General features: G+C 63.4%; 54 protein-coding genes and 2 tRNA genes (2 of these 56 only partly in view). 34 read left to right on the forward strand and 22 right to left on the reverse strand.

Features of this window, described 5'->3' with window-relative positions; all coding sequences use genetic code 11:
- The 3 genes in view from carB to AAHK21_RS17100 are tightly spaced (each overlapping or abutting the next) and all read left to right on the forward strand, a layout consistent with a single transcriptional unit that may run on beyond the window.
- Positions 1–851, forward strand: the final stretch of a protein-coding gene (gene carB / locus AAHK21_RS17090) for a carbamoyl-phosphate synthase large subunit (protein WP_367857856.1). 2,371 nt of this gene lie to the left of the window's left edge; the window shows 851 of its 3,222 coding nt (coding positions 2,372–3,222); the start codon falls outside the window, past its left edge; its stop codon occupies positions 849–851.
- The gene (gene greA, locus AAHK21_RS17095) at positions 848–1,330 is read left to right on the forward strand and encodes a transcription elongation factor GreA (RefSeq protein ID WP_082120346.1); all 483 of its coding nucleotides are present in this window, start codon (positions 848–850) and stop codon (positions 1,328–1,330) included. Before carB ends, greA begins: the two co-directional genes overlap by 4 nt.
- Positions 1,308–1,757, forward strand: a complete 450-nt coding sequence (locus AAHK21_RS17100; protein WP_082120347.1) for an MFS transporter — start codon at positions 1,308–1,310, stop codon at positions 1,755–1,757. The genes greA and AAHK21_RS17100 overlap by 23 nt, the downstream gene beginning before the upstream one ends.
- Positions 1,758–1,769: 12 nt before the next feature.
- On the opposite strand, the gene AAHK21_RS17105 is transcribed toward AAHK21_RS17100, so the two are convergent.
- Positions 1,770–2,078, reverse strand: coding sequence for a YhbY family RNA-binding protein (locus AAHK21_RS17105; protein WP_027595032.1), 309 nt, complete (start codon positions 2,076–2,078; stop codon positions 1,770–1,772).
- Positions 2,079–2,180: 102 nt separating this feature from the next.
- Here AAHK21_RS17105 and rlmE point away from each other — a divergent pair, with 102 nt between their 5' ends.
- The 16 genes from rlmE (at position 2,181) to AAHK21_RS17185 (ending at position 18,152) form a co-directional block, all read left to right on the forward strand.
- Positions 2,181–2,807, forward strand: coding sequence for a 23S rRNA (uridine(2552)-2'-O)-methyltransferase RlmE (gene rlmE, locus AAHK21_RS17110; RefSeq protein ID WP_011532133.1), 627 nt, complete (start codon positions 2,181–2,183; stop codon positions 2,805–2,807).
- Between the two features lie 203 nt (positions 2,808–3,010).
- Entirely contained in the window at positions 3,011–4,918 is a 1,908-nt protein-coding gene (gene ftsH, locus AAHK21_RS17115) for an ATP-dependent zinc metalloprotease FtsH (RefSeq protein ID WP_038706866.1), read from the forward strand.
- A gap of 8 nt (positions 4,919–4,926) precedes the next feature.
- Complete coding sequence (gene folP, locus AAHK21_RS17120; RefSeq protein ID WP_094012249.1) at positions 4,927–5,778, forward strand: dihydropteroate synthase; 852 nt, start codon at positions 4,927–4,929, stop codon at positions 5,776–5,778.
- A gap of 16 nt (positions 5,779–5,794) precedes the next feature.
- Complete coding sequence (glmM, locus tag AAHK21_RS17125; protein ID WP_367857857.1) at positions 5,795–7,135, forward strand: phosphoglucosamine mutase; 1,341 nt, start codon at positions 5,795–5,797, stop codon at positions 7,133–7,135.
- Between the two features lie 66 nt (positions 7,136–7,201).
- Positions 7,202–7,957 (forward strand): triose-phosphate isomerase, encoded by a 756-nt coding sequence (gene tpiA / locus AAHK21_RS17130; protein ID WP_367857858.1) that lies wholly within the window; start codon positions 7,202–7,204, stop codon positions 7,955–7,957.
- A gap of 3 nt (positions 7,958–7,960) precedes the next feature.
- Complete coding sequence (secG, locus tag AAHK21_RS17135) at positions 7,961–8,353, forward strand: preprotein translocase subunit SecG (RefSeq protein ID WP_046854066.1); 393 nt, start codon at positions 7,961–7,963, stop codon at positions 8,351–8,353.
- Positions 8,354–8,373: 20 nt separating this feature from the next.
- Positions 8,374–8,459, forward strand: a tRNA-Leu gene (locus AAHK21_RS17140).
- A gap of 98 nt (positions 8,460–8,557) precedes the next feature.
- Positions 8,558–8,634: transfer RNA gene (locus tag AAHK21_RS17145), tRNA-Met, on the forward strand.
- 130 nt (positions 8,635–8,764) lie between these two features.
- Positions 8,765–9,223 (forward strand): ribosome maturation factor RimP, encoded by a 459-nt coding sequence (gene rimP, locus AAHK21_RS17150; protein ID WP_038707604.1) that lies wholly within the window; start codon positions 8,765–8,767, stop codon positions 9,221–9,223.
- A 59-nt stretch (positions 9,224–9,282) separates the two neighbouring features.
- Complete coding sequence (nusA, locus tag AAHK21_RS17155) at positions 9,283–10,764, forward strand: transcription termination factor NusA (protein WP_038706865.1); 1,482 nt, start codon at positions 9,283–9,285, stop codon at positions 10,762–10,764.
- A 27-nt stretch (positions 10,765–10,791) separates the two neighbouring features.
- A complete protein-coding gene (gene infB / locus AAHK21_RS17160; protein ID WP_046854067.1) occupies positions 10,792–13,329 on the forward strand; it encodes a translation initiation factor IF-2 in 2,538 nt (845 codons plus the stop codon).
- 117 nt (positions 13,330–13,446) lie between these two features.
- Positions 13,447–13,845 carry a 30S ribosome-binding factor RbfA gene (gene rbfA / locus AAHK21_RS17165; RefSeq protein ID WP_023629337.1) on the forward strand — a complete coding sequence of 133 codons (399 nt, stop codon included), beginning with the start codon at positions 13,447–13,449 and terminating at the stop codon, positions 13,843–13,845.
- Between the two features lie 3 nt (positions 13,846–13,848).
- Positions 13,849–14,766, forward strand: coding sequence for a tRNA pseudouridine(55) synthase TruB (gene truB / locus AAHK21_RS17170; protein ID WP_046854068.1), 918 nt, complete (start codon positions 13,849–13,851; stop codon positions 14,764–14,766).
- 150 nt (positions 14,767–14,916) lie between these two features.
- Positions 14,917–15,186 carry a 30S ribosomal protein S15 gene (gene rpsO, locus AAHK21_RS17175; protein ID WP_023629335.1) on the forward strand — a complete coding sequence of 90 codons (270 nt, stop codon included), beginning with the start codon at positions 14,917–14,919 and terminating at the stop codon, positions 15,184–15,186.
- Between the two features lie 248 nt (positions 15,187–15,434).
- On the forward strand, positions 15,435–17,540 hold the full coding sequence (gene pnp / locus AAHK21_RS17180) for a polyribonucleotide nucleotidyltransferase (RefSeq protein ID WP_023629334.1): 2,106 nt from the start codon (positions 15,435–15,437) through the stop codon (positions 17,538–17,540).
- A gap of 261 nt (positions 17,541–17,801) precedes the next feature.
- Complete coding sequence (locus tag AAHK21_RS17185; RefSeq protein ID WP_046854069.1) at positions 17,802–18,152, forward strand: BON domain-containing protein; 351 nt, start codon at positions 17,802–17,804, stop codon at positions 18,150–18,152.
- A 95-nt stretch (positions 18,153–18,247) separates the two neighbouring features.
- Here the strand turns inward: AAHK21_RS17185 and AAHK21_RS17190 are convergent, their stop codons facing one another.
- Positions 18,248–18,550: a putative quinol monooxygenase gene (locus AAHK21_RS17190; RefSeq protein WP_367857859.1), complete on the reverse strand. Its 303-nt coding sequence runs from the start codon at positions 18,548–18,550 to the stop codon at positions 18,248–18,250.
- A gap of 60 nt (positions 18,551–18,610) precedes the next feature.
- Here AAHK21_RS17190 and AAHK21_RS17195 point away from each other — a divergent pair, with 60 nt between their 5' ends.
- Complete coding sequence (locus AAHK21_RS17195) at positions 18,611–19,024, forward strand: VOC family protein (RefSeq protein WP_046854071.1); 414 nt, start codon at positions 18,611–18,613, stop codon at positions 19,022–19,024.
- A gap of 114 nt (positions 19,025–19,138) precedes the next feature.
- On the opposite strand, the gene AAHK21_RS17200 is transcribed toward AAHK21_RS17195, so the two are convergent.
- From AAHK21_RS17200 to dksA, 16 genes are all read right to left on the reverse strand, one after another.
- A complete protein-coding gene (locus tag AAHK21_RS17200) occupies positions 19,139–22,075 on the reverse strand; it encodes a DUF748 domain-containing protein (protein WP_367857860.1) in 2,937 nt (978 codons plus the stop codon).
- Positions 22,076–22,154: 79 nt separating this feature from the next.
- Positions 22,155–23,024, reverse strand: coding sequence for an oxygenase MpaB family protein (locus AAHK21_RS17205; protein ID WP_367857861.1), 870 nt, complete (start codon positions 23,022–23,024; stop codon positions 22,155–22,157).
- 31 nt (positions 23,025–23,055) lie between these two features.
- Complete coding sequence (locus tag AAHK21_RS17210) at positions 23,056–23,409, reverse strand: antibiotic biosynthesis monooxygenase (RefSeq protein WP_367857862.1); 354 nt, start codon at positions 23,407–23,409, stop codon at positions 23,056–23,058.
- 34 nt (positions 23,410–23,443) lie between these two features.
- On the reverse strand, positions 23,444–24,427 hold the full coding sequence (locus AAHK21_RS17215; RefSeq protein ID WP_367857863.1) for a zinc-dependent alcohol dehydrogenase family protein: 984 nt from the start codon (positions 24,425–24,427) through the stop codon (positions 23,444–23,446).
- 170 nt (positions 24,428–24,597) lie between these two features.
- Positions 24,598–24,900: a helix-turn-helix transcriptional regulator gene (locus AAHK21_RS17220; protein ID WP_023631021.1), complete on the reverse strand. Its 303-nt coding sequence runs from the start codon at positions 24,898–24,900 to the stop codon at positions 24,598–24,600.
- 81 nt (positions 24,901–24,981) lie between these two features.
- Positions 24,982–26,916: an acetate--CoA ligase gene (acs, locus tag AAHK21_RS17225; protein ID WP_367857864.1), complete on the reverse strand. Its 1,935-nt coding sequence runs from the start codon at positions 26,914–26,916 to the stop codon at positions 24,982–24,984.
- A 156-nt stretch (positions 26,917–27,072) separates the two neighbouring features.
- The gene (gene pgi, locus AAHK21_RS17230) at positions 27,073–28,737 is read right to left on the reverse strand and encodes a glucose-6-phosphate isomerase (protein ID WP_038706862.1); all 1,665 of its coding nucleotides are present in this window, start codon (positions 28,735–28,737) and stop codon (positions 27,073–27,075) included.
- Between the two features lie 190 nt (positions 28,738–28,927).
- Entirely contained in the window at positions 28,928–29,791 is an 864-nt protein-coding gene (panC, locus tag AAHK21_RS17235) for a pantoate--beta-alanine ligase (RefSeq protein WP_367857865.1), read from the reverse strand.
- Positions 29,788–30,588, reverse strand: coding sequence for a 3-methyl-2-oxobutanoate hydroxymethyltransferase (gene panB, locus AAHK21_RS17240; protein ID WP_046854079.1), 801 nt, complete (start codon positions 30,586–30,588; stop codon positions 29,788–29,790). The genes panC and panB overlap by 4 nt, the downstream gene beginning before the upstream one ends.
- A 250-nt stretch (positions 30,589–30,838) precedes the next feature.
- Positions 30,839–31,318: a 2-amino-4-hydroxy-6-hydroxymethyldihydropteridine diphosphokinase gene (gene folK, locus AAHK21_RS17245; RefSeq protein ID WP_046854080.1), complete on the reverse strand. Its 480-nt coding sequence runs from the start codon at positions 31,316–31,318 to the stop codon at positions 30,839–30,841.
- Positions 31,319–31,320: 2 nt separating this feature from the next.
- Positions 31,321–32,715 (reverse strand): polynucleotide adenylyltransferase PcnB, encoded by a 1,395-nt coding sequence (locus AAHK21_RS17250; RefSeq protein ID WP_046854081.1) that lies wholly within the window; start codon positions 32,713–32,715, stop codon positions 31,321–31,323.
- A 748-nt stretch (positions 32,716–33,463) separates the two neighbouring features.
- On the reverse strand, positions 33,464–34,906 hold the full coding sequence (locus tag AAHK21_RS17255) for a sigma-54-dependent transcriptional regulator (RefSeq protein WP_367857866.1): 1,443 nt from the start codon (positions 34,904–34,906) through the stop codon (positions 33,464–33,466).
- A gap of 4 nt (positions 34,907–34,910) precedes the next feature.
- Complete coding sequence (locus AAHK21_RS17260) at positions 34,911–37,886, reverse strand: sensor histidine kinase (protein WP_172670868.1); 2,976 nt, start codon at positions 37,884–37,886, stop codon at positions 34,911–34,913.
- Positions 37,870–38,046: a hypothetical protein gene (locus AAHK21_RS17265; protein ID WP_003250005.1), complete on the reverse strand. Its 177-nt coding sequence runs from the start codon at positions 38,044–38,046 to the stop codon at positions 37,870–37,872. The genes AAHK21_RS17260 and AAHK21_RS17265 overlap by 17 nt, the downstream gene beginning before the upstream one ends.
- 209 nt (positions 38,047–38,255) lie before the next feature.
- On the reverse strand, positions 38,256–39,143 hold the full coding sequence (gene gluQRS, locus AAHK21_RS17270; RefSeq protein WP_367857867.1) for a tRNA glutamyl-Q(34) synthetase GluQRS: 888 nt from the start codon (positions 39,141–39,143) through the stop codon (positions 38,256–38,258).
- A gap of 99 nt (positions 39,144–39,242) precedes the next feature.
- Positions 39,243–39,689 carry an RNA polymerase-binding protein DksA gene (dksA, locus tag AAHK21_RS17275; RefSeq protein WP_046854085.1) on the reverse strand — a complete coding sequence of 149 codons (447 nt, stop codon included), beginning with the start codon at positions 39,687–39,689 and terminating at the stop codon, positions 39,243–39,245.
- Positions 39,690–39,902: 213 nt separating this feature from the next.
- Here dksA and AAHK21_RS17280 point away from each other — a divergent pair, with 213 nt between their 5' ends.
- Complete coding sequence (locus tag AAHK21_RS17280; RefSeq protein ID WP_367857868.1) at positions 39,903–41,075, forward strand: pyridoxal phosphate-dependent aminotransferase; 1,173 nt, start codon at positions 39,903–39,905, stop codon at positions 41,073–41,075.
- A gap of 3 nt (positions 41,076–41,078) precedes the next feature.
- Entirely contained in the window at positions 41,079–41,792 is a 714-nt protein-coding gene (gene sfsA / locus AAHK21_RS17285; RefSeq protein WP_367857869.1) for a DNA/RNA nuclease SfsA, read from the forward strand.
- Here sfsA and AAHK21_RS17290 read toward each other — a convergent pair.
- Positions 41,782–42,099, reverse strand: a complete 318-nt coding sequence (locus AAHK21_RS17290; RefSeq protein ID WP_367857870.1) for a Rieske (2Fe-2S) protein — start codon at positions 42,097–42,099, stop codon at positions 41,782–41,784. The two genes, sfsA and AAHK21_RS17290, sit on opposite strands and share 11 nt — an antisense overlap.
- A gap of 162 nt (positions 42,100–42,261) precedes the next feature.
- Here AAHK21_RS17290 and AAHK21_RS17295 point away from each other — a divergent pair, with 162 nt between their 5' ends.
- Genes AAHK21_RS17295 through AAHK21_RS17310 form a run of 4 tightly spaced genes read left to right on the forward strand, consistent with a single transcriptional unit; the run spans position 42,262 to position 45,852 of the window.
- Entirely contained in the window at positions 42,262–43,146 is an 885-nt protein-coding gene (locus tag AAHK21_RS17295) for a hemin ABC transporter substrate-binding protein (RefSeq protein WP_367857871.1), read from the forward strand.
- Positions 43,147–43,196: 50 nt separating this feature from the next.
- The gene (locus AAHK21_RS17300) at positions 43,197–44,180 is read left to right on the forward strand and encodes a FecCD family ABC transporter permease (protein WP_367859000.1); all 984 of its coding nucleotides are present in this window, start codon (positions 43,197–43,199) and stop codon (positions 44,178–44,180) included.
- A complete protein-coding gene (locus AAHK21_RS17305) occupies positions 44,180–44,947 on the forward strand; it encodes a heme ABC transporter ATP-binding protein (RefSeq protein ID WP_367857872.1) in 768 nt (255 codons plus the stop codon). Before AAHK21_RS17300 ends, AAHK21_RS17305 begins: the two co-directional genes overlap by 1 nt.
- An 11-nt stretch (positions 44,948–44,958) precedes the next feature.
- A complete protein-coding gene (locus AAHK21_RS17310; protein ID WP_367857873.1) occupies positions 44,959–45,852 on the forward strand; it encodes a ChaN family lipoprotein in 894 nt (297 codons plus the stop codon).
- 171 nt (positions 45,853–46,023) lie between these two features.
- On the opposite strand, the gene AAHK21_RS17315 is transcribed toward AAHK21_RS17310, so the two are convergent.
- The 3 genes from AAHK21_RS17315 to AAHK21_RS17325 all read right to left on the reverse strand — a co-directional run bounded on the left by AAHK21_RS17315 (position 46,024) and on the right by AAHK21_RS17325 (position 48,532).
- Positions 46,024–46,308: a TfoX/Sxy family protein gene (locus tag AAHK21_RS17315; protein WP_046854091.1), complete on the reverse strand. Its 285-nt coding sequence runs from the start codon at positions 46,306–46,308 to the stop codon at positions 46,024–46,026.
- A gap of 207 nt (positions 46,309–46,515) precedes the next feature.
- Positions 46,516–46,869: a pentapeptide repeat-containing protein gene (locus tag AAHK21_RS17320; protein ID WP_046854092.1), complete on the reverse strand. Its 354-nt coding sequence runs from the start codon at positions 46,867–46,869 to the stop codon at positions 46,516–46,518.
- A 100-nt stretch (positions 46,870–46,969) separates the two neighbouring features.
- Positions 46,970–48,532, reverse strand: coding sequence for an AAA family ATPase (locus tag AAHK21_RS17325; protein WP_367857874.1), 1,563 nt, complete (start codon positions 48,530–48,532; stop codon positions 46,970–46,972).
- A 117-nt stretch (positions 48,533–48,649) separates the two neighbouring features.
- Between AAHK21_RS17325 and mrcB the strand changes: the two genes are divergently transcribed.
- The 8 genes from mrcB to msrP all read left to right on the forward strand — a co-directional run.
- Positions 48,650–50,971, forward strand: coding sequence for a penicillin-binding protein 1B (gene mrcB / locus AAHK21_RS17330; RefSeq protein ID WP_367857875.1), 2,322 nt, complete (start codon positions 48,650–48,652; stop codon positions 50,969–50,971).
- A 26-nt stretch (positions 50,972–50,997) separates the two neighbouring features.
- Positions 50,998–51,777 (forward strand): M48 family metallopeptidase, encoded by a 780-nt coding sequence (locus tag AAHK21_RS17335; protein ID WP_046854095.1) that lies wholly within the window; start codon positions 50,998–51,000, stop codon positions 51,775–51,777.
- A complete protein-coding gene (locus tag AAHK21_RS17340) occupies positions 51,774–52,106 on the forward strand; it encodes a YqcC family protein (protein ID WP_367857876.1) in 333 nt (110 codons plus the stop codon). Before AAHK21_RS17335 ends, AAHK21_RS17340 begins: the two co-directional genes overlap by 4 nt.
- A gap of 407 nt (positions 52,107–52,513) precedes the next feature.
- Entirely contained in the window at positions 52,514–54,238 is a 1,725-nt protein-coding gene (locus tag AAHK21_RS17345) for an acetolactate synthase 3 large subunit (protein ID WP_046857681.1), read from the forward strand.
- Between the two features lies 1 nt (position 54,239).
- Positions 54,240–54,731 carry an acetolactate synthase small subunit gene (ilvN, locus tag AAHK21_RS17350; RefSeq protein WP_003250040.1) on the forward strand — a complete coding sequence of 164 codons (492 nt, stop codon included), beginning with the start codon at positions 54,240–54,242 and terminating at the stop codon, positions 54,729–54,731.
- A 54-nt stretch (positions 54,732–54,785) separates the two neighbouring features.
- The gene (gene ilvC / locus AAHK21_RS17355; protein WP_038706849.1) at positions 54,786–55,802 is read left to right on the forward strand and encodes a ketol-acid reductoisomerase; all 1,017 of its coding nucleotides are present in this window, start codon (positions 54,786–54,788) and stop codon (positions 55,800–55,802) included.
- Between the two features lie 150 nt (positions 55,803–55,952).
- Positions 55,953–56,804, forward strand: a complete 852-nt coding sequence (gene pssA / locus AAHK21_RS17360) for a CDP-diacylglycerol--serine O-phosphatidyltransferase (protein WP_028691215.1) — start codon at positions 55,953–55,955, stop codon at positions 56,802–56,804.
- Between the two features lie 77 nt (positions 56,805–56,881).
- A protein-coding gene (gene msrP / locus AAHK21_RS17365; protein WP_094012266.1) for a protein-methionine-sulfoxide reductase catalytic subunit MsrP crosses the window boundary here: on the forward strand, positions 56,882–57,090 show its beginning. The gene runs 805 nt beyond the window's last position; the window shows 209 of its 1,014 coding nt (coding positions 1–209); it begins with the start codon at positions 56,882–56,884; its stop codon lies beyond the right edge, outside the window.

Raw genomic sequence — 57,090 nt, forward strand, 5'->3', positions numbered from 1 at the left:
CGGCGTGCTCGCTGCCACCTTACTCGCTGAGCAAGGAAGTGCAGGACGAAGTCCGCGTACAGGTCAAGAAAATGGCCCTGGAGCTGGGCGTGGTCGGCCTGATGAACGTGCAGCTGGCCCTGCAGGGCGACAAGATCTACGTGATCGAGGTCAACCCGCGCGCCTCGCGTACCGTGCCGTTCGTGTCCAAGTGCATCGGCACCTCGCTGGCGATGATCGCTGCACGCGTCATGGCAGGCAAAACCCTGAAAGAACTGGGCTTCACCCAGGAAATCATCCCGAACTTCTACAGCGTCAAGGAAGCCGTCTTCCCGTTCGCCAAGTTCCCGGGGGTTGACCCGATCCTCGGCCCTGAGATGAAATCCACCGGTGAAGTCATGGGTGTCGGCGACAGCTTCGGTGAAGCCTTCGCCAAGGCCCAGATGGGCGCCAGCGAAGTACTGCCGACCGGCGGTACCGCGTTCATCAGCGTGCGCGACGACGACAAGCCACAAGTGGCTGGCGTTGCCCGCGACCTGATCGCCCTGGGCTTCGAAGTGGTTGCAACTGCAGGCACCGCCAAGGTTATCGAAGCGGCCGGCCTGAAAGTGCGCCGTGTGAACAAGGTGACCGAGGGTCGCCCACACGTGGTCGACATGATCAAGAACGACGAAGTGTCGCTGATCATCAACACCACCGAAGGCCGCCAGTCGATCGCCGACTCCTACTCGATTCGTCGCAATGCGCTGCAGCACAAGATTTACTGCACCACCACCATTGCGGCCGGTGAAGCCATCTGCGAGGCGCTGAAATTCGGTCCGGAAAAGACCGTTCGTCGCCTGCAGGATCTGCATGCAGGACTCAAAGCATGAGCATTACCAAGTACCCGATGACCGTCCAGGGCGCTCGCGCCCTGGAAGAAGAGCATCTGTTCCTGAGCAAGACCGAGCGCCCGCGCCTGAGCCAGGCTATCGGTGAGGCCCGCGAGCTGGGCGACCTCAAGGAAAACGCCGAATACCATGCCGCCCGTGAGGAGCAGGGCATGGTCGAGGCGCGTATTCGCGATATCGAAGGCCGCCTGCAGAACTCGGTGGTGATCGACGTGACCACCATTGCCCACACCGGCAAGGTCATCTTCGGTACCACTGTCGATCTGGAGAACACTGAAACCGGCGATCAGGTGACTTACCAGATCGTTGGCGAAGATGAAGCCGACGTGAAGAAAGGCAAGCTTTCCAGCGGTGCACCTATCGCCCGTGCCATCATTGGCAAGGAAGAAGGTGACACGGTGGTCGTGAAGACGCCGAACGGTACGGTCGAGTACGAGATTGTCGAAGTCAAGCACATCTGACCGGCGCCTGCGGGCGCCATCCCTCGAGGGGATCCTCTGGCAGCTGGCCCAGGTTTTCTGGGTCGGCGGCCTGTGGGTGTTCCACGTGGGGCTGGTGCCGGCACTGAAAGTCAGTGGCCTGGCGCCGTTGCTGGTGCACGACATTGCTGCACAGATCGACCGCTGGTTAATCGGCGTGGCAATGCTCGGGCTGTTGACCCAGCTGGCTGTATTGGCGAGGGTGGATGGCCTGGCGGCCTGGTGGCGGCAATTTCGCGGCCAGATGCTGTTGCTCGGCTTTGCTGCCTGCGTCAGCTACTACACTCTGCGCTACGGGATCTCCGTGGGCGAACGCTGGCAGATGTTCTGCTTTTTGGTGCTGGGTTTTTCCGGCATCGTGCTGGTGGCCCAGCCGGTTCCGGTCAGGGCGCGCAAGGCGCGCCACTGATCGGCGCCACCGTTACTTGAAGCGGTGGATGTTGGACAGCTGCTTGTTCGGCTGTGGGTTCTTGCGGTAGATCAGCGCCTTCTTGCCGATGGTCTGCACCAGCTCGGCGCGGCCGACCTTGCACAGTTCGGCGATCGCGGCGGCACGCTCTTCACGGTCTTCCGAACGGATTTCGACCTTGATCAGCTCGTGATCGGCCAGGGCGCGCTCCAGTTCGGCGGCGACGCCTTCGTTCACACCGTTGCCAGCAACGATCAGGACCGGCTTCAGGTCATGACCAATGGACTTGTATTGCTTCTTCTGCTCGTTATTGAGCGGCATAATCTGACCCTTTTCGTCTGATTCTGTAAAATTGACGGGCATTTTACCCGAGGGCCCCTGGCTCCGCCCAGTCAAACACGACGCATATCATCGAGGTGCCCCGTGGTACAACGTTCCAAAAGCAGCGCAAACTGGCTGCGAGAGCATTTCAACGATCCTTTTGTGAAACAGGCGCAGAAGGATGGCTACCGCTCGCGTGCGAGCTACAAACTGCTGGAGATCCAGGAAAAAGACCGCCTGATCCGCCCCGGCATGAGCGTGATCGACCTCGGCGCAGCGCCAGGTGGCTGGTCGCAGGTGACCAGTCGTCTGATTGGTGGCCAAGGGCGGTTGATCGCCTCGGACATCCTCGAAATGGACTCGATCCCGGACGTTACCTTCATCCAGGGCGACTTTACTCAGGACGAAGTGCTGCAGCAGATCCTGCAGGCGGTCGGTGATTCGCACGTAGACCTTGTGATTTCCGATATGGCCCCCAATATGAGTGGTACGCCCGCGGTGGACATGCCGCGTGCCATGTTCCTCTGTGAACTGGCCCTGGATCTGGCGACCCGCGTGCTCAAGCCCGGCGGGGATTTCCTGATCAAGATCTTCCAGGGCGAGGGTTTCGACATGTACCTGAAGGACGTGCGCAGCAAGTTCGACAAGGTGCAGATGCGCAAGCCGTCGTCCTCGCGGGATCGCTCCCGCGAACAGTACCTGTTGGGCAAGGGTTTCAAGGGAGCGTGAAAGGCGTGCTGCGGGGTTGCCGATAGTTATTTCCAATCGGCGGCTCCGTCTGGATCGTCCGAACTTCGTGTAGTCTAGCTTTCACAAAGGGTTACAGACGGTGCCTGCGGATGCGTGGGTAATGTAGTAAGTTAGGGCGATGAATATCATGCGAGGCACGGCTGCGTCGTGCGCCGGCCTCAGAGGGTAGCGAATTGAACGACATGGCAAAGAATCTGATCCTCTGGTTGATCATCGCCGCCGTCCTGGTGACGGTGATGAACAACTTCTCGAGCCCTAACGAGCCGCAGACCCTCAACTATTCCGACTTCATCCAGCAGGTCAAGGATGGCAAGGTCGAGCGCGTGACCGTCGACGGCTACATCATTACCGGCAAGCGCACCGACGGCGACAACTTCAAGACTGTCCGCCCGGCCATCACCGATAACGGCCTGATCGGCGACCTGGTGGATAACCACGTCACCGTCGAAGGCAAGCAGCCTGAGCAGCAGAGCATCTGGACCCAGTTGCTGGTCGCCAGCTTCCCGATCCTGGTGATCATCGCCGTGTTCATGTTCTTCATGCGCCAGATGCAGGGCGGTGCCGGTGGTAAAGGCGGCCCGATGAGCTTCGGCAAGAGCAAGGCGCGCCTGCTGTCCGAAGACCAGGTCAAGACTACCCTGGCTGACGTTGCCGGTTGCGACGAGGCCAAGGAAGAAGTTGGCGAGCTGGTCGAGTTCCTGCGTGACCCGGGCAAGTTCCAGCGCCTGGGTGGCCGCATCCCCCGCGGTGTGCTGATGGTCGGCCCGCCCGGTACCGGTAAGACCCTGCTGGCCAAGGCCATCGCCGGCGAAGCCAAGGTGCCGTTCTTCACCATTTCCGGTTCCGACTTCGTCGAGATGTTCGTCGGCGTGGGTGCCAGCCGCGTGCGTGACATGTTCGAGCAGGCCAAGAAACACGCACCTTGCATCATCTTCATCGACGAGATCGACGCCGTTGGCCGCCACCGTGGCGCCGGCATGGGCGGCGGTCACGACGAGCGTGAGCAGACCCTGAACCAGTTGCTGGTCGAAATGGATGGCTTCGAGATGAACGATGGCATCATCGTCATCGCCGCCACCAACCGTCCCGACGTGCTTGACCCGGCGCTGCTGCGCCCGGGCCGCTTCGACCGCCAGGTCGTGGTCGGCCTGCCGGACATCCGTGGTCGTGAGCAGATCCTCAAAGTGCACATGCGCAAGGTGCCAATCGGCGAGAACGTCAACGCGGCGGTCATCGCCCGCGGTACCCCTGGCTTCTCCGGTGCCGACCTGGCCAACCTGGTCAACGAGGCGTCGCTGTTCGCTGCCCGTTCCAGCAAGCGCGTGGTCGAGATGAAGGAGTTCGAGCTGGCCAAGGACAAGATCATGATGGGCGCCGAGCGCAAGACCATGGTCATGTCCGAGAAAGAGAAGCAGAACACCGCTTACCACGAAGCAGGCCACGCCATCGTCGGCCGTGTCGTCCCCGAGCATGATCCGGTGTACAAGGTGTCGATCATTCCGCGTGGTCGTGCCTTGGGTGTGACCATGTTCTTGCCGGAAGAAGACCGTTACAGCCTGTCCAAGCGTGCGCTGATCAGCCAGATCTGCTCGCTTTATGGTGGTCGTATCGCTGAAGAGATGACCCTGGGCTTCGACGGTGTGACCACTGGCGCCTCCAACGACATCATGCGTGCGAGCCAGATTGCCCGGAACATGGTCACCAAGTGGGGCCTGTCCGAAAAACTCGGGCCGCTGATGTACGCCGAAGAAGAGGGCGAGGTGTTCCTCGGCCGCAGCGCGGGTAGCCAGCATGCCAGCGTTTCCGGTGAGACGGCGAAGATGATCGACTCCGAAGTGCGCAGCATCATCGACCAGTGCTATGCCACGGCCAAACAGATCCTCACCGATAATCGCGACAAGCTCGACGCCATGGCCGAGGCCTTGATGAAGTACGAAACCATCGATGCCGACCAGATCGACGACATCATGGCTGGCCGCACTCCGCGTGAGCCACGTGACTGGGACAACGATGCCGGGACCTCTGGCAAGCAGGCTTCCCAGGATGATCGTCCGGAGTCGCCGATCGGCGGTCCAGCGGCTCAGCACTAAGGGTTTCTATGACCTCACAGCAGTACCCGACCCGGTTGCCTTGCGGCAACCGGGTTCTTGATTTGTCCCGTACCCATGTCATGGGCATCCTCAACGTCACTCCAGATTCGTTCTCCGATGGTGGGCGCTTCAGTCAGCGCGATGCGGCCCTGCGTCATGCCGAGGAGATGGTGGCGGCCGGAGCGACCCTGATCGATGTGGGGGGCGAGTCCACCCGTCCGGGTGCCCGCGCCGTTTCGCCTACCGAGGAGCTGGAGCGCGTGGCGCCGATTGTCGAAGCGATCAACAGCCGGCTCGACGTGGTCATCTCGGTCGATACCTCGACGCCTGCGGTCATGCGCGAATCCGCGCGCCTCGGCGCTGGCTTGATCAACGATGTGCGCGCCCTGGAGCGCGACGGTGCGCTTGATGCGGCGGCGGACACCGGCTTGCCGGTGTGTCTCATGCACATGCGTGGCGAGCCGGGCAACATGCAGGACAATCCGCAATATGAAGATGTGACAGCCGATGTTACGCGCTATCTTGAACAGCGTATGGCCGCCTGCGCGGCGGCAGGCATCGGGGCTGAGCGCATCATCCTCGACCCGGGGTTCGGCTTTGCCAAGACCCTCGAGCACAATCTCAGCCTTTTCAAACATATGGAAGCGCTCTATCGCCTCGGCAGGCCGCTCCTGGTAGGCGTCTCGCGCAAGAGCATGATCGGCCTCGCGCTGGGCCGCCCCGTCGGTGAACGCCTGTACGGTAGCCTGGCGCTGGCGGCATTGGCCATGACCAAGGGTGCGAGCATCCTGCGGGTGCATGACGTGGCGGAAACCGTCGACGTGGTGCGCATGATCGCGGCCGTGCAGAGCGCCGAATAAGAACATTGGAGTCACTATGAGCAGAAAATACTTTGGTACCGATGGTATCCGTGGTCGCGTTGGCCAGTTCCCCATCACCCCGGACTTCATGCTGAAACTCGGCTGGGCGGCGGGCATGGCCTTCCGCAAGCAGGGCAATTGCCGTGTGCTGGTCGGCAAGGACACCCGTATCTCGGGCTACATGTTCGAGTCCGCGCTGGAGGCCGGCCTGTCTGCGGCCGGCGCCGACGTGATGCTGCTCGGGCCGATGCCGACGCCTGCCATCGCCTACCTGACCCGGACCTTCCATGCCGAAGCGGGTATCGTCATCAGTGCCTCGCACAACCCGCACGACGACAACGGCATCAAGTTCTTCTCCGGCGCCGGTACCAAGCTGCCGGACGAAGTCGAGCTGATGATCGAGGAACTGCTCGACCAGCCGATGACCGTCGTCGAGTCCAGCAAGCTGGGCAAGGTTTCGCGTATCAACGACGCGGCGGGGCGCTACATCGAGTTCTGCAAGAGCAGCGTGCCCAGCAGCACCAGTTTCGAAGGCCTCAAGATCGTGGTGGACTGCGCGCATGGTGCCACCTACAAGGTGGCGCCGAGCGTGTTCCGTGAGCTCGGTGCCGAAGTCACGGTGCTGCACGCGGCGCCAGATGGCCTGAACATCAACGAGGGCTGTGGCTCGACCCATATCGAGTCGCTGCAGGCCGCGGTGCTGGTCGGGCATGCGGACATCGGCATCGCCTTCGACGGCGACGGTGACCGTGTGTTGATGGTCGATCATACCGGCACCATCGTCGATGGCGACGAGCTGCTGTTCATCATCGGTCGCGACATGCACGAGCGCGGCAAGCTGCAAGGCGGCGTGGTCGGTACGTTGATGAGCAACCTGGGCCTGGAGTTGGCGTTCAAGGAGCTTGATATTCCGTTCGTGCGCGCCAAGGTTGGTGATCGCTACGTGATGGCTGAGCTGCTCGAGCGCGAATGGCTGCTGGGTGGCGAAAATTCCGGGCATGTCGTCTGCGGCAGCCATACCACCACGGGAGACGCGATCATCGCCGCGCTGCAGGTGCTGATGGCGCTCAAGCGCCGTGGCGAGAACCTCGCCCAGGCCCGTCAGGCGGTGCGCAAGTGCCCGCAGGTGCTGATCAACGTGCGTTTCGCCGCGGGCAAGAGCGATCCCCTGGAAAACCCGTTGGTCAAAGAGGCCAGCGCCAAGGCGACCGAGGCCATGGCCGGTCGCGGCCGTGTGCTGCTGCGCAAGTCCGGTACCGAGCCTTTGGTGCGGGTGATGGTGGAGGGTGACGACGAAACCCAGGTGCGTGGCCATGCCGAAGCCCTGGCCAAGCTCGTTGAAGAAGTTTGTGCCTGAAAGAGGCTTGCCAGCGCAGATCGGGTTGGGTAAGATCTGCGCCCACTTTGACCGACGAGGTAAAGCATGCGTCGCCCCATGGTAGCTGGTAACTGGAAGATGCACGGTACCCGCGCCAGCGTCGCTGAGCTGACTCAGGGGTTGGGCAAAATGCTCATTCCCGACGGTATCGAAGTCGCGGTGTTTCCACCGGCCCTGTTCATCAATGAAGTTGTTGATGGGCTGAAAGGCAAGGGGATCATCGTTGGAGCACAGAATTCTGCGGTACAGCCCGAACAGGGTGCACTGACCGGTGAAGTTGCACCGAGTCAGTTGTCAGAAGTCGGTTGCAAGTTGGTGTTGATCGGCCATTCGGAGCGTCGCCAGATTATCGGTGAAAGTGACGAAGTGCTGAATCAAAAGTTTGCAGCCGCACAGAAAAGTGGTTTGACGCCAGTGCTCTGTGTAGGGGAAACTCTCGCCGAGCGTGAAGCAGGCAAGACGCTCGAAGTTGTAGGGCGTCAACTAAGCAGTGTGATCGACGCGTTCGGTATCGCTGCTTTTGCCAATGCAGTAATTGCCTATGAGCCTGTATGGGCCATTGGTACAGGTTTGACGGCCTCGCCCCAGCAAGCCCAGGATGTGCATGCAGCCATCCGCGAGCAGTTGGCGGAAAAGGACGCCGAAGTTGCCCGCAAGGTGCAGCTTCTCTACGGCGGCAGCGTGAAGGCGGCTAATGCGGCCGAACTGTTCGGCATGCCGGATATCGATGGGGGGCTCATTGGTGGAGCGTCCCTGAATGCAGACGAATTCGGTGCAATTTGTCGCGCCGCAGGAAACTGAAAAATGCTGGAAACAGTCGTAGTTGTTTTTCATCTGTTGGCAGCACTGTCACTGGTAGTCATGGTGTTGTTGCAGCAGGGTAAAGGTGCGGAAGCAGGTGCATCTTTCGGCGCAGGTGCTTCAAATACTGTGTTCGGAAGCCAAGGTTCCGCTACCTTTTTGAGTAAAGTTACTGCTATACTTGCCGCCACTTTCTTTTTGACTGCACTTGGGTTAGGATACTTCGCCAAGCAGCAAGCACACCAGCTGACTCAAGCTGGTCTGCCAGATCCAGCAGTGCTGGAAGTCAAAGAGCAAAAGCCGGCAGTCAATGATGATGTACCGGTGCTCCAGCAGCAGAAGAGCGAAACCACCAACTCTGGTGATGTACCTCCTCCAGCCAAAGAGCAGCAGTAACGGGTTTCAAATGTAGTATTGCCGAGGTGGTGGAATTGGTAGACACGCAACCTTGAGGTGGTTGTGCCCATAGGGTGTAGGGGTTCGAGTCCCCTTCTCGGTACCAATTGAAGCATGAGAGCCCGCTTTAGCGGGCTTTCTTGCAGGTGGAGGTCGGATTGACCCAGCAAAGGGTTCAGTCTTATACTTTCGCCCCAGCTTTGTCGCGGGGTGGAGCAGCTTGGTAGCTCGTCGGGCTCATAACCCGAAGGTCGTTGGTTCAAATCCAGCCCCCGCAACCAGCTTCAGCAGAGCCCCTTTTCAGGGGCTTTTTGCTAGCCGAACAGTTTTAGGCGTCGTTGTCCAACGGCGCTTTCAGGGATGGGCGCTTCGCCCATTTTTTATTTGCACAGCATGCACGAGGGGGTTCAGGTGTCGAGCAAGCTAGAACAGTTGCAGGCCTTGTTGGCCCCGGTTGTCGAGGGCCTGGGCTACCAATGCTGGGGGATCGAATACGTCTCCCAAGGCAAGCATTCGGTACTGCGTATCTATATCGACAAGGAAGGCGGCATCCTGGTGGAAGACTGCGAAGCCGTCAGCCGTCAGGCCAGCGCCATCCTCGATGTGGAAGATCCGATCAGCTCTGAATATACCCTCGAGGTGTCCTCTCCAGGCATGGACCGCCCGCTGTTCACCCTAGAACAGTTTGCAGCGCATGCCGGCGAGCAGGTGAAGATCAAGCTGCGTACGCCCTTCGAGGGCCGTCGTAACTTCCAGGGCCTTCTCCGCGGTGTGGAGGAACAGGATGTGGTGGTGCAGGTGGACCAGCACGAGTTCCTGTTGCCGATCGACTCGATCGACAAGGCCAATATTATTCCCAGTTTTGACTGAGACGTGCCGGGCCCGGCGGATGTTCCGGGGCCAATGGCTTGCGCAAGGCGAGGCGTACGATGAGCAAAGAAGTACTGCTGGTTGTTGAATCGGTATCCAACGAGAAAGGTGTACCGCCAGGCGTCATTTTCGAAGCGCTGGAAGTGGCCCTGGCCACTGCAACCAAAAAACGTTTTGAGGACGAAGTCGACCTGCGTGTGGAAATCAACCGCCACACCGGTAGCTACGAGACCTTCCGCCGCTGGACCGTGGTCGACGAGAACGACCTGGACGATCCGGCGATCGAGACCTGGCTGGAAAAGATCCAGGACACGCACCCCGATGCCAAGATCGGTGACGTGATCGAAGAGAAGATCGAGTCGATCGAGTTCGGTCGCATCGCCGCGCAGACCGCCAAGCAGGTCATCGTGCAGAAGGTCCGCGAGGCCGAGCGCGCCCAGGTGGTCGATGCCTACCGCGAGCGCGTGGGCGAGATCATCTCCGGTACCGTCAAGAAGGTCACCCGCGACAACGTCATCGTCGACCTGGGCAACAATGCCGAGGCGCTGCTGGCGCGCGAAGACATCATTCCCCGTGAGACCTTCCGTGTCGGCGTGCGCCTGCGTGCGCTGCTCAAGGAAATCCGCACCGAGAACCGCGGCCCTCAGCTGATCCTGTCGCGCACCGCGCCGCAGATGCTGATCGAGCTGTTCCGCATCGAAGTGCCGGAAATCGCCGAAGGCCTCATCGAAGTCATGGCCGCCTCCCGTGATCCGGGTTCGCGTGCCAAGATCGCCGTCCGCTCCAAGGACAAGCGCATCGACCCGCAGGGTGCCTGTATCGGCATGCGTGGTTCGCGCGTCCAGGCCGTATCCGGCGAGCTGGGTGGCGAGCGTGTGGATATCGTCCTCTGGGACGAGAACCCGGCGCAGTTCGTCATCAACGCCATGTCGCCGGCAGAGGTTGCCGCGATCATCGTTGACGAGGACGCCCATGCGATGGATATCGCCGTTGCCGAGGACAACCTGGCCCAGGCGATTGGCCGTGGTGGCCAGAACGTCCGCCTGGCCAGCCAGCTGACCGCCTGGACCCTGAACGTGATGACCGAGAAGGACATCCAGGCCAAGCAGCAAGCTGAAACCGGCGATATCCTGCGTAATTTTGTCGAGGAACTGGAAGTCGACGAGGAGCTGGCACAAGTGCTGGTCGACGAAGGCTTTACCAGCCTCGAAGAAATTGCCTACGTACCGTTGGAAGAAATGCTCAACATCGATGGCTTTGACGAGGAAATCGTCAATGAGCTCCGCGCTCGAGCCAAGGACCGTTTGTTGACCAAGGCCATCGCTACCGAAGAAAAACTGGCAGACGCCCATCCGGCCGAAGACCTGCTCTCCCTCGAGGGCATGGACAAGGACCTGGCGGCGGAACTGGCGGTGCGCGGCGTGGTTAACCGCGAAGACCTGGCCGAGCAGTCGATCGACGACCTGCTCGACATCGACGGCATCGACGAAGAGCGTGCCGGCAAGTTGATCATGGCCGCCCGAGCCCACTGGTTCGAGTAATTAGGCGCGGCCTGAGGAGAGAAGTGCATGACGCAAGTCACGGTGAAAGAACTGGCCCAAGAGGTCGAGGCACCGGTAGAGCGCCTGCTGCAGCAGATGCGTGAGGCAGGTCTGCCGCACACCGACGCCGGTCAGGTAGTGACCGACAATGAGAAGCAGACCCTGCTGACTCATTTGAAGAGCAGCCACAAGAGCAAGGCGGAAGAGCCGCGCAAGATTACCTTGCAGCGCAAGACCACCAGCACTCTGCGTGTCGCCGGTAGCAAGAGCATCAGCGTAGAAGTACGCAAGAAGAAAGTCTTCGTGCAGCGCAGCCCGGAAGAGATCCAGGCTGAGCAGAAACGCGAGCAGGAAGAGCGTCGCGCCGCGGAAAACGCCGCGCGCGAGAAGGTTGAAGCCGAAGTTCGCCAGCGCAACGAGGAGCAGGCACGCCGTCAGGCCGCCGAGGCTCCGGCCGCCGCGCCAGCGCCCAAGGCCGAGCCTGCGCCAGCCGCTGCCCCGGTAGTGGCCAACGCACCGGTGTCCGAAGACGCCGCCGCGCGTGCTGCCGAGCGCAAGAAGGACGAGACCCGTCGTAACGAAAGCCGCACCCGTGATGACGATCGTCGCGGTGGTGGCCAGGCTACCGCCGGCCGTGGCGAAGCGCCGCGCATGTCGGTCAAGGTCAAGGTCAAGGAGAAGGAAAAGGCTCCGACTCCGCGCGCCGCGCCGCGTACCACCGATGAAGAAAGCGATGGTTTCCGTCGCCGCGGTGGCAAGGGTAAAGGCAAGAAGCGCAATGCGCATGGCTTCCAGAGCCCGACCGGCCCGGTTATCCGTGACGTGGCGATCGGCGAGACCATCACTGTCTCCGATCTGGCCAACCAGATGTCCGTCAAGGGCGCTGAAGTGGTCAAGTTCATGTTCAAGATGGGTACTCCGGTCACCATCAACCAGGTGCTCGACCAGGAAACCGCTCAGCTGGTAGCAGAAGAGCTGGGCCACAAGGTCACCCTGATCAGTGACACCGCCCTGGAAGACTCCCTGGCCGAATCGCTGAAGTTCGAAGGCGAGACCACTTCGCGTGCACCGGTCGTGACCGTCATGGGCCACGTCGACCACGGCAAGACCTCGCTGCTCGACTACATCCGTCGTGCCAAGGTTGCTGCTGGCGAGGCCGGTGGTATCACCCAGCACATCGGTGCGTACCACGTCGAAACCGACCGTGGCATGGTTACCTTCCTCGACACCCCTGGCCACGCTGCGTTCACGCAAATGCGCGCCCGTGGTGCCAAGGCGACCGACATCGTCATCCTGGTGGTGGCGGCGGACGATGGCGTGATGCCGCAGACCCGCGAAGCCGTGCAGCATGCCAAGGCAGCTGGCGTACCGCTGGTCGTTGCAGTGAACAAGATCGACAAGCCAGGCGCAGACCTCGATCGCATCCGTAACGAGCTGTCCGTCGAAGGCGTGACCTCCGAGGAATGGGGTGGTGACACGCCGTTCGTCAAGGTTTCGGCGAAGATGGGTACCGGCGTCGACGAATTGCTCGAAGCGGTCCTGCTGCAGGCCGAGATCCTCGAACTCAAGGCCACCCCGACCGCACCTGGTCGTGGTGTCGTGGTCGAGTCGCGTCTGGACAAGGGCCGTGGCCCGGTGGCGACCATCCTGGTTCAGGACGGTACCCTGCGTCAGGGCGACATGGTCCTGGTCGGCTCCAACTATGGCCGCGTGCGTGCCATGCTCGACGAAAACGGCAAGCCTGTGAAGGAAGCCGGCCCGTCGATCCCGGTCGAGATCCTCGGCCTGGACGGCACGCCCGACGCTGGTGAAGAGATGTCGGTGGTTGCCGACGAGAAGAAAGCGCGTGAAGTTGCGCTGTTCCGTCAAGGCAAGTTCCGTGAGGTCAAGCTGGCCCGTGCTCACGCCGGCAAGCTGGAAAACATCTTCGAGACCATGGGTCAGGAAGAGAAGAAGACCCTCAACATCGTCCTCAAGACCGACGTGCGCGGCTCCCTCGAGGCGCTGCAAGGTTCGCTCGGCGGCCTGGGCAACGACGAAGTTCAGGTTCGCGTCATCGGTGGCGGCGTCGGTGGTATCACCGAAAGCGATGCCAACCTGGCGCTGGCGTCCAACGCTGTACTGTTCGGCTTCAACGTGCGTGCCGATGCCGGCGCGCGCAAGATCGTCGAGCAGGAAGGTCTGGATATGCGTTACTACAACGTGATCTACGACATCATCGAAGACGTCAAGAAAGCCCTGACCGGCATGCTCGGCAGCGATGTTCGCGAGAACATCCTGGGTGTCGCCGAAGTCCGTGACGTGTTCCGTTCGCCGAAGTTCGGCGCCATCGCTGGCTGTATGGTCATCGAGGGTACCGTGTACCGCAACCGTCCGATCCGCGTTCTGCGCGACGACGTGGTGATCTTCGAAGGCGAGCTGGAATCGCTGCGTCGCTTCAAGGACGATGCGTCCGAAGTACGCAACGGCATGGAGTGCGGTATTGGCGTCAAGAGCTACAACGACGTCAAGGTCGGCGACAAGATCGAAGTGTTCGAGAAAGTCCAGGTGGCTCGTACCCTGTAAGGGCCGAGCGTGGTGCAGGCCCCGCCCCAGGGCGGTTGCCTGAACCTCTGAAGGTAGCGCCCGGTCAGGCTTCGAGCTTGACCGGGCGTTTGCCGCTTTAAGATACAGGTAGCAAGAATGGCAAAAGAATACAGCCGTACCCAACGTATCGGTGATCAGATGCAGCGTGAGCTGGCAGAGCTGATTCGCCGTGAAGTCAAAGACCCGCGTGTCGGCCTGGTGACCATCACCGCCGTCGACGTCAGCCGTGACCTGGGCCATGCCAAGGTCTTCATCACCGTCATGGGCGAAGAAACCCCGGACGCCGTCAAGCAGTCGCTCAAGGCCTTGAACAGCGCCGCCAGCTTCCTGCGTCTGCACCTGGGCCGCTCGATGCAGCTGCGCAGCGTGCCGCAGCTGCATTTCCACTTCGATGAAAGCGTGAGCCGCGGTGTGCATCTGTCTGCGCTGATCGAACGTGCGGTGGCCGAAGACCGCCAGCACCAGGATGCCGACGCGCCGGACACCAAGGAGTAAGCGGTGGCCCAGGTCAAACGTATCCGCCGCAACGTCAGCGGCATCATCCTGCTCGACAAGCCGCTGGGGTTCACCTCCAACGCTGCCCTGCAGAAGGTCCGCTGGCTGCTCAATGCCGAGAAGGCCGGCCACACCGGCAGCCTCGATCCGCTGGCCACCGGCGTGCTGCCGCTGTGCTTCGGCGAGGCCACCAAGTTCTCGCAGTACCTGCTCGATTCCGACAAGGGCTACGAGACGGTGATGCAGATGGGCCAGACCACCACCACCGGGGATGCCGAAGGCGAAGTGCTGAAGACCCGCGACGTGACCGTTGGTCGCGCCGACATCGAAGCGGTCATCCCGCGTTTTCGCGGTGAAATCCAGCAGGTGCCGCCGATGTACTCGGCCCTCAAGCGCGACGGCCAGCCGCTGTACAAACTGGCGCGCGCAGGAGAGGTAGTGGAGCGTGAGGCGCGTTCTGTTACTATTGGCCGGTTGGACCTGCTGGAGTGCGAAGGCACCCGGGCACGCCTGTCGGTTGGCTGCAGCAAGGGCACCTATATCCGCACCCTGGTGGAGGATATGGGCGAGGCGTTGGGCTGTGGTGCCTACGTCGCCGAGCTGCGCCGTACCCAGGCCGGCCCCTTCGAGCTGGCCCAGACCGTCACGCTCGAAGAGCTGGAACAGGCTCACGCCGAAGGTGGCAACGAAGCGCTCGATCGCTTCCTGATGCCTTCGGACAGCGGCTTGCAGGACTGGCCATTGGTGGTATTGTCCGAGCACAGCGCGTTCTACTGGCTACATGGCCAGGCAGTACGTGCGCCGGACGCGCCGCAATTCGGCATGGTCCGCGTACAGGATCACAATGCCCGCTTCATCGGTATCGGTGAGGTGAGCGAGGACGGGCGCATTGCGCCGCGTCGACTGATTCGGTCGGAATGACCGATACCACAGGGCGAGGTCAACGCTTTGCCCTGCGGATTCGAGGATGGCTGTCAGTAGGCACGGTCATTACTCTTTTTATTAATACAGGGATCCAGTCCCTGGCCTATTGGACCCCGCTTGCGGGATCCGTTTATCAGGAGAAGCCAAATGGCCCTCAGCGTCGAAGAAAAAGCTCAGATCGTTGCAGACTATCAGCAAGCCGCCGGCGACACCGGTAGCCCGGAAGTACAGGTTGCCCTGCTGACCTTCAACATCAACAAGCTGCAAGGCCACTTCAAGGCCAACGAAAAAGACCACCACTCCCGTCGTGGTCTGATCCGTATGGTCAACCAGCGTCGTAAGCTGCTGGATTACCTGAAGGGCAAAGACACCACTCGTTACAGCGCCCTGATCGGTCGCCTGGGCCTGCGTCGCTAATAGCGGCCTGGCCAGTGGTGTTGCATGGTGTGTCGCATTCTTCGGCTACGCTGCCTGTCAGCGTCGCCGTTGGACACGCCGCGCGATCTGCGAGGTTGGCAGCCTGGTGTGCCGAGCGGTTTATCCGCCCGGCGCCAGGCTCCCAGCCTCGTGTTGTATCTGGACGGTCAATGGGGCCGATTCCCCGTTCTGCCCAAGAATTCGCAAGAACCAGTTCCCCCAAGAGCCACTGAAAAAGGTAGGAAACCGTGAACCCGGTAATCAAGCAATTCCAGTTCGGTCAATCGACCGTTACCCTCGAAACGGGCCGCATTGCCCGTCAGGCCACCGGCGCCGTGCTGGTCACCGTCGACAACGATGTCACCGTGCTGGTGACCGTGGTCGGTGCCAAGCATGCCGATCCGAGCAAGGGCTTCTTCCCGCTGTCCGTGCACTACCAGGAAAAGACCTACGCCGCTGGCAAGATCCCAGGTGGTTTCTTCAAGCGTGAAGGCCGCCCATCCGAAAAAGAAACCCTGACTTCGCGCCTGATCGACCGCCCGATCCGCCCGCTGTTCCCTGAAGGTTTCATGAACGAAGTGCAGGTTGTCTGCACCGTGGTTTCCACCAGCAAGAAGACCGATCCGGACATCGCTGCGATGATCGGTACCTCGGCTGCCCTGGCCATCTCGGGCATTCCGTTCGAAGGCCCGATCGGCGCCGCCCGCGTTGCCTTCCACGAAAGCACCGGCTACCTGCTGAACCCGACCTACGAGCAGCAGGCCGCTTCGAGCCTGGACATGGTCGTTGCCGGTACCGAGTCGGCCGTACTGATGGTTGAATCGGAAGCCAAAGAGCTGACCGAAGACCAGATGCTGGGCGCCGTGCTGTTCGCCCACGACGAATTCCAGGCCGTGATCAAGGCTGTCAAAGAGCTGGCTGCCGAAGCCGCCAAGCCGACCTGGGACTGGAAACCTGCCGTTGCCAACACCGAACTGTTCAACGCCATCCGCGCCGAGTTCGGCGAAGCGGTGTCGCAGGGCTACACCATCACCGTCAAGGCCGACCGCTATGCGCGCCTGGGCGAGTTGCGCGATCAGGCGATCGCCAAGTTTTCCGGTGAAGAAGGCCAGCCATCGGCTGGTGAAGTCAAAGACATCTTCGGCGAGATCGAATACCGCACCGTTCGCGAAAACATCGTCAACGGCAAGCCACGTATCGACGGTCGCGACACCAAGACCGTGCGCCCGCTGAACATCGAAGTCGGCGTTCTGCCGAAGACCCACGGTTCGGCCCTGTTCACCCGTGGCGAAACCCAGGCCCTGGTCGTCGCGACCCTGGGTACCGCCCGTGACGCCCAGCTGCTGGACACCCTCGAAGGCGAGAAGAAAGACCCCTTCATGCTGCACTACAACTTCCCGCCGTTCTCGGTAGGTGAGTGTGGTCGCATGGGCGGTGCTGGCCGTCGTGAAATCGGCCACGGCCGTCTGGCCCGTCGTTCGGTACAGGCCATGCTGCCGGCCGCTGACGTGTTCCCGTACACCATCCGCGTGGTATCGGAAATCACCGAGTCCAACGGCTCCAGCTCCATGGCTTCGGTCTGCGGTGCCTCCCTGGCGCTGATGGACGCGGGCGTGCCGATGAAGGCGCCGGTTGCCGGTATCGCCATGGGCCTGGTCAAGGAAGGCGAGAAGTTCGCTGTACTGACCGACATCCTGGGTGACGAAGACCACCTCGGCGACATGGACTTCAAGGTAGCCGGTACCGCCAAAGGCGTCACCGCGCTGCAGATGGACATCAAGATCAACGGCATCACCGAAGAGATCATGGAAATCGCCCTGGGCCAGGCCCTGGAAGCGCGCCTGAACATCCTCGGCCAGATGAACCAGATCATCGGCGAATCGCGCACCGAGCTGTCGGCCAACGCACCGACCATGATCGCGATGAAGATCGACACCGACAAGATCCGTGACGTCATCGGTAAAGGCGGCGCCACCATTCGCGCCATCTGCGAAGAGACCAAGGCTTCGATCGACATCGAAGACGACGGCTCGATCAAGATCTTCGGCGAAACCAAGGAAGCCGCGGACGCTGCCAAGCAGCGCATCCTGGGCATCACCGCCGAAGCCGAGATCGGCAAGATCTACGTCGGCAAGGTCGAGCGCATCGTCGACTTCGGTGCCTTCGTCAACATCCTGCCGGGCAAGGACGGCCTGGTGCACATCTCCATGCTGAGCGATGCTCGCGTCGAGAAGGTCACCGACGTGCTGAAGGAAGGCCAGGAAGTCGAAGTACTGGTACTGGACGTGGACAACCGCGGCCGTATCAAGCTGTCGATCAAGGACGTTGCCGCTGCCAAGGCATCGGGCGTCTAAGCCTTTCGAGGCTAAAGGAAAGGACCCTTCGGGGTCCTTTTTTTATGCCTGCCGCAAAATAGTTGAGAGCATGCATCTTGCACGTGGCTTTTTTACCGGGATTGCAAAATGCACGGTACGGGCTTCTGATTGATTTGTTTAACTCATTGATTTCAAAGGATTTATAGGGCGTGCAAAAACTGGCACAGCCCCTGCAACTACCTTACTACCTGACGCCAGGAACCAAGGCGCAGACCTTTCGAAAAAACAGGAGTGACTCACATGAAGAAGTTCGCCATTGCTGCCGCTACTGCTACCGCTCTGACCCTGACCATGGCTAACGCGGCTTTCGCTGCCCAGTCCACCCAGGCCCCGATGACGCTTGCGGCCGGTGAGGTGACCAAAGCCAAGGAAGCCACTTCCGACACCTGGATCACCACCAAGGTGAAGGCTGACCTGATGACCGAGAAAGGCGTGCCGGGCAGTGACATCAAGGTTGAAACCAACAAAGGCGTAGTGTCCCTGTCTTCGGACGTGGCCATTACCGATGCACAGAAAGACATGGCGGTTGCCATCGCCAAGAAAATCAAAGGCGTACAGGCCGTCTCGGCTGATGGCCTGAAAGCCGAATAAGGATTGTCCCGTCGGCCAAAAGGATTTGGCCACCCCTTCAAGCAAAAGCCCCGGCCATCGCCGGGGCTTTTCTATGGGCATTCAGGAAGGCGGCTTCAGCTCACCGGGTTTCGGGCGATCACATTGCTCTCGAAGCACTCCTGCTCTTCGATCAGCGGCTCCACCAGGGGGCGGCTGTCGCGAAAATGCGCGGTCCGGGTATGCGCCTCGTACGCCTCATCGTCCTGGTAGATCTCATACAGGTAGATGACATCGGCATTCTCCCGGTCCTGCGAGACATCGAATACCAGGCAACCCGGCTCGGTGGCGACCGATGCCGCGGCGTTGGCATTGATGGCTGCCAGGAAGGCATCCGCGGTACCGGGTTTCACCCGTGTCTTGATAAATAGGCAGTACACATGACGTTCCTTTTGTTTTAAATTCTATTATGAATTGTATACAAAAAAGGAGCCGCGCTCATGTCCGATCTACCTGCCCGCCCAGGCCGTCTCAATGGCCTGCGGCACATCGCCCTGCTGGTCCCCAACCTGGAGGAGTGCGAGCGCTTCTACGTGGATGTGCTGGGCATGGAGGTGCTCAACCGTGCCAACGAAGACCTGGTCTACCTCACCTGCGGCAACGACAACCTGTCGCTCGGGCGCGGCGCAGGCGCGGCCAACGGGCTACAGACCCTGGATCACTATGGTTTCATCGTCGACAGCGTGGAGGAACTGGAAGCCTGGTACCAGTACTTCAAGGCCCATGGCGTGACGCTGCTGGACCGCCCGTTCAATCACGGCGATGGCGCGCGCAGCTTCCATTTGCTGGACCCGGCGGGGAACAAGGTGCAGCCGCTGTATCACCCGGCGGTATCGGGGCAACGGCTGGCCTGATGGTATTGATCGCCTGCGCTGCCCTCATCGCCGGCAAGCCGGCTCCCACAGAGGTACAGTCTGTATCTGTGGGAGCCGGCTTGCCGGCGATGAGGGCGACTCGGTCGAGAAGGTTTACTCGGCATCCAGATGCATCGGCGTCACCACGCGGCCATCGCTCTCGGCCTGGCCGAGATTGGTGTCGATGAAGTACACCCGGTCATCTTCCAGCTGGCCCTTGTCCACCAGGTAGTCCTTGATGCTGCTGGCCCGCTCCTGGCCCAGGTTGCGCAGCAACACGGCGCTTTCCGCCCAGGACTTGATGACCGCCTCGCGCAGCTTGGCGCTGCGCTCGTCACGGCCCAGGTCCTGCCATTCAGCCGGGGGCTGCTGCTTCAGGCGGGTACGGTAGATGCCCTCGAGCATCGCCGGCTTGTCGCTGTCGTCCACCACCAGCAACGAAGCATTGGCCGGCACCTTGTCGCCCCGACGCTGGAGGATCTTGTACCAGGTCGCCTGGTACTCGCGCTCCAGGCGCTGCTGGGCGATCAGCGGGCCGTCACTGCTCTGGGCCGCCGTGCCTTCGATTTCCAGGCGCAGCTCGGGGCGCTCCTTGAGGGCCGAGGCGAGCTTGTCCAGGGACGCTTGAACCTCGGGCGTAAGGTCGCTCGAGCCGGCGGCGAACGACACGTTGCCGAGATCTTCCGCGCCACCTCCCGAGACCAGCCCGCCAAGCAGCTTGAACGGCGCCTGCGCCGCGCGCAGCACCAGGTTGCGCAGGGTCTGCCAGACGATCGGCATCACGCTGAACTGGGGGTTGTTGAGGTCGCCCGACACCGGCAACTCGATGGAGATCTTGCCTTCGGTATCCTTGAGCAGGGCCACTGCCAGGCGGATCGGCAGGTCCACGGCATCCGGGCTGTCGACCTTCTCGCCCAGCTGCAGTTGCTCGATCACCACCTTGTTCTCGGCCTTGAGCTGGCCGTTGGTGATCAGGTAATGCAGGTCGAGGTTCAACCGCCCCTTGCGGATGCGCATACCGGCGAACTTGCCGGAGTAGGGCGTCAGGGTTGTCAGCTCGACGCGCTTGAAGCTGGTGGCGATGTCGAGGCTGGCCAGTGGGTTGAACGGGTTGAGCGCGCCCTTGATGGTCACAGGCGCGTAACGGTCCACCTTGCCCTTGATATCGACCTTGGCCGGTAGCGGCTTGCGGTTGTCGATGGTGCCGATCTGGCCGTTGAGCTGCTGGACTGCGGTGGCGAAGTTGGGCGTCAGGGTCAGGTCGGCGAAGTTGGCCGAGCCGTCGTTGATGCTGATCTGGCCGATGTGGATGCCCAGCTCCTTGCCGCTGCCGGCAGCGGCGGGCTTGCTCGGGGCCGAGGCAGGTTTGTCGGCGGGTTGCGGGATCAGCAGGTCGTCGACGTTGGTGGTGCGGTCTTCGTTGATGATGAAGCGTGCGTAGGGTTGCAGCAGGGTGACCTTGTCGATCGACAGGGCATCGCCATGCACGTACGACAGGCCATCGACGTTGACCTGCTGCCATTTGACGAAGTCGCGGTTCTTGATGGTGTCCAGGGTGTGCAGCTGGTTGGCCTGGGCCTTGCCGGTGATGGTGAAGGCCAGGGGCTCGGTGCTCTTGAGGTCGACCTTGAGGTCGCTGGAGAGCATGCCACTGCGCAGCTCCAGGCGGATGAACGGGCTGATGTAGGCCTGGGCCACCCGCAGGTCGATATCGCGGGTGGCAACGTCGAGCTTGGCCGAGACCGGTGCCAGGTTGACCTGGCCTGCGGCCTGCAGCTTGCCCTGCTTGCCCACGCCGGTGTCGAGCTTGAGGGTGAAGGGCGACTGGTTGAGGCTGTCGAAATTCTGCAGGTCGAGGTTGAGCGGGCCGACATCCAGGGCCACCGGCTCTTTCTGGCTGCGATCGGCCAGGTGGACCATGTAGTTGCGCGCCTGCACGTCCTTGAGCAGGACCTGCCAGGGCTTGCTCGGCTCTTTGGCAGCCTGTTCTTCCGGGGTGGGTTCGGCGGCGGCGGGCTCGGCCTTTTCCTTTGGCGTGGCCTTGGCCGGCTGGCTGGCGAACAGCTTCTGCCAGTCGAGCTGGCCGTCCTTCTCCAGGGCTGCCCAGGTTTCCAGCTTGTCGCTGCGGATCTTGCCGACGGTGACCAACTGCTTGGCCAGGTCGATGGAGGTTTCACTGACCTCCAGGCTGGCCAGGCGCGCCAGTGGGCGGCCATCCGGGGCCTTGATGGCGAAGGGCGCGACCCGCACCGAGGTGTTGTCGAGCAGCAGCTCGGTTTCCTTGGAAAGGTTGAGCTTGTAGTGGGTGTCGAGGCTGACCATGCCGTCTTCCAGCACCAGCGGCATGGCGTCGCGCACGTAAGGCCAGAACAGCTTCATCTTGCCGTCGGTGACTTTCAGCGTGCCCTCGGAAGCGATTGGCGTCAGGCTGAGCGTGCCGCTCCAGTCGATACGCCCACCCGCCGGGCCGTTAGCCACCAGGGTCATGTCGGCGTTGTCGTCGGGCAGGGTGCTGAGGTTCTTCAGCTCCAGGTTCATCGAGTCGTAGAGAAACTCGATCGGCTCGCTCGGGCGCAGGTCCTGGAAGTGCAGGTAGCCTTCGCTCAGCTTGATGCTGGCGATGCGCAGCGGGAACGGGTCGCTTGGCGGTTCCTCGGCCTTGGGCTCGCTGGGCGGAAGCTTGAACAGCTGGGCCAGGTTGAGGCTGCCGTCCTTGGCGAACAGCAGCTCGGTACGTGGCTTGTCCAGCTCTACCGCGTCGAGGCGCAGGGCCTTGGTCCACAGGCTGTCGAGGGACAGGTTGGCGTAGAGGCGTTCGAAGCCGACCTGCTCCTTGCCGGGTTCGCCGATCTGCAGGCCCCACAGGGTCAGTTCAAGGCTGAACGGGTTGAGTTCGATGCGCTGCAGATGCGCCGGCACCGTGGCGTACTGCGCCAATTGCTGGTTGGCGATGCGCAGGGCGATGCCGGGGAGAATGAAGAAGCCGAGCAGGCTGTACAGGGCCACGAGGGCCACGAGTGCGCCGAGGGCGCGGGTCAATCCTTTGGGCATGTGTCGCTTCGTCTGTATCAGGCTGGAGTGCTTGGAGTATGGCACGTTAAATCGGTTCCGATGAACGGACCAAAATACCTCATTCGACGCCCATGCGCCGCCTGGCGCGCTGCGCCGAGCCATTGCGCATGGCCCAGCGCAGCACTGGCGCGGTATTGCTCAGGCCCAGGCGGATCATGCGCCGCTCGACCGCGCCCTGGTGCAGGCCGAGCATTGCGCTGGCCCAGTCCGGCAGCAGGTCGATGCCGGCCTTGAGCATCAGCTTGCCCACCGGCTCGGCGAGGCGGCTGGGGGCCGGGGCCCTGAGCAGGATATCGACCACCTCGAGGCTGCGCGCATCGCACTGCAACTGCGGGCGCATGCGCTGCAGGTAGGCATCCACCTCGGCACAGGAGCGGGGCACGTCGCGCGCGCCCAGGCGTTCGGCGATCAGGGCGATCTCGTTGTAGTAGGCGTCCTGCGCGCTACGCGGCAGATCAGGATTGCGGTAGCGCAGGTGGGCGGCGAGGAAGCTGCTGACTTCGGCCACATGCACCCAGGTCAGCAGGTCGGGGTCGCTGGCGGCGTAGGGGCGGCCATCGGCCGCGGTGCCGACCACCTTGAGGTGGATGGTGCGGACCTTGTCGATCAGCCACTCGGCGTCACGGGTCGAACCGAAGGTGGTGCCGGAAATGAACTGGCTGGTGCGGCGCAGGCGGCCGAGCAGGTCCTGGCGAAAGTTCGAATGGTCCCAGACCCCGGCCAGGGCCAGCGGATGCAGCAGTTGCAGCATCAGCGCGCTGATCCCGCCCACCAGCATGCTGGGGAAGTCGCCGTGTACCTGCCAGCTGATGCTCTGTGGGCCGAACAGGCCGGGATCGCCCTTGGGCGACTCCAGGTTGAGCTGGCCGAGGGCCAGCCCGGTGAGGCTCATGACTTGGGTTTCGATGCGGCGACGCAAGGTTTCCATGGCGACCTGTGCTGGCCGCCATGGCGGCCGTCTATGGGGTTGGGCGATTGTCGTCCAGTCGGGCACTGCCCGGGCTGGTGGGCACGTGCGTTTCGAACGCGCCGCCCTGCACATGATAAACCGTGGGCTCCTCGGAAAAATATGGTGTCAGGTGAGCCATGAAGACCTGGTGGTCTTCACTGGTCTCGAAACCCGGCGCGTGGTCCTCGAGTGTTTGCCATTGCACGATCAGGTTGAATTGATGGGGGCTCTCGATCCCTTGCGCGAGCATATGGCTGACGTGACCCTTGGCTCGGCTGAGCAACGGGGCGACCTCGGCGAATGCGTGCGTGAAGGTATCGACGTGGGTCGGATGAATGGGAAGCAGGGCAATTTCGTAGATCATGGCGGTCCTTGAAGTCGAAAGGGTGGCAGGTGCTTCAAGCGCTGGCGGGATCGGCCATGGGCGCGACCGCAATGGCGATCTTCCCTTGCAGGCCATTATTGGCGCTTTGCAGCCGGGCATGGGCGAGGGGAACCTCAGCGAGGGGGTAGACGGCGCCCACGTGTGGCTTCAGTTGCCCGCGCTCGACCAGCGCGCTCAACTCGTCGAGCTTGCCGCGGTGCTGCCGGGTGAAGACGAAGTGGTAACTCGCGTTGCGGCCCCAGGCCTGGATCAGGTTCTGCGGTTGCGCGATGTCCACGATCGACACCACGCGCCCCAGTTGCGCCAGGACGTCCGGGCTGCGTGCCAGGGTATCGCCACCGATGGTGTCGAAGACCACGTCGACGCCTTGGCCCCCGGTTTCCCGCAGGACGACATCGACATAATCCTGATGCTTATAGTCGATGACCACGTCCGCGCCCATTTGCCGCACGAATTCGGCATTGGCCTCGCGCACGGTGGTGAACACCCTGGCGCCCATGGCCTTGGCCAGCTGGATCGCCACGTGGCCGACACCGCCTGCGCCGCCGTGAACCAGAATGCGCTCGCCCACCCTGAGCGCCGCACGTACTACCAGGGCCTCCCAGGCCGTGCCGCCGACCAGGCTCAGGCTGGCGGCCTCCAGATGACTCAGCGAAGGCGGCTTCAGGCCGACGATGCCTTCGGCGGCGACGTGGTACTCGGCATAGCTGCCCGCCCCTTCGAAGATCTGCGGTGTGTACCACACCTCGTCGCCCGGCCTGAACGCGGTCACGCCCGGCCCGACGGCTTCGACGACGCCGGAAACGTCGTGCCCGGTAATGGCCGGGAGGGGCACCAGGTCGGGGTAGTCGCCACGCCGAACCTGGTAATCCAGGGGGTTGATGGAGGTGGCATGCACCCGAACCAGCACCTGTCCGGCCTGCGGCACCGGTTTGGCGACATCGCGATAGGCGAATGCGTCCGGGCCGCCAAAGGAATCCAGTATCAATGCTTTCATGGTGTTTCCTCGCTTCGATAAAAAGGGATATCGGGAAATATCGATGTATCAAGTAGAGTGAAGTTGCTGTTCTGTGCCTTGGCACCTGCCAGGTGCCGCAGTTGTTGCCTCCTTGAGTTCGGTAAAACGGGATATCGGGAAAAGTCGATGTATAGAGATAAAAGTAAAACCTACAACTCGCTCCCGATCAGCTCGGCGAGCGCGCTGATGGCTGCTTCGTTACGTTTGTAATAGGTCCACTGGCCAATGCGCCGGACTTCGACCAGGCCTGCGCGCTGCAGGGTGGCCAGGTAGTCGGACACCGTCGACTGCGACAACCCCACGCCTTCCTGGATGCTGCTCACACAGACGCCCACGGTATGAACGTCACCTTCGTCCTGGGGAGGAAAGTGTTTCACCGGGTCTTTCAGGCCTTTGAGGATCTCGAGACGGGTCCGGTTCGAGAGTGCCTTGAATATGTCGAGCAGTTCCATGGCACGATAATATCGGGATTTACCGATATGTCAATGCGGTAAAGGATGATCGGGGCGGCGGTGGTGGCCGCCCCGAGGGTTCTACTGGTTGAGACGTTTGTCGATCAGCCCCTGGACCACGCTGGGGTCGGCGAGGGTGGACGTATCCCCCAGGTTATCCAGCTCGTTGCAGGCGATCTTGCGCAGGATGCGCCGCATGATCTTGCCCGAGCGGGTCTTGGGCAGGGCGGGCGCCCACTGGATCAGCTCGGGCTTGGCGAAGCTGCCGATTTCCTTGCTGACCAGGGCCAGCAGTTCGGCCTTGAGCGCATCATCCGGTTCTATGCCGTTCATGGGGGTGACGAAGGCATAGACGCCCTGGCCCTTGAGGTCATGGGGATAACCGACCACCGCGGCTTCGGCGACGCTGTCGTGCAGCACCAGCGCGCTCTCCACCTCGGCGGTACCGATACGGTGGCCGGAGACATTGATCACGTCGTCGATGCGCCCGGTGATCCAGTAGTCGCCATCGGCGTCGCGGCGGGCGCCGTCGCCGGTGAAGTAATAGCCGGGCATGGGCTTGAAGTAGGTGTCGACCATGCGCTGGTGATCGCCGTAGACGCTGCGGATCTGCCCGGGCCAGCTGGCCTTGATCGCCAGCAGGCCGGCGCCTGGCCCCTCGATGAGCTTGCCCTTTTCATCCAGCAGCACCGGCTGCACGCCGAACATCGGTTGGGTGGCGCAACCGGGTTTGAGCCTTTGTGTGCCGGGAAGGGGCGTGAGCATGATGCCGCCGGTCTCGGTCTGCCACCAGGTGTCGACGATGGGGCAGCGTTTCTGCCCGACCGCCTCGAAGTACCATTCCCAGGCCTCTGGGTTGATCGGCTCGCCGACGCTGCCGAGCAGGCGCAGGCTCTGGCGCGAGGTGCCCTGCAGCGGGCCGGAGCCTTCACGCATCAGGGCCCGCAATGCGGTGGGCGCGGTGTAGAAGATGTTCACCTTATGCTTGTCCACCACCTGCCAGAAACGCGAGGTGTCGGGGTAGTTGGGCACGCCCTCGAACATCAGCGAGATCGCGCCGTTGGCCAGCGGGCCATAGACGATATAGCTGTGGCCGGTGACCCAGCCGACGTCGGCGGTGCACCAGAACACCTCGCCGTCGCGGTAATCGAATACCACCTTGAAGGTCATCGTGGCCTGCAGCAGGTAGCCGGCGGTGCTGTGCAGCACGCCCTTGGGTTTGCCGGTGCTGCCGGAGGTGTAGAGGATGAACAGCGGGTCCTCGGCGCTCATCGGTTCGGGCGGGCAGTCGTCGCCGGCTTTTACTGTTGCCTCGTGGTACCAGAGGTCACGGCCGTCGCTCCAGCCGACGTCACCGCCGGTGCGCTTGACCACGAGCACGCTGCTGACGGCCGGGCAGCTGGCCAGCGCCTTGTCGACATTCTGCTTGAGCGGTATGCGCTTGCCGCCGCGCACCCCTTCGTCGGCAGTGATCACGGTACGGCAATCGGCGTCGAGGATACGGTCGCGCAGGGCATCGGGGGAGAAGCCGCCAAACACCACCGAGTGAATGGCGCCGATGCGGGTGCAGGCGAGCATCGCGTAGGCGGCCTCGGGGATCATCGGCATGTAGATGCACACCCGGTCGCCTTTGTTCACACCCCGGGCTTTCAGGGCATTGGCCAGCCGGCACACCTGGCGGTGCAGCTCGCGGTAGCTGATGGCCTTGCTGTCCTTGGGATCGTCGCCCTCCCAGAGCAGCGCGGTCTGTTCGCCGCGCTTGGCCAGGTGGCGATCGATGCAGTTATGGCTGACATTCAGTTGGGCGCCGTCGAACCAGCGCGCCGTGCCGGTCTTCAGGTCGCATTGCTGCACGCTCGACCAGGGCTTGATCCAGTCCAGGCGCTTGGCCTGCTCGGCCCAGAAGGTGTCGGGGTCGTCCACCGACTGGCGATAGAGGCGGCGGTAGTCGTCGTCGGAGAGTGTGGCGGCCTGGCTGACGGCCAGTGCCTCGGGATAGTCGCGGATATCGAACATGGCGGGTGGTCCTGCTCTTGTTAGGGGCGAGGGACTGCAACGGCTATTCGATGGACAGTGTAGAAGGTGGGGGTGTTCCCGGGCGGAAAGCATCGCGGGGCAAGCCGCATCGGCGCACCGATGCGATTTGCCCCGCGATTGACGGCTACAGGTCGATCAGCCGCGATGACGGCCGCGGAAGTAGTTGATCAGGCCCTGGGTCGAGCCATCCTCGGCGCTGTCTTCCTGGGCCCCGACCAGGCGCTGGTACACGCCCTTGCCCAGTTCCTTGCCCAGCTCCACACCCCACTGGTCGAAGGCGTTGATGCCCCAGACCACGCTCTGCACGAACACCTTGTGTTCGTACATTGCCACCAGCGCGCCAAGGCGGCGCGGGCTGATGCGCTCGACCACCAGGGTGTTGCTCGGGCGGTTGCCCGGGATCACCTTGTGCGGCGCCAGCTTGGCGATGTCGTCCTGGTTCAGGCCCTTGGCGCGCAGTTCGGCCTCGGCTTCCTCGCGGGTCTTGCCGAGCATCAGTGCCTGGCTCTGCGACAGGCAGTTGGCGTACAGCCACTGGTGATGGTCGGCCACCGGGTTGAAGCTCACCACCGGCACGATGAAGTCGGCCGGGATCAGCTGGGTGCCCTGGTGCAGCAGCTGGTGGTAGGCGTGCTGGCCGTTGCAGCCGACGCCGCCCCAGATCACCGGGCCGGTTTCGGTCTGCACTGGCGTGCCATCGGTCAGCACGCTCTTGCCGTTGGACTCCATGTCCAGCTGCTGCAGGTGCTTGGTGATGTTGCGCAGGTAGTGGTCGTACGGCAGGATCGCGTGGCTGCGGGCGCCCCAGAAGTTGCCGTACCACACGCCCAGCAAGGCCAGCAGCACCGGCATGTTCTTCTCGAACGGCGCGGTCTGGAAGTGCTGGTCCATGGTGTAGGCGCCGGACAGCAGCTCCTTGAAGTTGGCGGTGCCGATGGCCAGCGCGATCGGCAGGCCGATGGCCGACCACAGCGAGTAACGCCCACCCACCCAGTCCCACATCGGGAAGATGTTCTCTTCGCGGATGCCGAAGGCCACGGCCGCGGCCTTGTTGCTCGACACGGCGATGAAGTGGCGGTACAGCTCGGCTTCCGAGCCGCCCTGGGCCAGGTACCAGGTACGCGCGGCCATGGCGTTCTTCAGGGTTTCGAGGGTGTTGAACGACTTCGACGACACGATGAACAGGGTGGTCTCGGCGCGCAGGTTGGCCGACAGTTCATGGAACTCGCTGCCGTCGATGTTCGCCAGGTAGTGGCAGCGCACGCCGCGTTGGGCGTAGGGCAGCAGAGCCTCGGAGACCAGCTCCGGGCCCAGGAACGAGCCGCCGATGCCGATGTTGACCACGTCGGTGATCGGCTTCTCGCTGTAGCCGCGCCACAGGCCGTCGTGGATGCGCCCGACCAGCTCGGTGATCTGGTTGAGCACCTTGTGCACTTCGGGCATCACGTTGACGCCGTTCACGCTGAGCTTGTCGCCGACCGGGCGGCGCAGGGCGGTGTGCAGCACCGGGCGGCCTTCGGAGGCGTTGATGATCTCGCCGCTGAACATCGACTTGATGGCTGCTTCCAGGTCGACTTCCTTGGCCAGGTTGACCAGCAGGTCTCGGGTCTGCTCGGTAATCAGGTTCTTCGAGTAGTCGAGAAACAGGCCGCAGCTGCTCAAGGAGAACTGGTCGAAGCGCTTGCCGTCGGCGGCGAAGGCTTCGCGCATGCTGAAGCCCTGCATGGCGTCGCGGTGTTGCTGGAGCGCCTGCCAGGCGGGCAGCGCCGTCACATCGTGGGGGGTACGGTAATACGCCATTGCGGGTGGTTTCCTTGTTGCATGGTCAGGCTTGGACAGCGGCAGTCATTGCCGGTTGCAAGCTGGACATTATAGGCATTGGCGCCAAGGCGGGAATGGGGGGAGGCGGGCGGTGCGGATTAAAAATTGTCACCGGCCTGATACTCAAGGCACGCGTGGGGCGGCGTTGAGCCGCTCCCACGCGTCGAGCTCAGGCGGTCTGCTCTTCCAGGTGCAGATAAAGATTGTCGATCAGCCGGGTGTTACCCAGGTAAGCTGCGGCGATCACCACCAGGTCACGGTCATCGACCTGCGCCGGGCGCAGGGTGACGGCGTGGCGTACTTCCAGGTAATCCTTACGGAACCCGGCGGCTTCGAGTTGCGCCTGGCCCTCGGCGATCAGCGCCGCGTAGTCGCGCTGGCCACGGCGCAGGGCCTCGGCCATGCCGCCCAGCACACGGTACAGCGCCGGCGCGGCGGCACGCTGCTCCGGCGTCAGGTAGCCATTGCGCGAGGACAGCGCCAGGCCATCCTCGGCGCGCACGGTCGGCTCGCCGATGATCTGGATCGGCATGTTCAGGTCGCGGACCATGGCGCGGATTACTGCCAGTTGCTGGAAATCTTTCTCGCCAAACACGGCCAGGTCCGGCTGGACCATGTTGAACAGCTTGCTGACCACTGTCGCCACGCCTTCGAAGTGGCCAGGACGGCTGGCGCCGCACAGCCCTTCGGACAGTTGCGGCACGCTGACGCGGGTCTGCACGGTCATGCCGTCGGGGTACATCTCCTCGACGGTAGGGGCGAACAGCAGGTGGCAGCCGGCCTGGAGCAGTTTCTCCTGGTCGGCGGCGAGGGTGCGCGGGTACTTGTCCAGGTCTTCGCCGGCGCCGAACTGCAACGGGTTGACGAAGATGCTAGCGACCACGAAGTCGGCACGCTGTGCGGCCTTGGTCACCAGGGCGGCGTGGCCGCTGTGCAGGTTGCCCATGGTCGGCACGAAGGCAATGCGCTTGCCCTCGCCACGAGCGCGGGCCACGGCGGCGCGCAGCTCACGGACGGTCTTGACGGTATTCATGCGCTGAACCCATGTTCGCTGCCGGGGAAGCTGACTTCCTTGACCGCGCGGACATAGGCGGCCAGGGCACTCTGGATGTCCGGCTGGCCGGCCATGAAGTTCTTCACGAACTTCGGCACGCGGCCGCTCAGCGACAGCCCGAGCATGTCGTGCAGCACCAGCACCTGGCCGTCGGTGGCACTGCCGGCACCGATGCCGATCACCGGAATGCTCACCGCCTGGGAGATTTCCGCGGCCAGCTCGCTGGGTACGCACTCGAGCAACAGCATGGCCGCGCCGGCCTGTTCCAGGGCGATGGCGTCGGCGCGCATCTGCCGTGCCTGGGCTTCCTGGCGCCCCTGGACCTTGTAGCCGCCCAGTACGTTGACCGTCTGCGGGGTCAGGCCCATGTGCGCGCACACTGGCACGCCGCGTTCGGCCAGCAGGCGGATGGTCTCGCCCAGCCAGGCGGCGCCTTCGATCTTGAGCATATGGGCGCCGGCGCGCATCAGTTCGGCGGCGTTGGCAAAAGCCTGCTCGGGGGTGGCGTGGGCCATGAACGGCAGGTCGGCGAGGATCAACGCCCCATCGTTGCCGCGTTTGACGCAGGCGGTGTGGTAGGCCATGTCACGGTTGGTGACGGGCAGGGTGCTGTCATGGCCCTGCAGGACCATGCCCAGGGAGTCGCCCACCAGCAGCACTTCCACGCCGGCCTGGCTGGCTGCCTTGGCGAAGGTCGCGTCATAGCAGGTCAGCATGGTGATTTTTTCACCCTTGGCCTTCAGGCCGTGCAGGGTGGTCAGGGTTACTTCAGGCATGTAGGGGAGTCCTCGTTCAGGCGCTGTGAACAACAACTGCGTACAACGCGTGTATTCATCTTCCGGAGCGGCACATCATCGGTCGTGATGTTCGGGCACAGATCCGTCCGAGCCTAAATGGGTTATTGCGGCACAGTGGCGCCGCGGGACGCCTATAGTCGTGAGCGAGGTGGGGGAAGTCAACCAGCCGTGTTACCGCATTGTTACGGCGTGGGTGTTACTGGCGTTACCGCCGTCTGAAACGCCCGATTTACAGGCGTTCCAGGCCGACGAACGGGCAGCCCTCGAGCAATTGCGCGAGGGGTCGGCCGTCGGCAAGGCGGAAGCTTTCGGGAACCAGCTCGGCGAGCGGGTAGAGCACGAAGGGGCGGGCCTGCATATGGTAGTGCGGCACTTTCAGGCGCGGCACGTCGATGACCTGGTCGCCGAACAGCAGCATGTCCAGGTCGAGGGTGCGTGGGCCCCAGCGTTCCTTGCGTACGCGGCCCTGGCCGTTCTCGATGGCCTGCAGGGCGTCCAGCAGGTCCAGCGGTGCCAGTGCGGTGTCGATGGCCGCCACGGCGTTGGTGTAGCGTGGCTGACCCGGCAGCAGCGAATCGCTGGTGTAGAGCGCCGAGGCCGCCGCCAGGCGGGTCTCGGCGATCAGGTCCAGCGCCTGCAGGGCGCTGCGCAGCTGCTCGGCGGGCTCATCCAGGTTGCTGCCCAGGCCGATGTACGCACGGGTGGTCATGCTCAGTCCCAGGCCTGCTCGTCGTCACGCTTGCGCTTGCCGCCACTGCGCTTGCGCTTGCGTGGGCCGGCACCGGCGCCAGCGGCGTCGTCACGGTTGCCCAGCTCGCGGATCATGTCGCGGCGCTGGCTGTCGTTGGCGTCCTGGTAGTCAGTCCACCATTGGCCCAGCCCATCGGTTTCCTCGCCGGCGCTTTCGCGCAGCAGCAGGAAGTCGTAGCCGGCGCGGAAACGCGGGTTGTCCAGCAGCATGTCGGCGCGCTTGCCGCTGCGCCGTGGCAGGCGCTCCTGCATGTCCCAGATCTCGCGGATCGGCAGGGTGAAGCGCTTGGGGATGGCGATGCGTGCGCACTGTTCGGCGATCAGGTCGTGGGCCGCGCCGTTCATGGCCGGAATCGGCGGCACGCCCTGGCTCTGCAGGTAAAGTACGCGGCTTGGCAGGGCTGGCCAGAGTAGCGCGGCGAACAGGAAGGCGGGCGTCACCGGCTTGCCCTGCTTGACGCGCAGGTCGGTGTTGGCCAATGCCTGGCTGATCAAGCTGTGGGTGTAGCTCGGACGTTCTTCCAGGGCGTGGCTGCTGGCCGGGAACAACGGCTCGAACAATTGCAGGTCGACCAGCATCTCGAAGGTGATCGCCCCCTGGCCGTTGAGGAACAGCTTGAGGCTTTCCTCGAACAGGCGCGCGGGAGGGATGTCGCGCAGCATCGGCGCCAGCTCGCGGATCGGCTGCACGGTGTGCTTCTCGATGCCGAAGTCCAGCTTGGCGGCGAAGCGCACGGCACGCAGCATGCGTACCGGATCTTCCTGGTAACGGTGGGTCGGATCGCCGATCAGGCGCAGCAGCCGGTTACGGATGTCGTGGACACCGTTGGCGTAGTCGAGGATGCGCTCGCTGACCGGGTCGTAGTACAGGGCGTTGATGGTGAAATCGCGGCGTTGCGCGTCTTCTTCCAACGTGCCGTACACGTTGTCGCGCAGGATGCGACCGCTGGCATTGTGCGACGAACGGTGGCTATCGGACTGGTCGTCATCGGAGTGGGGCGCACGGAAGGTGGCGACCTCGATGATGTCACGGCCGAAATGCACGTGAACCAGCTTGAAGCGCCGGCCGATGATGCGGGCGTTGCGGAACTCCGCGCGGATCTGCTCGGGGGTGGCGCTGGTGGCCACGTCGAAGTCCTTGGGCGTGATGCCCAGCAGCAGGTCGCGCACGCAGCCACCGACCAGGTAGGCCTGGTAGCCGGCCGCCTGCAGGCGCTCGACAATGCCCACGGCATGGCGGCTGAACTGGCTGCGTTGCAGCGAGTGCTGGCTCTTGTTGATCACTTCAGGCGTGGTGCGCCTGTGGTGCTGGCCACGAACGGGCGGGCGGAACGACTGGAACAGCTTCTTCAGCATGGGATGCACTGTTTGAAGGAATGATCGGCCAAGGATAGGAGAATGGCCGCATGATGGGCGGGGATTCTAGCATTTACTGGGGGAATGGTGTAGGCGGTGTGCCAAGCGTGATGCAGAAGTGAGAAACGACATGGGGAGCCGAAGCTCCCCATCAAGTCGTTGCGTGCTCTTATTGTTCTTCTGCCGGGCTTCTTGTTTTTGTTGAATGCCCTGTCCACAAATCTCGAAGCTTGTGGACGACCCCCAAACCGGGGGTGAAGAGCAAACGGATTGCTTTGGTCGCCGAGTTGATGCTGATCTGTCGATCCAATCAGTTCAGGTGCTGCTTTTGAGTGCAGTTTTTGTTGTTCTCTGCCTGATCGTGGGGCAAGCCCCAAACACAACGCCTCTCCAAAAGAATCAGTTAGCTGCGCCTCCGCCGTCTTGTTTTTATTGTGCGTGAGCCGTTTCGTCTTGTTCTTATTCTGAGTTGCAGTGCTTGTTATTGTTCTTGTACCAGACATATAGCAGGTGCCGTGCCAACTTTTGAAAACCCAATGAAATCGGGGGTTTCAGCGTTTCAGGCAGGTTTTGCCGCGGGGCAAATGTAGAAATTTCGTTACCTTACGCCTCGGGGGATGTTACGCCTGGCAGGGTAGGTAACAGATTTTTGCGGTAACTGATGTGTTACCCCCCCAAACGACCGCGGGGCAAGCCTGCCCCCACGCGCTGTGGGAGCGGGCTTGCCCCGCGATCGGATTACACAGGATCAGTTGTCGCTGGTGGCGTTGCTCTTGCGCCGCGGGATGCCCAGGCGCTGGCGGCGTTCCCACAGGCATTTGCGGCTGACGCCCAGCTTGCGGGCCAGTTCGGTTTCGGTCATGTGGTCCTGGTGCTCGAGCACGAAGTGCTGGAAGTAATCCTCCAGCGACAGGTCCTCGGTCGGCTCATGGCTGGCGCTGTTGCTGCTGGCCAGCGCCGGCAGGTTGTCCAGCATGTCGTCGTCTTCCAGGTCGCTCAGCTCGATGTCGATGCCCAGCAGGTCGGCGGAAATTTCCGCGCTTTCGCTGAGAATCACCGCGCGCTCCACCGCATTTTCCAGTTCGCGCACGTTGCCCGGCCAGCTGTAGTGGCGGATGGCTTGTTCGGCATCGTGGGCGAAATGCAGGTCGTCGCGACCGATCCGTGCGCTCTGGCGGGCAAGGAAGGCATTGGCGATCTCGTTGACGTCGCTGCCGCGCTCGCGCAGGGCCGGCAATTTCAGGGCGATCACATGCAGGCGGTAGTAAAGGTCTTCACGGAACTGCCCGGCTTTGGCCAGGTTCTTCAGGTCGCGGTGGGTGGCCGCGATCAGGCGCACGTCGACCTTCTGCGATTGCACCGAGCCCACCCGGCGGATCTCGCCTTCCTGCAACACCCGCAGCAGGCGGGCCTGGGCTTCCAGTGGCAGCTCGCCGATCTCGTCGAGGAACAGGGTGCCACCATCGGCCGCTTCGACCAGCCCCGCCCGGCCCGCGCTGGCGCCGGTGAAGGCGCCCTTCTCGTGGCCGAACAGTTCCGACTCGATGAGGGTTTCCGGGATCGCCGCGCAGTTCACCGAGATCATCGGTGCCTTCGCCCGGCGCGAGAGATTGTGCAGGGCGCGGGCGACCAGCTCTTTACCGGTACCGGATTCGCCCTGGATCAGCACATTGGAGTCGGTTGGCGCGACCTTGCGGATCTTCACGAACATGTCCTGCATCGGCGGGCAGGAGCCAATGATGCCGATCTCGCCGTTGGCGGCGGCGGCGCTGGCCTTGTCCGGGCTGGCCTTGCCGTTGGCGGCCCGGGGCTCGCCGGCCGGCGCCGAGGCCGGGGCGTTCACCCGGTCGCGCAGGATACGCGCCACGGCCTGGAGCATCTCGTCGTGGTCGAAGGGCTTGGCGATGTAGTCCACCGCGCCCATTTTCATCGAGTCCACCGCCGAGCGCAGGCTGGCGTAGCTGGTCATGATCAGTACCGGCGTGCCCTGGCCGAGCTTGATCAGCTCGGTACCCGGGGCACCCGGCAGGCGCAGGTCACTGACGATCAGGTCGAAGGTGGCAATGCTGAAGCGTTCCTGGGCTTCCTGCACCGAGCCGGCTTCGCTGACCTGGTACTGGTTCCGCTCGAGCAGGCGACGCAGGGCCGAGCGGATGATGGTTTCGTCTTCGACGATCAGAATGTGCGGCATTGATTCAATTCTCTCGACGGTCTCGAATTTCAGGGGACGTCGCTACGACATGCCGGGGCAGGGTCACGCGGATCCGGGTACCACGTTGGCGCTCGATGTCGGCCGGGCTGTCGATGGTGATTTGCCCATAATGCTCTTCCACGATGGAATAGACCAGAGCGAGCCCCAGTCCGGTTCCTTCGCCCGGGTCCTTGGTGGTGAAGAAGGGTTCGAACAGGCGGTCCATGATGCTTTTCGGAATACCGCTGCCTTCGTCCTCGACCACCAGGTCGACGGTGTGCTCGTTGATTTCACTGCGCACGCGCACGGCGCTGCCGGGTGGTGAGGCGTCGCGGGCGTTGGAGAGCAGGTTGATCAGCACTTGGGCCAGGCGTTGCGGGTCGCCCTCGACCCAGTGTTGCGGGTCGCAGAGGTTGAAGAACTGTACTTCGAAATTGCGCCGGTTCAACGCCAGCAGACCAATGGCATCCTGCGCCACCTCGGCCAGGCACACCGGCTCTTCGCTGTTCTGCTGGCTGCCGCCGGCGTGGGCGAAACTCATCAGCGACTGGACGATGCGCGACACGCGCTTGGTCTGCTCGAGGATCTGGCTGGACAGCTCGATGATTTCGCCGTCGCCCTCGCGCTCCTCGCGCAGGTTCTGCGCCAGGCAAGCGATGCCGGTGATCGGGTTGCCGATCTCGTGGGCCACGCCCGCGGCGAGGCGGCCGATGCTCGCCAGGCGCTCGGAGTGCACCAGCTTGTCCTCCAGCGCCTGGGTCTCGGTGAGGTCCTCGACCAGCAGCACCAGGCCGCTGTTGCCCGGGGCCAGCGGCTCGTCGATGGCCGCCTTGTGCAGGTTCAGCCAGCGCGGCTGGCCATCGAGGACCAGGCGCTGCTTGTGCAGGTGTTCGTCGGGCACGTTGATGAAGCCTTGCAGCAGACCGCGCCAGGGTTCGGCAATGGTCACCAGGCGCGAGCCGACCACATGCTTGGCGGCAATGCCGGTGAGCTCCTCCATCGCCTTGTTCCACATCAGGATCTCCTGGTCCTTGGCCAGCGAGCACACGCCCATGGGCAGTTCCTGCAGGGTCTGGCGATGATAGCGGCGCAGAGCGTCGAGCTCGGCGGCAAGGCCGGTCAGGCGCGAGTGATAGTCCTCGAGGCGGCTCTCGATGAAGTGGATGTCCTCGGTGACGTAGTTCTCGTTGCCGGACTTGTACGGCAGGAAGGTCTCGACCATGTCCTGCGCCACGCTCGGCCCCATCAGGCCGGACAGGTTGGCCTCGATGCGGTCGCGCAGGCGCCGCAGCGCATAGGGGCGGCGTTCGTCGAAGGGCAGGTAGAGGTCGCGCAGGGCCTGCTCCACCTCTTTTTGCGCAGCCTTGGCGCCCAGCGGCTTGGCCAGCTGGGTGGCGAACTCCTGGGGTGAGGCGGCATGCAGTTCGCGGCGTTGCGGGCGGCGTACGTTGTCCACCGCGCAGGCCTCGGCGGCGCTGACCTCTTCGCTGCTGGCATTGGTGAACAGCGAGATCAGGGTGAACAGCAGGACGTTGGCCGCAAGCGAGGCGATGGCCGCCATGTGCCAGCTGGTGTCGTCCAGCACGTAGATCATGTCCAGCAACGGGATGTAGAAGCCCTGCAGGTTGCCCAGCAGCGGCAGCAGCATGGTCACCATCCACACCAGCATGCCGGCCAGCAGGCCGGCGATGAACCCTCGTCGGTTGGCGGTCGGCCAGTACAGCACCGAAAGCACCCCGGGCAGGAACTGCAAGGTGGCGACGAAGGCGACGATGCCGAGGTTGGCCAGGCTCTGGTGGTTGTTCTGGGTGAGGTAGAAGACGAAGCCGGCGGTGATGATGGCGACGATCAGCGCCCGGCGGGTCCACTTCAGCCAGCGGTAGATATTGCCTTCGGCCGGCGGCTGGTACAGCGGCAGCACCAGGTGGTTCAAGGCCATGCCCGACAGCGCCAGGGTGGTGACGATGATCAGCCCGCTGGCGGCCGACAAGCCTCCGACATAGGCCAGCAGCGCCAGCGCTTCGTTGTTGGCGGCGATGCCCAGGCCCAGGGTGAAGTACTCGGGGTTGGTGCTGGCGCCCAGGCGCAGGCCGGCCCACAGCACCAGCGGCACCGCCAGGCTCATCAGCAGCAGGAACAGCGGCAGGCCCCAGCTGGCGCTGACCAGCGAGCGCGGGCTGAGGTTTTCGGTGAAGGCCATGTGGTACATGTGCGGCATGACGATCGCCGAGGCGAAGAACACCAGCAGCAGGGTGCGCCAGGGGCCTTCCTGCAACGGCGTGTGCAAGGCGGCGAGGGCGGTCTGGTTCTGCAGCAGCCAGACTTCCAGCCCATGCGGGCCACCGAACACGCCGTACAGCGCATAAAGGCCGATACCGCCCAGCGCCAACAGCTTGATCACCGATTCGAAGGCGATGGCGAACACCAGGCCTTCGTGTTTTTCGCGGGTGGCGATATGGCGTGAGCCGAAGAAGATGGTGAACAGGATGATCAGCACGCAGAAGGCGAACGCCACCCGCGCCTTGACCGGCTCGCCGGTGAGGATGCTGATCGAGTCGGCCACCGCCTGGATCTGCAGGGCCAGCAGGGGCAGCACGCCGATCAGCATGAAGATGGTGGTCAGCGCGCCGGCCCAGGTGCTGCGAAAGCGAAACGCCAGCAGGTCGGCCAGTGACGACAGCTGGTAGGTACGGGTGATCTTGAGGATCGGATAGAGCAGCACCGGGGCCAGCAGGAAGGCCCCGGACACCCCCAGGTAACAGGCAAGGAAGCCGTAGCCATATTGATAGGCCAGGCCGACCGAGCCATAGAAGGCCCAGGCACTGGCGTAGACCCCCAGCGACAAGGTGTAGGTCAGGGGGTGGCGAATGATCGCCCGCGGGATCAGCCCGCGCTCGCTGATCCAGGCCACGCTGAACAGCACCAGCAGGTAGGCGGCGCTGATCAGGATCATCTGGGTCAGGCTAAAGCTCATCGGCATCTCGTTGGCTCTGCAGGATGAAGGTGACGACGATGAGGATCAGCCAGAGCAGGTAGGGGCGGTACCAGGCACCGGTCGGCTCGATCCACCAGTCCATGATGGCGGGGGAGAACAGGTAGATCCCCACCACCAGAAGCAGGACCAAACGATAGATGTACATGCTGGCCTCGAAGGGTTGGGCGCTGCGGTTTGGACTTATTATTGGCGCAAATGGCTGGGGCGATGCTAGCGGGAATCGGGGCTGTTAGCCAAGGGTTTGAATTTGTTGGGCTTTTGAGCCTGGTTTTGCTTGTTCTGGCCCTATCGCGAGCCTGCGCATAGCCAGGCATCGTGGCAGCGGGCTTGCCCCGCGATGGGGCCGCAACTGCCTCAGCGCAAATCAGCCTCGGGCACCGTCATCTGCCGTGCAATGTACTCCGGCCGCCACTGCTGGCGTGCCACCGCCAAAACCTCGGCCGGGCTGGCTCCTGTTAGTGCCGGATCGATCTGCTGCCCCAATGCCCGCAGGGCTCGCAGCAGCAAGGGCGTCGCCTGGTCCACCTCAAGCGGCGGCGAGCGATACGACTTGCCCAGCTTGTGTCCGTCGGGCTGCACGATCAATGGAATGTGCAGGTAACGCGGCTGCGAGAAGCCCAGCAACTCCTGCAGGTACAGCTGGCGGGGCGTGTTGTCCAGCAGGTCGGCGCCGCGCACGATGTCGGTGACGCCCTGCCAGGCATCGTCCAGCACCACCGCCAACTGGTAGGCATAGAGCCCGTCGCGGCGCTGGATCACGAAATCGCCCACCTCGCGCCCCAGGTGCTGTTCGAACGTACCTTGGACGCGATCCGTGAAGCGGTAGATCAATTCCGGCACACGCAGGCGAATGGCCGCGTCTTGCCGAGGATGCCCGGCGTTACGGCAAAAGCCTGGGTAGATACCGTCGTACCCTTCCAGTTGCTTGCGCGAACAGGTGCAGGCATAGGCCAGGCCCATGCTGAACAAACGGTCGACCACGGCGGCATAGGCCTCGTGGCGCTGGCTCTGGAACACCACTTCGCCGTCCCACTCCAGGCCGTAGCGCTCCAAGGTCTGCAGGATCGCATCGCGTGCCCCGGGCATTTCCCGGGGCGGGTCGGTGTCTTCCATGCGCAGCAACCAGCGGCCTTCGACCGCGCGGGCGTCGAGCCAGGAGGCGAGGGCGGCCACCAGCGAGCCGAAGTGCAGAAAGCCGCTGGGGGTGGGGGCGAAGCGGCCGATGTAGCGGGAGTCGTTCATGGATTGCACAGCTATATAAATGAAGACGGGGCGTACCGATTGCAGGAGCGGGCAAGCCCGCCTCCACAACCAGTACGCCCCGTCTGCTAGGTTCTGGAATCAGCCTTTACCGACAGTCTTTTCCTTCTTCTCGGCAATTTCCTTGCAGTCGAAGCACAGGTCGGCGGTCGGGCGGGCTTCGAGGCGGCGCAGGCCAATCTCGATGCCACAGGAGTCGCACCAGCCGTACTCTTCGTCCTGAATCTTCTGCAGGGTCTTGTCGATCTTCTTGATCAGCTTGCGCTCACGATCGCGGTTGCGCAGTTCCAGGGCGAACTCTTCTTCCTGGCTGGCACGGTCAGCCGGGTCTGGGAAGTTGGCTGCCTCGTCCTTCATGTGCGTCACGGTCTGGTCCACGCTCGTCATCAACTCAAGCTTCCATGCTCCCAGAAGCTTGGTGAAGTGCTTGCGCATGGGCTCCCCCATGTACTCTTCGCCCTTGGTTTCTTTATAGGGCTCTACACCGTACATGGACTGACTGGTTTTTTGCTTTTCTACGGTGGACATGAATAGACCGCCTCTCACTCATCTGATCCAATGCGCAGGCTTGCTTCCATCGCCGGCACCCGCCGGCCCTGCGACTGCGAGCCGCCGAACTTACCAGATAGATCCGGGGTGCGCTACCCCGCCCTATGCCTGCTATTGACAGCAGGCCGGGCGGCACGTTCGCTGCGGTGCACAGGTAGAATCACCAGTTTAGACCCAATTGAGAGAAGGCCCATGGCTCAGCCACACAGTGCGCGCAGTCGCGCCATCGAACCCTTCCACGTGATGGCCCTGCTGGCGCGCGCCAACGAGCTGCAGGCTGCGGGCCACGACGTGATCCACCTCGAGATCGGCGAGCCGGACTTCACCACCGCCGCGCCGATCGTCGCCGCGGGCCAGGCTGCCTTGGCCGCCGGGCACACCCGTTACACCGCTGCCCGCGGCTTGCCGCAACTGCGTGAGGCAATCGCCGGGTTCTATGGCCAACGCTACGGTGTGGACCTCGACCCCGAGCGCGTGCTCATCACCCCGGGCGGTTCCGGCGCGCTGCTGCTGGCCAGCAGCCTGCTGGTCGATCCGGGCAAGCACTGGCTGCTGGCCGATCCGGGCTACCCGTGCAACCGCCACTTCCTGCGCCTGGTCGAAGGCGGCGCGCAGCTGGTGCCGGTGGGGCCGGAGGTCAATTACCAGCTGACCGCCGATCTGGTCGAGCGCCACTGGGACAAGGACACGGTCGGTGCCCTGGTGGCGTCGCCAGCCAACCCGACCGGCACGGTGCTCGATCGTAACGAGCTGGCCAGCCTTTCCAAGGCTACCCGCGAGCGCCATGGGCATCTGGTGGTGGACGAGATCTACCACGGCCTCACCTACGGCATGGATGCGCCGAGCGTGTTGGAAGTCGACGATGAGGCCTTCGTCCTGAACAGTTTTTCCAAATATTTCGGCATGACCGGCTGGCGCCTGGGCTGGCTGGTGGCGCCGCCGTCGGCGGTAGCGGACCTGGAAAAGCTGGCACAGAACCTCTACATCAGTGCTCCGAGCATGGCCCAGCATGCCGCGCTGGCCTGTTTCGAGCCGCAAACCCTGGCCATCCTCGAGGAGCGCCGCGCCGAGTTCGCCCGCCGCCGCGACTACCTGTTGCCGGCATTGCGTGAGTTGGGCTTCGGTATCGCCGTGGAGCCGCAAGGCGCCTTCTATCTGTACGCCGATATCAGCGCGTTCGGCGGCGATGCCTTCGCGTTCTGCCGGCACTTCCTCGAAACCGAGCACCTGGCATTCACCCCGGGGCTGGACTTCGGTCGTCACCAGGCCGGCCACCATGTGCGTTTTGCCTACACCCAGAGCCTGCCGCGCCTGGAGGAGGCGGTGCAGCGCATCGCCCGTGGCCTGAAAAGCTGGCAGGGCTGACGGATGCTGTTTCCGCAACTGGAACAGGCGCGCCTGCTGCGCCGCTATAAACGCTTCCTGGCCGACATCGAACTGGCCACTGGCGAGCAGCTGACCATTCACTGCCCCAACACTGGCTCCATGCTCAATTGCATGCGCGAGGGCGGGCAGGTGTGGTTCAGCCGCTCTAACGACCCCAAGCGCAAGCTGCCCGGTACCTGGGAGATCAGCGAAACGCCCCAGGGACGGCTGGCCTGCGTCAACACCGGGCGCGCCAATGCGGTGGTGGAGGAAGCGTTGCGGGCCGGGGTGATCACGGAGCTTGCCGGGTTCACCACGCTCAAGCGTGAAGTGGCATATGGCGAGGAGCGTAGCCGTATCGACTTCTACCTGGAGTTCGCCAATGGCGACAAGGCATACGTCGAGGTCAAGAGCGTGACCCTCGGTTACCCCGATACCGCCGTGGCGGCGTTCCCCGACGCCGTCACCCAGCGTGGGGCCAAACACCTGCGCGAGCTGGCCGCCCTGGCACGCCAGGGCATCCGTGCGGTGCAGCTGTATTGCGTGAACCTGACCGGCATCGAGGCCGTGCGCCCGGCCCAGGAGATCGACGCCGCCTACGCCCAGGCACTGCGCGCTGCGGTGGCGGAAGGGGTCGAGGTGCTGGCCTATGGCACGCGCCTGGATGCCCAACAGCTGGTCATCGACCGGCCGCTGCCGGTAATGCTCAATCCGTAAGCCAGATGCCCTGGCTGTCTTCCCGGCAGTCCAGGGCCTCCAGCCATTCGCCCGCGCAGGGGCCAGTAATGCATTCGCCGCTTTCTATCAGGAACTGGGCCCCGTGATGGGCGCACTGGATCAGGCTCGCGCTGCCATCGAGAAAGCTGTCCGCCGCCCAGTTCAGCGGGATGCCCCGGTGCGGGCAGCGGTTGCGATAGAGGTGGACCGTGCCCTGGCGGCGCACGCCGAACAGCGCTATGCCGGCTACGCTGAAGGCGCGGCTGTGGCCCTCGGCGAGGTCGTTGGAGGCGCAGAGAAAATGCATCGCAGCGGAGTCTTCCGGTTAAGCCGTGTGACAAAGGGATGGCTTGACGCTTCAATGCGAATAATTATCAAATTGCCCGCATTCGTCGCGCCAGGCTGTCTATGGTGCGCACTTGTGCCGCCCGCCACAAGGTGTGCTGCCCGCCCTCTGCAAAGGAATCCGATGATGCGCCGTCCCGCTGCCTTGATTGCCCTGTGCGCCGGTCTTGCCCTGTCTACCCACACCATGGCCGCCGAGCTGCCACAGCGCTGGGTGAGCGCCGGCGGTGCCTTGAGCGAGTGGATCAGCGCCCTGGGCGGTGAGCAGCGCCTGGTCGGCGTCGACACCACCAGCCAGCACCCCGAGTCGCTCAAGGCGCTGCCCAGCATCGGTTACCAGCGCCAGTTGTCGGCCGAAGGCATCCTCAGCCTGCGCCCTGACGTGCTGGTGGGCACCGAGGAAATGGGGCCACCGCCAGTGCTGGCGCAGATCCGCAAGGCCGGGGTGCGGGTCGAGCTATTCTCCAGCAAGGCCGAAGTGGGCGCGGTTGACGAGAACCTCAAGCACCTGGGGGCATTGCTCGGCGACGAGCACAAGGCCAAGGCGTTGGCTGCCGATTACCGTCAGCAGCTGGAGGCGTTGCACAAACAGGTCGAGCAGGCCCAGGCCGGGCAGAAGGCGCCTGGTGTATTGCTGCTGGTCGGGCATGCCGGCGCCAAGCCGATGATCGCCGGGCAGGGCACTGCCGGGGACTGGGTGCTGCGTCAGGCTGGAGGGCGCAATCTCGCCGACCACCAGGGCTACAAGAACTTCTCGGTGGAAGCCCTCGCCGCGCTGAACCCGGACGTGGTGGTGTTCTCCGACCGGGCCCTCAGTGGCGAACAGGCCTTGCAGGCACTGATCAAGGAAAACCCGGCCCTGGCGACGTCCCGTGCGGTGCGCGACAAGCGCCTGCTGTCGCTCGACCCGACGTTGCTGGTCGGCGGCCTCGGCCCGCGCCTGCCGGCCACCCTGCATGAGCTGGCCGCCAGCTTCTATCCCGCCGCCAAGGCCAGCCTCAATCCATGATGCCGCGGGTTCGACCACGTACGTTGTTCATTACCCTGGCCTTGCTGTGCCTGCTGGCGGTGTGGTTGTCGCTGGCGCTGGGGCCGGTCAGCCTGCCGCTGTTCGATACCCTGCGCGCCGGCCTGCGCCTGGTCGGGTTGCCGGTCAGTGGCGAGGGCCTGGAGCAGGCCGAGATGATCCTCGGCCAGATCCGCCTGCCGCGAACCTTGCTGGGGCTGGCGGTCGGCGCGGTGCTGGCATTGTCCGGCGTGGCGATGCAGGGGTTGTTCCGCAACCCGCTGGCCGATCCGGGGCTGGTCGGTGTCGCCAGCGGCGCCGCCCTGGGGGCCGCGGTTGCGATCGTCGGCGGCAGCTGGCTGGGCGGCATTCCTGACTGGTTCGCGCCTTATCTGTTGTCGTTGTGTGCCTTCGTCGGTGGCCTGGGCGTGACAGCGATGGTCTATCGGCTGGGGCGCCGCGACGGCCAGACCAACGTGGCGACCATGCTCCTGGCCGGTATCGCGATGACCGCGCTGGGCGGCTCGGCGGTGGGCCTGTTCACTTACCTGGCCGACGACGCCACCCTGCGCACCCTGACCTTCTGGAACCTGGGCAGCCTCAACGGCGCCAGCTACGAGCGGCTGTGGCCCTTGCTGCTGGTGGCGGCGGCCGTGGCCTTGTGGCTGCCGCGCCGGGCGCAGGCGCTCAACGCCTTGCTGCTAGGCGAGTCGGAGGCGCGGCACCTTGGCATCGAGGTGGAAAAGCTCAAGCGCGAACTGGTGTTCTGCACCGCGCTCGGCGTGGGGGCTGCGGTTGCCGCCGCCGGTCTGATCGGCTTCATCGGCCTGGTGGTGCCGCACCTGGTGCGGCTGGTGGCGGGGCCGGATCATCGGGTGCTGCTGCCGGCCTCGTTGCTGGCGGGCGGTACCTTGCTGCTGTTCGCCGACCTGATCGCGCGCCTGGCCCTGGCCCCGGCAGAGTTGCCGATCGGCATCGTCACCGCCTTTATCGGGGCGCCATTCTTCCTGTTCCTGCTGGTGAAGGTGCGCAACTGATGCTCGACGTCCAAGGGCTGTCTCTCAAACGTGGTGGCAGCCAGGTGCTGCACGACATCAACCTCACATTGCGGCCAGGGCAGGTGCTGGGTGTGCTCGGGCCCAATGGCGCCGGCAAGAGCAGCCTGCTCGGCGTGCTGTGTGGCGAACTGGCGCCGAGTGCCGGGCGCGTGCACCTCGAGGGTCGTGGGCTGGACGATTGGCCGGGCCAGGAGCGGGCCCGGCGCCTGGCGGTACTGCCGCAGGCGTCCAGCCTTGGCTTTGCCTTCAGTGTCGCGGAAGTGGTCGGCCTCGGCCGCCTGCCCCATGCCAGCGGCCGTCAGCGCGACCGGGAAATCGTCGAGGCGGCGCTGGCGGCGGCGGATGCTCAGCATCTGGTTGAGCGCAGCTACCTGGCGCTGTCCGGGGGGGAGCGCCAGCGCGTGCACTTGGCGCGGGTGCTGGCCCAGCTGTGGCCGGGCGAGCCCGGCACCACGCTGTTGCTGGATGAGCCCACTTCTGCGCTGGACCCGCTGCATCAGCACACCACGCTGCAGGCGGTACGCAGTTTCGCCGACCGAGGCGCGTCGGTGCTGGTGATCCTGCATGACCTGAACCTGGCGGCGCGCTACTGTGACCATATTCTCTTGCTGGAGCAGGGCCGCAGCCATGCACTGGGCACACCGCAACAAGTGCTGACACCGACGGCGCTGCGGGCGGTGTTCGGCATCGACGTCCTGGTGCAACCTCATCCGGAGCGCGGCCATCCGCTGATCATCACTCGCTAGGAGCCATCGCCATGCGCCATCCCTTGCTGTCCGGCTTGTCCATCTGTTTGGCGCTGGCGCTCGGCGGTTGCCAGGCGAGTCTGCCGCCCGTGCCGGGCTGGCAGGGGACCGAGGGCCGCGACAACGTCCAGCTGGGGCAGATCATCGAGTTGTCCAGCGGCCAGGCATTGAGCCCTGGACAACTGGTCCAGCGCCTGGCCGATGCGCCACGGGTGCTGGTCGGTGAAAAGCACGACAATCCTGACCACCACCACTTGCAGCTGTGGCTGCTGCGCGCCCTGCAGAGCCGCCGCGCGCAGGGCAGCCTGCTGCTGGAAATGCTCGAGCCGCAACAGCAGGCGCTGGTCGATGCGCAGAAGGGCAAGGCAACGCCTGCAGCCGACCTGCCGAAGGCGCTCGCCTGGCAACCTGGCTGGGATTGGACGCTGTACGGGCCTATCGTGCGCGAGGCCCTTGGCCAGCCATACCCGCTACTGGCGGCGAACCTGTCGCCTGATGAAGTCCGCCAGGCCTACCGCCAGCCGGCGACACCACCTGGCGAACGCTCCAATGCGCCGGCAGTGGTGCAGGCGTTGCTGGTACAGGTGCGTGCCGGCCACTGCAATCTGCTGCCGGAAAGCCAGCTACCGGCGATGCTGGCGGTGCAGCAGCAGCGTGACCGGCGCATCGCCGAGCGCTTGCTGGCCGCGCCGCAGCCGGCGCTGTTGCTCACCGGCAGCTACCATGCGCGCAAGGATCTCGGCGTGCCGCTGCACCTGGCCGACCTCGACGCCAAGCCCGAGGACAAGGTGCTGTTGCTGGCGGAAGTGGGGGAAACGGTCGAGCCGGCCATGGCGGACTTCGTCTGGTACACCCCGGCGACACCGGAGCAGGACTACTGCGCCCAACTGCGCAAGGGCCACTGAATCGCAGGCAAAAAAAGACCCGGCAAAAAGCCGGGTCAATAACCGTGATTAGCCTGATGAGGAGATAATCTGAGCGTCCGAACCAGGGAGCATTCAGGTTACCCAACCGGTCTCGCGACCAGTTGTGATAATCATAACGATTCTCATTTCGGAGTCAATGCCTTTGCACAATTATTTTTCGTTCTTTTGTGATTGGGCTGGGCACTTGGCATCGAGCTGCTGGTTCAACGCCTGCTTGCGTTCGACCGGCAGGTCATTCCAGTGCATGTCCAGCAGGGCGCCCTCGATGGCGTACAACAACACCTTCGAAGCCCGGAATCCTCGCGTTCTCACGGCCTGATAGGCACCCACCGCGCCGAGCCGGCGCAGGTCCGATGCACTGTGGATGCCGACGGCATGCAGCCATTGCGCGGAGGTCTTGCCAAGGTTTTTCAGATGCTGCAATTCATCGTTCATCGAGCCTCCTTGCGATGGCTGAACGGGTCGTGGGGATAAATCGCGAGCAGGTCAATGAGGAGTGTAGCGGGGGTTGTGGATTACGCGGCCTTTTGCCATCGGCGCCGACGGGATGTAGCGCTCTGGCTGAACGGGAGCGGGCAAGCCTGCTCCCACGTGTGTCCGATCCACAAGGTTCGTGGCCACCGCCTTGTGCAGGCCAGACGCTTACCCTTGGCGTGGGCTGCGATAACGCATCCGCGTCCCGAACTTCACCGACATCAGGATCTCATCGGCGCTCAGCTCGGCCGGGAAATACGTCCCGGAGATCTGCGCATGGGCCAGGCTCGCCCCTTCCAGGCCGTTTTCCCGCAGGTCCAGCCCGCGCAGGTCGGCGGCACGGAAGTAGGCGTCGGAAAAGTCGATGCCGCGTACATCCAGATCGCGCAGGTCGAGGCCGCGGAAATCACCGCCGCGAAAGTCGATTGGTGAATCGCTGGGTTTCTCGCGGTTGAACGCCGCGATCTTCTCGTCGCGGATCATCGAGTACAGGACGTTGTCCAGCTGACGGGGCTGATTCATGGCGGCGCCTCCTCCGTGGGGTGTGATGATATTGTAATGACATCACTGGAGGGGCGCCGGACTTCAGGCGTGAACTGTCGACTGCTTCACGCCTGATGGCTCAAAAGCCGGGGAAATGCTGGCGGATCTGTTCGATCAACTGGTCCATGCTGGCGCTTTCCTGGGTGTTCACCCGCTTGCTGTGCTTTTGCTCCTCGGCATCGAGCGGATCGCGCGTCGCTTGTTGCGCCTTGACCACCTCCAGGGTGGCGTCCGACGGGTCGATGGCCTCGGCCTGGCGTTGCGCCAGCCAGCTGGCGATCACTGCGTCCGGGGCATGGCAGTCGAGGATCAGGAACGGCACGCCGGTCTCGCTGGCGACCTCGGCCGCGGCCTTGCGCTGCTCATGCTTGAGGTAGGTGGCGTCGAGCACCACCGGGAACCCGGCGTGGAGGATGATCTCTGCAAGTTCGTGCAGGCGCTGGTAGGTGGCAACGCTGGCCTGCTTGTCGTAGATGCCGGCCTCCAGGTGACCGGCATCGGCCGCCGATTGTTTGCCGAACAGGCGCTTGCGCTCCACGTCCGAGCGCACGCGCACTGCGCCGAGAGCCTCGACCAGGCGCATTGCCACGTGGCTCTTGCCCACTGCCGAGACGCCCTGGGTGATGGCCAGCAGGCGCGAAGGGATGGCGCTGTAGCTTTCGGCCAGGTTGGCATAGTTGCGGTAGGTGCGCAGGGTGGTGGCGCGCTGCACGCCGTCGGCCTCGGCCGGCATGCTGAACAGCGCGACCTTGGCCCGCACCAGGGCGCGGTAGGCCTTGTAGAAGTTCAGCAGTTCCAGGCCCTGGTAGTCGCCGGTCAGCTCCAGGTACTGGCTGACGAAACGCCGCGACAGGCACTTCAGGCCGCGGTCCTCGAGGTCCATGGCCAGGAAGCCGACGTCGGCGTAGACGTCGGTCAGGCGGAAGGGTTCGTTGAACTCGATGCAGTCGAAGATCACCACCTTGCCGTCGATCAGGGTGGCGTTGCCCAGGTGGATGTCACCGTGGCATTCGCGAATGAAACCGTTGGCCTTGCGCGCCTCGAGCAGGCCGTGCAGGCGCTTGAAGCTGTCCTGGGCCCAGGCTTGCAATGCGTCGAGCTGCTGCAGGTCGGCCTTGTCGCTGAGGAACGGGCGGATCTGTTCGAAGTTCTGCTCCACCGGCGCCATCACCGCGTCCGGCGTGCCCAGCGGGTGCTCGACCGGCACCTTGGGCGCCTGCAGGTGGAACTCGGCGATCTGCCGCGCCATCTGGTCGATATGCCCGGCATTCAGCTCGCCGTTGGCCTGCAAGGTGCTGAGCATCTGGCCTTGAGGGAACTGGCGCATCTTCAGCGCGTATTCGATCGCCGGGCCTTCGCCGTCGATCTGCGGCGCTTCGACGCTACCGGTGATCGGCAGCACTTCCAGGTACAGACCTTCGGTCAGGCGCTGGTTCAGGCGCAGCTCTTCGTTACAAAAATGCCCGCGCTGGTCGAGGCCGGTGAAGTCGAGGAAGCCGAAGTTCATCGGCTTCTTGATCTTGTAGGCAAACTCGCCGGTCAGCAGGACCCAGGAGATATGCGTCTCGATGAGCTCGAAGCCCGCGACAGGGTGCGGATAGAGGGCGGGGTTCTGCAGAGCGCTGATCAGGGCTTGGCTCACGGATCATCCTTCAGGGGTCAGGGAATTCGAATCGAACATTATGGTCAATGGTGCCGTCCCTGCAAACCGCCAAGGGGCGTCTGCCCCCCTTTTCCAAAGTGCGTATAATCCGCCGCCATGACTCGTACCCGAAATTCCCGCACCCCTAAAAAACGCCCGACCGGCCGCGCCCGTGCCTGGCTGGGCTGGGCGCTCAAGCTCAGCCTGGTCGGCCTGGTACTGATCGCCGGCTTCGCGGTCTACCTCGACGCCACTGTCCAGGAGAAGTTCTCCGGCAAGCGCTGGACCATCCCGGCCAAGGTGTATGCCCGGCCGCTGGAGCTGTTCGTCGGCCAGAAACTGAGCCGCAACGACTTCCTCACCGAGCTCGATGCCCTCGGCTACCGTCGGGAAAGCGCGGCCAACGGCCCGGGCGCGGCGTCGGTCAACGGCAATACCGTCGACCTCAATACCCGTGGTTTCCAGTTCTACGAGGGCATGGAGCCGGCGCAGTTCGTGCGCGTGCGCTTCTCCGGCGATTATGTCGCGGGCCTCAGCGGCGCCAATGGCGGCAAGCTCGACGTGGTGCGCCTTGAGCCGCTGATGATCGGCGGCATCTACCCGAAGAACCTCGAAGACCGCATCCTGATCAAGATCGACCAGGTGCCGCCGTATCTGGTGGAAACCCTGATCGCCACCGAGGACCGCGACTTCTACAGCCACTTCGGCGTGTCGCCCAAGTCCATCGCCCGTGCGGTGTGGGTCAACACTTCGTCCGGCGCCATGCGCCAGGGCGGCAGTACCCTGACCCAGCAGTTGGTGAAGAACTTCTTCCTCACCAACGAGCGCAGTCTCAGCCGCAAGCTGACCGAAGCGATGATGTCGCTGCTCCTGGAAGTGCACTACGACAAGCACGAGATCCTCGAGGCCTACCTGAACGAAGTGTTCATCGGACAGGACGGGCAGCGCGCCGTGCACGGCTTCGGTCTGGCCAGCCAGTTCTTCTTCAGCCAGCCGCTGCAGGAACTCAAGCTGCACCAGATCGCCCTGCTGGTGGGCATGGTCAAGGGCCCGTCCTACTACAACCCGCGCCGCCACCCCGAGCGCGCCCTGCAACGGCGCAACCTGGTGCTCGACCTGCTCGCCGAGCAAGGCGTGGCCACTCAGGACGTGGTCGACGCGGCCAAGAAGATGCCCCTGGGCGTGACCAAGCGCGGCAGCCTGGCCGACAGCTCGTTCCCGGCCTTCCTCGACCTGGTCAAGCGTCAGCTGCGCCAGGACTACCGCGACGAAGACTTGACCGAAGAAGGCCTGCGCATCTTTACCAGTTTCGACCCGATCCTGCAGATGAAGGCCGAAACCGCCATGAGCGAGACCTTCAAACGCCTGGCCGGGCGCAAGGGCGCCGATGAAGTCGAGTCGGCGATGGTCGTCACCAACCCGGAAACCGGTGAGGTGCAGGCGCTGATCGGCAGCCGCCAGTCGGGCTTCGCCGGGTTCAACCGCGCCATCGATGCGGTGCGGCCGATCGGTTCGCTGGTCAAGCCGGCGGTCTACCTGACCGCGCTGGAACAGCCGAGCAAGTTCACCCTCACCAGCTGGGTGCATGACGAGCCGTTCTCGGTCAAGGGCGCCGATGGCCAGGTATGGCGGCCGCAGAACTACGACCGCCGCCCCCATGGCACCATCTATCTGTACCAGGGCCTGGCCAACTCCTACAACCTGTCCACCGCCAAGCTGGGCCTTGAAGTGGGCGTGCCCAACGTGATCAAGACCATCGCCCGGCTCGGCGTGCAGGTCGACTGGCAGGCGTTCCCGTCGATGCTGCTGGGCGCCGGCGGCATGTCGCCGATGCAGGTGGCGACCATGTACCAGACCATCGCCAACGGCGGCTTCAATACGCCGATGCGCGGTATCCGCAGCGTGCTCACCGCCGAAGGCGAGCCGCTCAAGCGCTACCCGTTCCAGATCCAGCAGACCTTCGATCCGGGCTCTATCTACCTGGTGCAGAACGCCATGCAGCGGGTGATGCGCGAAGGTACCGGGCGCTCGGTGTACAGCACGCTGCCGAGCTCGCTGACCCTGGCCGGCAAGACCGGCACCAGCAACGATTCGCGCGACAGCTGGTTCTCCGGTTTCAGCCAGGACCTGCTGGCGGTGGTCTGGCTGGGCCGCGACGACAACGGCAAGACGCCGTTCACCGGTGCCACCGGCGCGTTGCAGGTGTGGACCAGCTTCATGAAGAAGGCCGACCCGCTGCCGCTGGACATGCCGCAGCCGGACAACGTGGTGCAGGCCTGGATCGACCCATACAGCGGCCAGGGTTCCGACGGCAGCTGTCCGGGAGCGGTGCAGATGCCGTATATTCGTGGCAGTGAACCGCCCGCAGGCGCCGCCTGTGGCGGCGAGCAGAACCCGGCCGAAGAGGTGATGGACTGGGTCAAGGGCTGGATGAATTGAGCGCGAGCTTCTGAAGAGGGTGTGAAGTGAACAAGTGGTGGATTCCTGCCGTGGCGGCAGTGACCGTTCTGCACGGCTGTGCCAGCGTCCCGCGTGGCAACATTCCGGTGGTCGATTCGAGCACCCGGGTCTCCAACAGCGAGCGCGTCTCGGCCAACCGCACGTCGGCCTATCCGACCAGCGGCGGCAGCAGCCAGGCCCAGTCATTGCCGGAAGACTCCGGCGTCACCGTGATGATCCCGCAGGGGACAGGCGGCGCGCCGATCCAGTCGTTCCCGGCAGGCACCGGGCCTGCGCCGATCAGCACCGGCCCGATCACCCCGGGCCCGGTCAGCAGCGGGCCGATCACGACCAACCCCAACCCGATTGCCGACGAACCGTTCGACATTGCCTCGATGAGCAACCCGGCGCCGGTGACCAGTGCCCCGACCGGTATCCCGCGTGGCAATGCCTCCAGTGGCGGCCTGTCGGCTGACGAGCAGCTCGACGGCCCGGTGCTGGCCTTGCTCACCACTGCCCAGCAGCAGCAGGGCAGCGGCGACTTCAACGGCGCCGCGTCGAGCCTGGAGCGTGCCCAGCGCATTGCCCCGCGTGAGCCGCAGGTGCTGTTCCGCCTGGCCCAGGTGCGCCTGTCCCAGGGCGATGCGGCGCAGTCCGAGCAACTGGCGCGCCGTGCCCTGACCTACGCCAACGGTCGCCCAGATCTGCAGGCCCAGCTGTGGAACACCATCGCCCAGGCCCGCGAAAAGCAGGGTGACAGCGCAGGTGCCGCCCTGGCGCGGCAGAAGGCGCGGGTCAACCTGTGATGGAACAGCGCATTCTCGATATCGCCGACCAACTGCTGCTGATCGAGCAGGAACTCAAGGTCCAGGGCTGGTGGAGCGACGCCACCCCCAGTGCCGAGGCGCTGGCCAGCGTGGAGCCGTTCGCGGTGGACCGCATGAGCTTCGAACAGTGGCTGCAGTGGATCTTCCTGCCGCGCATGAAGCTGATTCTCGAGCACGGGCACCCGTTGCCCAACGCCTCGGGCATCCTGGTGATGGCCGAGACGGTGTTCGTCGACCGCCCGGAACAAAGCCGCGAGCTACGGCGTTTGCTCGCAACTTTCGACCAATTGATCGCGCCTTCCGCCTGATTTCTACCGTTTTTCCTTCAAGGGCCGCGGATTGTGGCCCTTTTTTATGGAAATCTTATTTTTCCTGCTGCTGCTCGCGCCATTAGTGGTGGTGAGAATTCATCTTGATGAAAAATTGGCAATAATTTCTCTTGACTTGTGAGCGCCGAATCACAAGAATCCAGATTCCGCTGTAGAGGGACTGCCAGAAGCAGACCCGCTAAGCAGATCATGAGGCGCACACCCGCGCCGACTTGTAACACCCCGCAACGCGTTACCTCGCGCTGGGTGGGAAGGCCCGCAACACACCAGGGTATTCCCAATACTTGCTCAGTCAGTGCTGACGTTCGCTCATGCTCTGCTTGGCAGTAAACCTAATAAGACCCGCTCAGTGAGGGCGGTATTCTGGCGTTTTAGAGGTGAACAACGTGGAGCTCTTATCCGGCGCTGAAATGGTCGTCCGCTTCTTGCGCGACGAAGGCGTTAAGCACATCTACGGGTACCCTGGCGGTGCTCTCCTTCATGTTTACGATGCCTTGTTCAAGGAACCGGAAGTCCAGCACATCCTGGTTCGTCACGAGCAGGCTGCCACCCATATGGCGGACGGTTACGCCCGTGCCACCGGCAAGGCCGGCGTGGTACTGGTGACTTCCGGCCCAGGCGCGACCAATGCCATCACCGGCATTGCCACCGCCTACATGGATTCCATCCCGATGGTCATCCTGTCTGGCCAGGTGCCCAGCACCATGGTCGGCACCGATGCGTTCCAGGAAACCGACATGATCGGTATCTCCCGGCCGATCGTGAAGCACAGCTTCATGGTCAAGCACGCCTCGGAAATCCCCGAAGTCCTGAAAAAAGCCTTCTATCTGGCGCAGTCCGGCCGTCCCGGCCCGGTCGTGGTCGACATTCCAAAAGATATGACCAACCCGGCCGAGAAGTTCGAGTACATCTACCCGAAAAAGGTCAAGCTGCGTTCCTATAGCCCGGCCCTGCGCGGCCATTCCGGGCAGATCCGCAAGGCAGCCGAAATGCTCCTCGCGGCCAAGCGCCCGGTGGTCTACTCCGGCGGCGGCGTGATTCTCGGCGGTGGCTCCGAAGCCCTGACCGAAATCGCCAAGTCGTTGAACCTGCCGGTCACCAACACCCTCATGGGCCTTGGTGGCTTCCCCGGCACCGACCGCCAGTTCCTCGGCATGCTCGGCATGCACGGCAGCTACACCGCCAACCTGGCCATGCACAACGCCGACGTGATCTTCGCTGTCGGCGTGCGTTTCGACGACCGCGTGGTCAACGGCCCGGCCAAGTTCTGCCCGAACGCCAAGATCATCCACATCGACATCGACCCGGCGTCGATCTCGAAGATGATCAAGGCCGACGTGCCGATCGTCGGTCCGGTCGAGAGCGTGTTGAGCGAAATGCTCGGCATCCTCAAGGAAATCGGCGAGCAGCCCGACAAGGCGGCGCTCGATGCCTGGTGGAAGCAGATCGACGAATGGCGTGGCGACGGTGAGCTGTTCCCCTACGACAAGGGCGACGGCAACATCATCAAGCCGCAACAGGTCATCGAGACCCTGTGCGAAGTGACCAAGGGCGATGCCTTCGTCACCTCCGACGTGGGCCAGCACCAGATGTTCGCGGCGCAGTACTACCGCTTCAACAAACCCAACCGCTGGATCAACTCCGGTGGCCTGGGCACCATGGGCTTCGGTTTCCCGGCGGCCATGGGCATCAAGCTCAACTTCCCCGACCAGGACGTGGCCTGCGTTACCGGTGAAGGCAGCATCCAGATGAACATCCAGGAGCTGTCCACCTGCATGCAGTACGGCCTGCCGGTGAAGATCGTCAACCTGAACAACGGTGTGCTGGGCATGGTTCGCCAATGGCAGGACATGTCCTACAACGGTCGCCACTCGCACTCCTATGTCGAGTCGCTGCCGGACTTCGTCAAGCTGGCCGAGGCCTATGGCCATGTGGGCATTCGCATCACCAGCCTGAAAGACCTCAAGCCGAAACTGGAAGAGGCTTTCGCGATGAAGGACCGCCTGGTGTTCATCGACATCGCGGTCGACCGGACCGAGCACGTCTATCCGATGCAGATCAAGGACGGCTCGATGCGTGACATGTGGCTGAGCAAGACGGAGCGTACCTGACATGCGGCACATCATCTCCCTGCTGCTGGAAAACGAACCCGGTGCCTTGTCTCGCGTGGTCGGCCTGTTCTCCCAGCGCAACTACAACATTGAAAGCCTGACCGTGGCGCCGACCGAAGACCCGACCCTGTCGCGTCTGACGCTGACCACCGTTGGCCATGACGAAGTGATCGAACAGATCACCAAGAACCTCAACAAGCTGGTCGAAGTGGTCAAGCTTGTCGACCTCTCGGAAAGCGCCCATATCGAGCGCGAACTGATGCTGGTCAAGGTCAAGGCCACCGGTGCCCAGCGCGCCGAGATCAAGCGCACCACGGATATCTTCCGTGGCCAGATCGTCGACGTGACCGCCAGCGTGTACACCGTGCAGCTGAGCGGCACCAGCGACAAACTGGACAGCTTCATCCAGGCCATCGGCACCGCATCGATTCTCGAAACCGTGCGCAGTGGCGTCACCGGCATTGCCCGTGGCGACAAAGTGCTCAGCATCTAACTTCAAAAATAGCGATGGCTCCGCAGGGGCCGAGATATAACCAGGGGTATTTTCATGAAAGTTTTCTACGACAAAGACTGCGACCTCTCCATCATCCAGGGCAAGAAAGTCGCCATCATCGGCTACGGTTCCCAGGGTCACGCCCAGGCGTGCAACCTGAAGGACTCCGGTGTGGACGTTACCGTCGGTCTGCGTAAAGGTTCGGCTACCGTTGCCAAGGCAGAAGCCCACGGCCTGAAAGTGGCCGACGTGGCCAGCGCCGTCGCTGCCGCCGACCTGGTCATGATCCTGACCCCGGACGAGTTCCAGGGCCAGCTGTACAAGAACGAGATCGAGCCGAACATCAAGAAGGGCGCCACTCTGGCCTTCTCCCACGGCTTCTCGATCCACTACAACCAGGTCGTACCGCGTGCCGACCTCGACGTGATCATGATCGCGCCGAAGGCCCCGGGCCACACCGTGCGCTCCGAGTTCGTCAAAGGCGGCGGCATCCCTGACCTGATCGCCATCTACCAGGACGCCTCGGGCAACGCCAAGAACGTCGCCCTGTCCTACGCCGCTGGCGTCGGTGGCGGCCGTACCGGCATCATCGAAACCACCTTCAAGGACGAGACCGAAACCGACCTGTTCGGTGAGCAGGCCGTTCTCTGCGGCGGTACCGTCGAACTGGTCAAAGCCGGTTTCGAAACCCTGGTCGAAGCGGGCTACGCCCCGGAAATGGCCTACTTCGAGTGCCTGCACGAGCTGAAGCTGATCGTTGACCTCATGTACGAAGGCGGCATCGCCAACATGAACTACTCGATCTCCAACAACGCCGAGTACGGTGAGTACGTCACCGGCCCTGAAGTCATCAACGAAGAATCCCGCAAGGCCATGCGCAACGCTCTGAAGCGCATCCAGGACGGCGAGTACGCGAAGATGTTCATCAGCGAAGGCGCCACCAACTATCCTTCGATGACCGCCAAGCGCCGCAACAACGCCGCTCACGGCATCGAGATCATCGGCGAGCAGCTGCGTTCGATGATGCCGTGGATCTCGGCCAACAAGATCGTCGACAAGACCAAGAACTGAGTCTTGCGTCGATAATGAAAAACGCGGCTTAGGCCGCGTTTTTTCGTTTGCGCGGTCAGCTTCTGGTATAAAGCGACCAGTGGCTCGCTGTTAGAACCGTTTTCCCGGGCCCATGTCGAACATATTCCACCCTGTTGCAAGGTACTTTTCATGAGCGAACGTCCCGAAGAGCCGAACAAGCCCTCCGACGCCGAAAGCCTGCTACCTGTCGATGAGCACGTTGAAGAAGGCCACGACGCCGAAGGGCGCAAGGTGCGTCACCGCGGTATCTATCTGCTGCCCAACCTGTTCACCACCGCGAACCTGTTCGCCGGCTTCTATTCCATCATCAGCTCGATGAGCGCGCAGAGCGCCCTGAGCGCGGGTGACCCACGCGAGGCGAGCAAGTATTTCGCCTTCGCCGCCATCGCCATCTTCGTCGCCATGGTCCTCGACGGCCTCGACGGCCGCGTGGCGCGCATGACCAACACGCAAAGCGCCTTCGGTGCCGAGTACGACTCGCTGTCGGACATGGTCGCCTTCGGCGTGGCCCCGGCGCTGCTGGCGTTCGGCTGGGCCCTGGGCGACATGGGCAAGGTGGGCTGGATGGTCGCCTTCATCTATGTAGCCGGCGCGGCCCTGCGCCTGGCGCGCTTCAACACCCAGGTCGGCACCGCCGACAAGCGCTACTTCATCGGCCTGGCCAGCCCGGCGGCGGCCGGCGTGGTGGCCGGTACCGTCTGGGCGTTCAGCGACTACGGCATCCAGGGTTCCAAACTGTCGTTCCTGGTGGCGCTGCTGGTGGCGGCCGCCGGCATGCTGATGGTCAGCAACATCAAGTACAACAGCTTCAAGGAGCTCGACCTCAAGGGCCGCGTGCCCTTTGTCGCGATCCTCGCCGTGGTGCTGGTGTTTGCCGTGGTGTTCAGCGATCCGCCGCGCATCCTGCTGCTGATCTTCCTCGCCTATGCTGCATCGGGGCCGATCCAGTTCCTGTTGCGGGCGCGCCGTCGCAAATCCTGACAAGGATTTAATCGCGGAATAACCTGCCGGCTCCATAGTCTTACGTGTACATCAGTTACCCGTACTGTGGAGCCGCCATGCTCATCAAGCTTCCCCGATCCAGCGACTGCAAGTCGTCCGAGATCACCCCCGAAAGTTTCTACCTCTCCCGTCGCAAGCTGCTGGGCGCCAGCCTTGCAGGTGCAGCCCTGGGTGCCTTGCCCCGGTTGGGCGCCGCGGCGGAGGTTTCCCGCTATGCCGATGTCGAGGCGGGCAGCGCGCCAGGCTGGTTCAGCGACAAGCTCGG

It is taken from the genome of Pseudomonas sp. TE50-2, assembly GCF_040813665.1.
GTDB classification, from domain to species: domain Bacteria; phylum Pseudomonadota; class Gammaproteobacteria; order Pseudomonadales; family Pseudomonadaceae; genus Aquipseudomonas; species Aquipseudomonas soli.

Coding starts and splice junctions, on each gene's coding strand:
- greA (WP_082120346.1), top strand. CDS start 848: ATGAGCATTACCAAGTACCCGATGACCGTCCAGGGCGCTCGCGCCCTG.
- AAHK21_RS17105 (WP_027595032.1), bottom strand. CDS start 2,078: ATGCCGCTCAATAACGAGCAGAAGAAGCAATACAAGTCCATTGGTCAT.
- ftsH (WP_038706866.1), top strand. CDS start 3,011: ATGGCAAAGAATCTGATCCTCTGGTTGATCATCGCCGCCGTCCTGGTG.
- folP (WP_094012249.1), top strand. CDS start 4,927: ATGACCTCACAGCAGTACCCGACCCGGTTGCCTTGCGGCAACCGGGTT.
- glmM (WP_367857857.1), top strand. CDS start 5,795: ATGAGCAGAAAATACTTTGGTACCGATGGTATCCGTGGTCGCGTTGGC.
- tpiA (WP_367857858.1), top strand. CDS start 7,202: ATGCGTCGCCCCATGGTAGCTGGTAACTGGAAGATGCACGGTACCCGC.
- secG (WP_046854066.1), top strand. CDS start 7,961: ATGCTGGAAACAGTCGTAGTTGTTTTTCATCTGTTGGCAGCACTGTCA.
- nusA (WP_038706865.1), top strand. CDS start 9,283: ATGAGCAAAGAAGTACTGCTGGTTGTTGAATCGGTATCCAACGAGAAA.
- infB (WP_046854067.1), top strand. CDS start 10,792: ATGACGCAAGTCACGGTGAAAGAACTGGCCCAAGAGGTCGAGGCACCG.
- rbfA (WP_023629337.1), top strand. CDS start 13,447: ATGGCAAAAGAATACAGCCGTACCCAACGTATCGGTGATCAGATGCAG.
- rpsO (WP_023629335.1), top strand. CDS start 14,917: ATGGCCCTCAGCGTCGAAGAAAAAGCTCAGATCGTTGCAGACTATCAG.
- AAHK21_RS17185 (WP_046854069.1), top strand. CDS start 17,802: ATGAAGAAGTTCGCCATTGCTGCCGCTACTGCTACCGCTCTGACCCTG.
- AAHK21_RS17195 (WP_046854071.1), top strand. CDS start 18,611: ATGTCCGATCTACCTGCCCGCCCAGGCCGTCTCAATGGCCTGCGGCAC.
- AAHK21_RS17200 (WP_367857860.1), bottom strand. CDS start 22,075: ATGCCCAAAGGATTGACCCGCGCCCTCGGCGCACTCGTGGCCCTCGTG.
- AAHK21_RS17205 (WP_367857861.1), bottom strand. CDS start 23,024: ATGGAAACCTTGCGTCGCCGCATCGAAACCCAAGTCATGAGCCTCACC.
- AAHK21_RS17210 (WP_367857862.1), bottom strand. CDS start 23,409: ATGATCTACGAAATTGCCCTGCTTCCCATTCATCCGACCCACGTCGAT.
- AAHK21_RS17215 (WP_367857863.1), bottom strand. CDS start 24,427: ATGAAAGCATTGATACTGGATTCCTTTGGCGGCCCGGACGCATTCGCC.
- AAHK21_RS17220 (WP_023631021.1), bottom strand. CDS start 24,900: ATGGAACTGCTCGACATATTCAAGGCACTCTCGAACCGGACCCGTCTC.
- acs (WP_367857864.1), bottom strand. CDS start 26,916: ATGTTCGATATCCGCGACTATCCCGAGGCACTGGCCGTCAGCCAGGCC.
- pgi (WP_038706862.1), bottom strand. CDS start 28,737: ATGGCGTATTACCGTACCCCCCACGATGTGACGGCGCTGCCCGCCTGG.
- panC (WP_367857865.1), bottom strand. CDS start 29,791: ATGAATACCGTCAAGACCGTCCGTGAGCTGCGCGCCGCCGTGGCCCGC.
- panB (WP_046854079.1), bottom strand. CDS start 30,588: ATGCCTGAAGTAACCCTGACCACCCTGCACGGCCTGAAGGCCAAGGGT.
- folK (WP_046854080.1), bottom strand. CDS start 31,318: ATGACCACCCGTGCGTACATCGGCCTGGGCAGCAACCTGGATGAGCCC.
- AAHK21_RS17250 (WP_046854081.1), bottom strand. CDS start 32,715: ATGCTGAAGAAGCTGTTCCAGTCGTTCCGCCCGCCCGTTCGTGGCCAG.
- AAHK21_RS17255 (WP_367857866.1), bottom strand. CDS start 34,906: ATGCCGCACATTCTGATCGTCGAAGACGAAACCATCATCCGCTCGGCC.
- AAHK21_RS17260 (WP_172670868.1), bottom strand. CDS start 37,886: ATGCCGATGAGCTTTAGCCTGACCCAGATGATCCTGATCAGCGCCGCC.
- AAHK21_RS17265 (WP_003250005.1), bottom strand. CDS start 38,046: ATGTACATCTATCGTTTGGTCCTGCTTCTGGTGGTGGGGATCTACCTG.
- gluQRS (WP_367857867.1), bottom strand. CDS start 39,143: ATGAACGACTCCCGCTACATCGGCCGCTTCGCCCCCACCCCCAGCGGC.
- dksA (WP_046854085.1), bottom strand. CDS start 39,689: ATGTCCACCGTAGAAAAGCAAAAAACCAGTCAGTCCATGTACGGTGTA.
- AAHK21_RS17280 (WP_367857868.1), top strand. CDS start 39,903: ATGGCTCAGCCACACAGTGCGCGCAGTCGCGCCATCGAACCCTTCCAC.
- sfsA (WP_367857869.1), top strand. CDS start 41,079: ATGCTGTTTCCGCAACTGGAACAGGCGCGCCTGCTGCGCCGCTATAAA.
- AAHK21_RS17290 (WP_367857870.1), bottom strand. CDS start 42,099: ATGCATTTTCTCTGCGCCTCCAACGACCTCGCCGAGGGCCACAGCCGC.
- AAHK21_RS17295 (WP_367857871.1), top strand. CDS start 42,262: ATGATGCGCCGTCCCGCTGCCTTGATTGCCCTGTGCGCCGGTCTTGCC.
- AAHK21_RS17305 (WP_367857872.1), top strand. CDS start 44,180: ATGCTCGACGTCCAAGGGCTGTCTCTCAAACGTGGTGGCAGCCAGGTG.
- AAHK21_RS17310 (WP_367857873.1), top strand. CDS start 44,959: ATGCGCCATCCCTTGCTGTCCGGCTTGTCCATCTGTTTGGCGCTGGCG.
- AAHK21_RS17315 (WP_046854091.1), bottom strand. CDS start 46,308: ATGAACGATGAATTGCAGCATCTGAAAAACCTTGGCAAGACCTCCGCG.
- AAHK21_RS17320 (WP_046854092.1), bottom strand. CDS start 46,869: ATGAATCAGCCCCGTCAGCTGGACAACGTCCTGTACTCGATGATCCGC.
- mrcB (WP_367857875.1), top strand. CDS start 48,650: ATGACTCGTACCCGAAATTCCCGCACCCCTAAAAAACGCCCGACCGGC.
- ilvN (WP_003250040.1), top strand. CDS start 54,240: ATGCGGCACATCATCTCCCTGCTGCTGGAAAACGAACCCGGTGCCTTG.
- ilvC (WP_038706849.1), top strand. CDS start 54,786: ATGAAAGTTTTCTACGACAAAGACTGCGACCTCTCCATCATCCAGGGC.
- pssA (WP_028691215.1), top strand. CDS start 55,953: ATGAGCGAACGTCCCGAAGAGCCGAACAAGCCCTCCGACGCCGAAAGC.